The sequence below is a fragment of the Photobacterium sp. Alg240-V54 genome (assembly GCF_900537155.1).
In the GTDB taxonomy this organism is placed as follows: Bacteria; Pseudomonadota; Gammaproteobacteria; order Enterobacterales; family Vibrionaceae; genus Photobacterium.
In genome coordinates, this window is sequence record NZ_UNRL01000007.1 from 115,343 (window position 1) to 157,823 (window position 42,481).

At 41.0% G+C, this 42,481-nt stretch carries 35 protein-coding genes (1 of these 35 only partly in view); 21 read left to right on the forward strand and 14 right to left on the reverse strand.

Features of this window, described 5'->3' with window-relative positions:
- The 6 genes from infB to nlpI form a co-directional block, all read left to right on the forward strand.
- Positions 1–2,033 carry the 3' portion of a translation initiation factor IF-2 gene (gene infB / locus G6R09_RS15805; protein WP_065169164.1) on the forward strand. It extends 700 nt beyond the left edge of the window, so 2,033 of the gene's 2,733 nt are visible here — the last part of the coding sequence; the start codon falls outside the window, past its left edge; it ends in the stop codon at positions 2,031–2,033.
- A 98-nt stretch (positions 2,034–2,131) separates the two neighbouring features.
- On the forward strand, positions 2,132–2,533 hold the full coding sequence (rbfA, locus tag G6R09_RS15810; protein ID WP_060997669.1) for a 30S ribosome-binding factor RbfA: 402 nt from the start codon (positions 2,132–2,134) through the stop codon (positions 2,531–2,533).
- Between the two features lie 2 nt (positions 2,534–2,535).
- Positions 2,536–3,483, forward strand: a complete 948-nt coding sequence (gene truB / locus G6R09_RS15815; protein WP_163923466.1) for a tRNA pseudouridine(55) synthase TruB — start codon at positions 2,536–2,538, stop codon at positions 3,481–3,483.
- Positions 3,484–3,681: 198 nt separating this feature from the next.
- Positions 3,682–3,951 carry a 30S ribosomal protein S15 gene (gene rpsO, locus G6R09_RS15820; RefSeq protein ID WP_006646210.1) on the forward strand — a complete coding sequence of 90 codons (270 nt, stop codon included), beginning with the start codon at positions 3,682–3,684 and terminating at the stop codon, positions 3,949–3,951.
- A 392-nt stretch (positions 3,952–4,343) separates the two neighbouring features.
- The gene (gene pnp / locus G6R09_RS15825; protein WP_065169166.1) at positions 4,344–6,467 is read left to right on the forward strand and encodes a polyribonucleotide nucleotidyltransferase; all 2,124 of its coding nucleotides are present in this window, start codon (positions 4,344–4,346) and stop codon (positions 6,465–6,467) included.
- A gap of 106 nt (positions 6,468–6,573) precedes the next feature.
- Entirely contained in the window at positions 6,574–7,476 is a 903-nt protein-coding gene (gene nlpI, locus G6R09_RS15830) for a lipoprotein NlpI (RefSeq protein ID WP_181315004.1), read from the forward strand.
- A gap of 72 nt (positions 7,477–7,548) precedes the next feature.
- Here the strand turns inward: nlpI and G6R09_RS15835 are convergent, their stop codons facing one another.
- The 3 genes from G6R09_RS15835 to G6R09_RS15845 form a co-directional block, all read right to left on the reverse strand.
- Complete coding sequence (locus G6R09_RS15835; RefSeq protein WP_065169167.1) at positions 7,549–8,424, reverse strand: U32 family peptidase; 876 nt, start codon at positions 8,422–8,424, stop codon at positions 7,549–7,551.
- Positions 8,425–8,434: 10 nt separating this feature from the next.
- Positions 8,435–9,442 carry a peptidase U32 family protein gene (locus tag G6R09_RS15840; protein WP_065169168.1) on the reverse strand — a complete coding sequence of 336 codons (1,008 nt, stop codon included), beginning with the start codon at positions 9,440–9,442 and terminating at the stop codon, positions 8,435–8,437.
- A gap of 141 nt (positions 9,443–9,583) precedes the next feature.
- Positions 9,584–11,623: an EAL domain-containing protein gene (locus tag G6R09_RS15845; protein ID WP_065169169.1), complete on the reverse strand. Its 2,040-nt coding sequence runs from the start codon at positions 11,621–11,623 to the stop codon at positions 9,584–9,586.
- A 221-nt stretch (positions 11,624–11,844) separates the two neighbouring features.
- Here G6R09_RS15845 and G6R09_RS15850 point away from each other — a divergent pair, with 221 nt between their 5' ends.
- The 5 genes from G6R09_RS15850 to rimI all read left to right on the forward strand — a co-directional run bounded on the left by G6R09_RS15850 (position 11,845) and on the right by rimI (position 15,167).
- A complete protein-coding gene (locus G6R09_RS15850; protein WP_065169170.1) occupies positions 11,845–12,366 on the forward strand; it encodes an SCP2 domain-containing protein in 522 nt (173 codons plus the stop codon).
- Positions 12,356–12,862 (forward strand): GNAT family N-acetyltransferase, encoded by a 507-nt coding sequence (locus tag G6R09_RS15855; RefSeq protein WP_163923469.1) that lies wholly within the window; start codon positions 12,356–12,358, stop codon positions 12,860–12,862. The genes G6R09_RS15850 and G6R09_RS15855 overlap by 11 nt, the downstream gene beginning before the upstream one ends.
- A 203-nt stretch (positions 12,863–13,065) precedes the next feature.
- The gene (locus G6R09_RS15860) at positions 13,066–14,163 is read left to right on the forward strand and encodes a glycerol dehydrogenase (protein WP_065169172.1); all 1,098 of its coding nucleotides are present in this window, start codon (positions 13,066–13,068) and stop codon (positions 14,161–14,163) included.
- Positions 14,164–14,320: 157 nt separating this feature from the next.
- Entirely contained in the window at positions 14,321–14,722 is a 402-nt protein-coding gene (locus G6R09_RS15865) for a DNA polymerase III subunit psi (protein ID WP_065169173.1), read from the forward strand.
- Entirely contained in the window at positions 14,712–15,167 is a 456-nt protein-coding gene (gene rimI / locus G6R09_RS15870; protein ID WP_065169174.1) for a ribosomal protein S18-alanine N-acetyltransferase, read from the forward strand. Before G6R09_RS15865 ends, rimI begins: the two co-directional genes overlap by 11 nt.
- 94 nt (positions 15,168–15,261) lie before the next feature.
- On the opposite strand, the gene prfC is transcribed toward rimI, so the two are convergent.
- On the reverse strand, positions 15,262–16,851 hold the full coding sequence (gene prfC, locus G6R09_RS15875) for a peptide chain release factor 3 (RefSeq protein WP_065169175.1): 1,590 nt from the start codon (positions 16,849–16,851) through the stop codon (positions 15,262–15,264).
- Between the two features lie 167 nt (positions 16,852–17,018).
- Here prfC and G6R09_RS15880 point away from each other — a divergent pair, with 167 nt between their 5' ends.
- The 6 genes from G6R09_RS15880 to deoD all read left to right on the forward strand — a co-directional run bounded on the left by G6R09_RS15880 (position 17,019) and on the right by deoD (position 24,408).
- Entirely contained in the window at positions 17,019–17,822 is an 804-nt protein-coding gene (locus G6R09_RS15880) for a TatD family hydrolase (RefSeq protein ID WP_163923472.1), read from the forward strand.
- A 216-nt stretch (positions 17,823–18,038) separates the two neighbouring features.
- Positions 18,039–19,328: a NupC/NupG family nucleoside CNT transporter gene (locus G6R09_RS15885; RefSeq protein WP_065169176.1), complete on the forward strand. Its 1,290-nt coding sequence runs from the start codon at positions 18,039–18,041 to the stop codon at positions 19,326–19,328.
- A 621-nt stretch (positions 19,329–19,949) separates the two neighbouring features.
- Entirely contained in the window at positions 19,950–20,726 is a 777-nt protein-coding gene (gene deoC / locus G6R09_RS15890; RefSeq protein WP_065169177.1) for a deoxyribose-phosphate aldolase, read from the forward strand.
- A 220-nt stretch (positions 20,727–20,946) separates the two neighbouring features.
- On the forward strand, positions 20,947–22,278 hold the full coding sequence (gene deoA, locus G6R09_RS15895; protein ID WP_065169178.1) for a thymidine phosphorylase: 1,332 nt from the start codon (positions 20,947–20,949) through the stop codon (positions 22,276–22,278).
- A gap of 10 nt (positions 22,279–22,288) precedes the next feature.
- On the forward strand, positions 22,289–23,509 hold the full coding sequence (gene deoB, locus G6R09_RS15900; protein ID WP_163923476.1) for a phosphopentomutase: 1,221 nt from the start codon (positions 22,289–22,291) through the stop codon (positions 23,507–23,509).
- Between the two features lie 179 nt (positions 23,510–23,688).
- On the forward strand, positions 23,689–24,408 hold the full coding sequence (gene deoD, locus G6R09_RS15905; protein WP_036795952.1) for a purine-nucleoside phosphorylase: 720 nt from the start codon (positions 23,689–23,691) through the stop codon (positions 24,406–24,408).
- A 71-nt stretch (positions 24,409–24,479) separates the two neighbouring features.
- Here the strand turns inward: deoD and G6R09_RS15910 are convergent, their stop codons facing one another.
- Positions 24,480–25,091: a YtjB family periplasmic protein gene (locus G6R09_RS15910; RefSeq protein ID WP_163923479.1), complete on the reverse strand. Its 612-nt coding sequence runs from the start codon at positions 25,089–25,091 to the stop codon at positions 24,480–24,482.
- 262 nt (positions 25,092–25,353) lie between these two features.
- Between G6R09_RS15910 and serB the strand changes: the two genes are divergently transcribed.
- Complete coding sequence (gene serB, locus G6R09_RS15915) at positions 25,354–26,319, forward strand: phosphoserine phosphatase (protein ID WP_065169180.1); 966 nt, start codon at positions 25,354–25,356, stop codon at positions 26,317–26,319.
- A gap of 49 nt (positions 26,320–26,368) precedes the next feature.
- Here serB and G6R09_RS15920 read toward each other — a convergent pair whose 3' ends face one another.
- The gene (locus G6R09_RS15920; RefSeq protein WP_163923481.1) at positions 26,369–28,723 is read right to left on the reverse strand and encodes a PilZ domain-containing protein; all 2,355 of its coding nucleotides are present in this window, start codon (positions 28,721–28,723) and stop codon (positions 26,369–26,371) included.
- A 150-nt stretch (positions 28,724–28,873) separates the two neighbouring features.
- Between G6R09_RS15920 and radA the strand changes: the two genes are divergently transcribed.
- On the forward strand, positions 28,874–30,265 hold the full coding sequence (gene radA / locus G6R09_RS15925; RefSeq protein WP_163923484.1) for a DNA repair protein RadA: 1,392 nt from the start codon (positions 28,874–28,876) through the stop codon (positions 30,263–30,265).
- 103 nt (positions 30,266–30,368) lie between these two features.
- Here the strand turns inward: radA and G6R09_RS15930 are convergent, their stop codons facing one another.
- Together G6R09_RS15930 and ettA are read right to left on the reverse strand one after the other, a co-directional pair.
- A complete protein-coding gene (locus G6R09_RS15930; RefSeq protein WP_163923487.1) occupies positions 30,369–31,352 on the reverse strand; it encodes a M23 family metallopeptidase in 984 nt (327 codons plus the stop codon).
- 273 nt (positions 31,353–31,625) lie between these two features.
- Positions 31,626–33,293 carry an energy-dependent translational throttle protein EttA gene (gene ettA, locus G6R09_RS15935; RefSeq protein WP_163923489.1) on the reverse strand — a complete coding sequence of 556 codons (1,668 nt, stop codon included), beginning with the start codon at positions 33,291–33,293 and terminating at the stop codon, positions 31,626–31,628.
- Between the two features lie 287 nt (positions 33,294–33,580).
- On the opposite strand from ettA, the gene sltY reads away from it, so the two are divergent.
- Complete coding sequence (gene sltY, locus G6R09_RS15940) at positions 33,581–35,518, forward strand: murein transglycosylase (RefSeq protein ID WP_240345780.1); 1,938 nt, start codon at positions 33,581–33,583, stop codon at positions 35,516–35,518.
- A 155-nt stretch (positions 35,519–35,673) separates the two neighbouring features.
- On the opposite strand, the gene G6R09_RS15945 is transcribed toward sltY, so the two are convergent.
- Entirely contained in the window at positions 35,674–36,561 is an 888-nt protein-coding gene (locus G6R09_RS15945; protein WP_065169185.1) for an ATP-grasp fold amidoligase family protein, read from the reverse strand.
- 579 nt (positions 36,562–37,140) lie between these two features.
- On the opposite strand from G6R09_RS15945, the gene trpR reads away from it, so the two are divergent.
- Positions 37,141–37,455, forward strand: a complete 315-nt coding sequence (gene trpR, locus G6R09_RS15950; protein WP_065169186.1) for a trp operon repressor — start codon at positions 37,141–37,143, stop codon at positions 37,453–37,455.
- 68 nt (positions 37,456–37,523) lie between these two features.
- On the opposite strand, the gene yjjX is transcribed toward trpR, so the two are convergent.
- From yjjX to G6R09_RS15975, 5 genes are all read right to left on the reverse strand, one after another.
- Entirely contained in the window at positions 37,524–38,039 is a 516-nt protein-coding gene (gene yjjX / locus G6R09_RS15955) for an inosine/xanthosine triphosphatase (RefSeq protein WP_065177315.1), read from the reverse strand.
- 137 nt (positions 38,040–38,176) lie between these two features.
- The gene (locus tag G6R09_RS15960) at positions 38,177–38,815 is read right to left on the reverse strand and encodes a helix-turn-helix transcriptional regulator (RefSeq protein ID WP_060997694.1); all 639 of its coding nucleotides are present in this window, start codon (positions 38,813–38,815) and stop codon (positions 38,177–38,179) included.
- Between the two features lie 669 nt (positions 38,816–39,484).
- Positions 39,485–41,065 carry an alkyl hydroperoxide reductase subunit F gene (gene ahpF / locus G6R09_RS15965; RefSeq protein ID WP_065169188.1) on the reverse strand — a complete coding sequence of 527 codons (1,581 nt, stop codon included), beginning with the start codon at positions 41,063–41,065 and terminating at the stop codon, positions 39,485–39,487.
- A gap of 252 nt (positions 41,066–41,317) precedes the next feature.
- Positions 41,318–41,875 (reverse strand): alkyl hydroperoxide reductase subunit C, encoded by a 558-nt coding sequence (gene ahpC, locus G6R09_RS15970; RefSeq protein WP_065177314.1) that lies wholly within the window; start codon positions 41,873–41,875, stop codon positions 41,318–41,320.
- 215 nt (positions 41,876–42,090) lie between these two features.
- Positions 42,091–42,481: iron-containing alcohol dehydrogenase (locus G6R09_RS15975; RefSeq protein WP_163923492.1), on the reverse strand; the 391-nt coding region annotated here is incomplete at its 5' end.

Genomic DNA, 42,481 nt, shown 5'->3' on the forward strand with positions numbered 1-42,481 from the left:
CAGAACAGAACGAGAAAAACGGGGTAAAACCTGAACAAGCAGTAAGTATGGAAAAATCTGATTACCATACAACGACATCTACCTATGCTCGTGCTGCAGAAGATGAACAAGACCGCAAAGAAGAAACTTCTCGCCGTCGTAAAAAGAAAAAACCAGCGGCTAAGCAAGACGAACGTGGTGGCCGTGGCGGTCGTAACCAACGTGGTCGCGGTAAGCCACAAATGAACAAACCTGCTTCAATGCAACATGGCTTCGATAAGACAGCACAAGTTGCTAAGCAAGATGTTGTGATTGGCGAAACTATCGTGGTTTCAGAGCTAGCTAACAAGATGTCTGTTAAGGGCGTTGAAGTTATCAAAGTGATGATGAAGATGGGCGCTATGGCGACTATCAACCAAGTTATCGACCAAGAAACAGCTGCATTAGTTGCTGAAGAAATGGGTCACAAGGTAATTCTACGTAAAGAAAACGAATTGGAAGAAGCGATTCTTTCTAATCGTAACGACTTAGATCTAACCAAAGTATCTCGTGCACCCGTTGTTACTATTATGGGTCACGTTGACCATGGTAAGACATCAACACTTGACTACATTCGTAAAGCACACGTTGCTTCAGGCGAAGCTGGTGGTATTACACAGCACATTGGTGCTTACCACGTTGAAACTGAGAACGGTATGATTACGTTCCTTGATACTCCAGGACACGCAGCGTTTACAGCTATGCGTGCTCGTGGTGCTCAAGCGACGGATATCGTTGTACTTGTAGTGGCAGCAGACGATGGCGTAATGCCACAAACAATCGAAGCGATTCAGCACGCAAAAGCGGCTGGTGTACCTTTGATCGTTGCGGTAAACAAGATCGATAAAGAAGATGCAAACCCAGACAACGTGAAGAATGAGCTAGCTCAATACGACGTTATGCCTGAAGAGTGGGGCGGTGAGAACATGTTTGTTCACATCTCTGCGAAACAAGGTACTAACATCGATGGTCTACTAGAAGCCATTCTTCTTCAGTCAGAAATTCTTGAGCTAACAGCAGTTGAAGAAGGCATGGCATCTGGTGTTGTTATTGAATCTCGTCTTGATAAAGGCCGTGGTCCAGTTGCAACTGTACTTGTTCAAGAAGGTACATTGCGCAAGGGCGATATCGTTCTTTGTGGTCTAATGCATGGTCGTATTCGTGCAATGCGCAACGAACAAGGTCAAGAAATCGAATCAGCAGGTCCATCTATTCCTGTTGAGATCCTTGGTCTTTCTGGTGTGCCATCATCAGGTGACGAAGCGACTGTTGTACGTGATGAGCGTAAAGCACGTGAAGTTGCACTTTACCGTCAAGGTAAATTCCGTGATGTTAAACTAGCACGTCAACAAAAAGCTAAACTAGAAAACATGTTTGCTAACATGGAAGCTGGTGAAGTTGCTGAACTAAACGTTGTGCTTAAAGCTGACGTTCAAGGTTCTGTTGAAGCAATCGCTGACTCACTACGTAAACTTTCAACTGATGAAGTTAAAGTGAACATCGTAGGTTCAGGTGTTGGTGCAATCACTGAAACTGATGCAGTACTTGCAGCAGCTTCTAACGCAATCGTACTTGGTTTCAACGTTCGTGCTGATGCGTCTGCGCGTCAAACAATCGAAAATGAAAACCTAGACCTACGTTACTACTCAATCATCTACCAACTAATCGACGAAGTTAAAGCGGCGATGGGCGGTATGTTGGCTCCTGAGTTCAAGCAAGAGATCATTGGTCTTGCTGAAGTACGTGATGTATTTAAGTCACCTAAGATCGGCGCAATCGCTGGTTGTATGGTAACTGAAGGTACTATTAAGCGTAACAATCCTATTCGTGTTCTACGTGAAAACGTAGTTATCTACGAAGGTGAGCTTGAGTCACTACGTCGCTTTAAAGATGACGTTGCTGAAGTTAAGAACGGTTACGAGTGTGGTATCGGCGTTAAGAACTACAACGACGTTCGCGTTGGCGACCAGATCGAAGTATTCGAAATTATTGAAATCAAACGTACACTTGACTAATAATCAGTGTAGATAGTTGTTTTTCAACATAATAATGATAATGGGGAGCTTCGGCTCCCCATTCTTTCAAGAGCATTATTCTTAGAGAGAGCAAGACAATGGCAAAAGAATTTAGCCGTACCCAACGTGTAGCACAACAGCTACAAAAAGAATTAGCCGTGATTTTACAGCGTGAAATCAAAGATCCAGCGATCGCAATGACAACAATCTCAAGTGTTGATGTATCGCGTGATATGAACTATGCCAAAATCTATGTAACTTTCTTTCCTATTGGTGAGCAAACTGCAGAAGGTAGCTTAGCAGCACTACGTGAAATGGCACCTTACATTCGTTCACTACTAGGTAAAGAGATTCGCCTACGTGTGACACCTGAGCTTAACTTCATTTTCGACCAATCGTTAACTGAAGGTATGCGTATTTCTAACCTAGTATCAAAAGCGGTACGTGACGATGAAGATCGTCGTGGTGATGAAGACGAAGTAGAAAAAGGCGAGGAGTAAGCATGGCACGTCGTCGTAAAGGTCGTCCAATTAACGGTGTGATCTTGGTTGATAAACCAACCGGCATTAGTTCTAACGATACCCTGCAAAAAGTGAAACGCATCTTTTTTGCACAAAAAGCGGGCCATACAGGTGCGCTTGATCCTTTAGCGACGGGCATGTTACCGCTTTGTTTTGGTGAAGCGACCAAATTTTCACAATTTTTATTAGATTCTGATAAACGTTATCGTGTGATCGCCAAATTAGGTGAACGTACTGATACCTCAGATTCTGATGGTGAAGTGGTTGAGACCCGTGAGGTTAATGTTGATCGCGATCAGCTTGAAGCATGCATCGACCGTTTTCGTGGCACGACTGATCAAATTCCATCAATGTACTCAGCATTAAAATATCAAGGCCGTAAATTGTATGAATACGCGCGTGAAGGGATCTCAATTCCTCGTGAGTCGCGTAAGATTACGGTGTATTCGGTTGAGCTATTGCGGTTTGATAACAATGAAGTTGAAATGGAACTTCATGTATCAAAAGGGACGTATATTCGTACTATCGTTGATGACTTGGGGGAGATGCTTGGTTGTGGTGCTCACGTTATTATGCTGCGTCGTACTGGTGTTTCTAATTTCCCGTATGAACGCATGGTAACCATTGAGCAGTTACAAGCGATGCTTGATGACGCTAAAGCTAACGATGTTGAACCTGGCACAGTATTAGATGCGTTATTATTACCAACTGATACTGCAGTACAAGATTTACCCGCAGTGAATATCACCGCAGAAGCTGCGGTTCATGTTCTACACGGTAATCCTGTCGTTGCCGAAGTTGTTCCAGTTGAAGGCACATTAGTGCGTATAACCGTCGGGGATAGTGCTGAATTTATTGGCGTTGGTACCATTGATGCAAAAGGCATGTTGGCACCAAAGCGAGTAATGGCAAACGAACAACAGCAATAATGACTCCAGCAAATCACAACTAACCGTTAACCATTAATCAGCTTGATTAGGGTAAATAAGTTGCTTGAGATTAAAAATAACGCTGGTTAATTATTCGCTTGTAGTTCGTAGCGCTGATCAGTATAATCCGCGGCTTGGGTGTCGGCTGAATCAGAGATTGGCGGCACAAATTAAAACATCTTGTATTAGGAATGAGTTATGTCTCTGAATGCAGAAACTAAAGCAGCAATCGTTGCAGATTACGCACAATGTGAAAATGATACTGGTTCTCCTGAAGTTCAGGTTGCACTTTTAACAGCGCAAATCAACCACCTTCAAGGTCACTTTGCTAACCACAAGCACGACCACCACAGCCGTCGCGGTCTACTACGTATGGTTTCTCGTCGTCGTAAGCTTCTAGATTACCTTAAAGGTAAGAACCTAGATCGTTACCAAGACTTGATCAAGCGTCTAGGCCTACGTCGCTAAGATTGCTTTAAGAAAGGAGCCCTAGGCTCCTTTCTTTTTATCTGCTCTTTTTATTACTAATACCGCTATTATTGATTCGCCTTCCTGTCATCTTTTCTAATTTCGTCTACTATCTGTACCGGAGTTAAGCTCAAGTTTGTTGTATGAATGCTGAGGCAGAGATATGATAGGTGGTGAGTAAATAACTGCACATTTCCACTATTTATGACTTTGCGAGTCGTTTTCGTCGACCTTTAGGTCGCGGCTAATAAAAGTTTTCGTTATCTGAGAGCTTTGATTAGTCGCGATACGTGAAATCATAACAAAGTGGACATCAATTACATGACGCTTATGTTTGTGTTGGTTATAATTGACCTGCAAATAGAAAGCGGAATATATTTAAGGAAATTCACGTGAATCCTATCGTAAAGACTTTCCAGTACGGTAACCACACGGTTACTCTTGAGACTGGTGTTATAGCACGTCAAGCGACTGCTGCAGTAATGGTTAGCATGGACGACACATCAGTGTTCGTTTCTGTTGTTGGTAAGAAAACAGCAGTAGAAGGCCAAGACTTCTTCCCGCTAACAGTGAACTACCAAGAGCGTACATACGCTGCAGGTAAAATCCCTGGTGGTTTCTTCAAGCGTGAAGGCCGTCCTTCTGAAGGCGAAACACTGACTGCACGTCTAATCGACCGTCCAATCCGTCCGTTATTCCCTGACGATTTCAAAAACGAAGTACAAGTTATTGCAACAGTGGTTTCTGTAAACCCTGCAGTTAACCCTGATATGGTTACAATGATTGGTACTTCTGCAGCACTTGCTATCTCTGGTATTCCATTCAATGGTCCTATCGGTGCAGCACGTGTAGGTTACATTAACGATCAATTCGTTCTTAACCCAAGCAATGAAGAGCTAGAAACAAGCCGTCTAGATCTTGTTGTTGCTGGTACTAAAGATGCAGTATTGATGGTTGAGTCAGAAGCTGACCGTCTATCTGAAGAGCAAATGCTACAAGCTGTTGTATTTGGTCACGACCAACAACAAGTTGTTATCAATGCAATCAATGAGTTTGCAGCTGAAGTTGCGACTCCTGCTTGGGATTGGACTGCACCTGCAGAGAACACAGCACTTAAAGCTAAGATCGCAGAACTTGCAGAAACTAAGCTTGTTGAAGCTTACCAAATCACAGAGAAAATGGCGCGTTACGACCGTATTCATGAGATTGCTGCTGAAGTAAATGATGCGATTGTTGCTGAAGATGTTGATGCAAACGCGAAAGAAATCCACACTATCTTCCACGATCTAGAGAAGACAGTTGTACGTGGCCGTATCATTGCTGGTCACCCACGTATCGATGGTCGTGAAAAAGACATGGTTCGTGCGCTAGACGTACGTACTGGTGTACTTCCACGTACGCACGGTTCTTCACTATTTACACGTGGTGAGACTCAAGCACTTGTTACTGCAACATTGGGTACACAACGTGATGCTCAAATCATTGATAGCATCATGGGTGAGAAGAAAGATCACTTCCTTCTTCACTACAACTTCCCTCCATACTGTGTAGGTGAAACTGGTTTCGTTGGTTCACCTAAGCGTCGTGAAATTGGTCACGGTAAGTTGGCGAAGCGTGGTATTCAAGCGGTAATGCCATCTGTTGACGAATTCCCATACACAGTACGTGTAGTATCAGAAATCACTGAATCTAACGGTTCATCTTCAATGGCTTCTGTATGTGGTACGTCACTAGCACTTATGGATGCTGGTGTGCCAATCAAAGCGTCTGTTGCGGGTATCGCAATGGGTCTTGTTAAAGAAGGCAATGACTTCGTTGTTCTTTCTGACATCCTTGGTGACGAAGATCACCTAGGTGACATGGACTTTAAAGTAGCGGGTACTGACGACGGTATCACAGCACTTCAGATGGATATCAAGATTGAAGGTATCACTAAAGAGATCATGGAAATTGCACTTAACCAAGCTAAAGGCGCGCGTAAGCACATCCTTAGCGTAATGGATAATGCAATTAACTCTCCTCGTGAAGAGATCTCTCAGTTTGCTCCTCGCATTCACATGATGAAGATCAACCCAGAGAAGATCAAAGATGTTATCGGTAAAGGTGGTGCAGTTATTCGTGCACTTACTGAAGAAACTGGTACTACAATCGAAATCGAAGATGATGGTACAGTGAAGATCGCTGCGACTGAAGGTACTGCTGCACAAGAAGCAATCCGTCGTATCGAAGAAATCACTGCAGACGTTGAAGTTGGCCGTGTTTACACTGGTAAAGTAATGCGTATCGTTGACTTCGGTGCGTTTGTATCAGTTATCGGTGCAAAAGAAGGTCTAGTTCACATTTCTCAAATCTCACAAGATCGTGTAGAGAAAGTGTCTGATTACCTACAGATGGGTCAAGAAGTTCAAGTTAAAGTTCTTGAAATCGACCGTCAAGGCCGTATTCGTCTAAGCATGAAAGAAGCAGTAGAAGCGCCAGCCGCAGCTCCTGCACAAGACGAGCAGCCACAAGGCTAAGCGTTTTGCTAATATCATGATATAAAGGGGCTTAATAGCCCCTTTTTTTTGATCTAAATATTATCATAGGCGCTGGATCGCCATTGATGTCACAGGGAGAACTGAGTTGATAATACGCCATCTTCAATATGTTGTAATTGCATCTGCATTGATACTAAGTGGATGTTCGGCAATGCCTGCAACCTGGAGCCATCCGCCAATGGCGATCCCTTATCAACCTAGTTTGCCGCAGCAGATTCAGTTGGCACGGATTGAGCAAATATTACAGCAGCCAAATATTCCTCAAACAACATTAGCGACCATTTATTATGATCGTGGTTTACTGCATGACAGCTTAGGTTTACGCGATTTAGCGCGGTTAGACTTTAATAAGTCGTTAACATTAAACCCAAATCAACCAGACTTATTTAATGTTGCTGGGGTGATATTTACTCAAATGGGGATGTTTGATTCAGCTTATGAGTCATTTGATTCAACCTTGGATTTAGCCCCAGATCATCCTTATGCACATCGTAATCGCGGTATCGCATTGTATTACGGTGAGCGTTATGAGCTCGCTAACGATGATTTATTACCCCATTATCAGCAGGATATTAATGATCCTTATCGTGTGATCTGGCTGTATCTCAATGATTTGAAATTAGTGCCACAGCAAGCACAAATATTACTTCAACAGCGTTATGCTGCGAGTGATAAAAAAGATTGGGGCTGGCAGATTGTGCGAATGTATCTTGGTGAAGTCAGTGAAGAGCAGTTTTTAACGGATATTGCCGAGCAGAGTAAAGATAACGAGCAATTAGCGCTACGATTGACGGAAGGGTATTTCTATCTAGCTCAACGTTATCAACAGCAGCAAGATTATTCAACCGCGATCATGCTTTATAAATTGGCATTATCAGGCAATGTGTATGAATTTATTGAACATCGATTATCATTACTTGAATTAAATCGTATTTTTACCGCAGAGCAAAATGCAGCGCCTGTAGTGTTAACTCCTCCAACGGCATAGCAATAATAATGTTATATAAAAATAGCCGCTATGATTAGCGGCTATTTTTTATTCTAAACGAACCTCGAACCTCTAGCGAATATCCAATCCGGCTAGGTTATGCCAGTAGCCATTACATTGGTGGCCATCAGCAAGTGGGTGTCGAATATCACCTTGTTCATTAGCACGGAAATCATCAATCAGTGTCAGGGTATCAAGTCCCATAGGGCTTAATCGAACCACATCCACCATGTCTTTCATGCCTTTCAAATCGTTGATCAGGTTATAGCAGTAACCAGATTGGGTTTGAATTCCATTAAGGGTGAAGATTTTTTGATCTTCTTGGCTGTTAACGGTGATCCCTTGCGGATACTTAATACAGCAAGTTTCGCAATCATCTTTGGCTTTATCTTCAGCACGAGCAGTAAAGCAGCGTGCGGAGTAAGCTAAAGGGAGGTAGCCATAACTGAACACTTCAGTTTCAAATTGTTGACGTATTCCAAGTGTTTCGCACTCGGTTAGCGTGTTACGTAACCAATCACGAGACAGCTCAACTGGCATACACCAACGAGTCATGCCTTGTTTAGCAAACAACTTCAACGTCTGCGCGTTATAGCAATTTACCGCAGGCCCTACCACAAATGGCACCTTGCTTTGTGAGGCAAGTTGAATTGCAGATACATCGTTAGCTTCAACAATAAAGTCGCCATTATCGATATATTTTTTCATGATGTTGACTTCGCTAGGTGCTTCTAGCAGTGCCATGGTGGATAGCACAACCTGCTTGCCATTTGCTGCGAGTTCTTTAGCGATATCGATCCATTGGGCAGGTTTTAGTGCTCGACGTTTAGAGCACACCGTTTCCCCTAAATAAATCACATCAACGTTGCTGTGTTTGGCTTGTTGATAAAACGTTTCAACATCATGCTGAGGCCAAAAGTAAAGCAATGGCCCAAGTGAATATTTCATTAATGATCCTTTATTGCCATTTACGGTGGTATGCACCTAACGTTGTTTGTTTACCTTCAGACAAATTACCGAGGCATGCGTTCCAGGCTGGATTAACACTGTAGCCTTCAGGGTTTGCTAAGTAATGATCAATTGCAGCGCGCCAAGTGCGAGTCACTTGTTCAACATACGCAGGGCTACGTTGACGGCCTTCAATTTTAACCGATGCAATATTGGCTTTAAACAGCTCAGGTAGAATCTCTAATGTATTAAGACTCGTAGGCTCTTCTAGTGCATGAAAGCGTTTGTTATTACCCTCGATGTTGATATCAAATCGACCTTTACATAAGGTTGGGTAACCGGCATTTTCGCCCGCAGCATAGCGATCAATCAGCACTTCATTTAGGCGTGATTCTAGCCCTTGTGGCGTTTCTTGCCAGCGAACATACTTAGCCGGTGAACAAGCACCAACAGTATTGGGTGATTCACCTGTCATGTAAGAAGATAAATAACAGCGACCTTCAGACATAATGCACAAGCTACCAAAAGCAAAAACTTCTAGTTGCATATCAGTATTACGTGCTAACTGCTTTACTTGGTGTATCGACAGTACGCGCGGTAATACTACTCGCTTGATATTGAAGTTTTGTTGATAAAATTCAATCGCAGCAGTGTTGGTTGCTGATGCTTGCACTGAGAGATGCAATTCTAAATCAGGGTAAGTGGTAGCTGCATATTCAAGCACACCGATATCAGCCACAATCAGAGCATCCACGCCCATGGCTGCGGCATTATCGACGGCTTTGGTCCAACGACTAAAACCATCAGGATGGGCAAAAGTGTTTAAAGCAACATGTAATTTACGATCATGATCTTTTACATATTGCACTGCTTTTTCAAGTTTGCGATCTGTGAAGTTTAAACCCGCAAAGTGGCGAGCGTTAGTATCGTCTTTAAAACCGATATAAACCGCATCTGCACCATTATCAATAGCAGTTTTTAATGCTGGTAAATTGCCAGCTGGGCAAAGAAGCTCCATGTTATTTTATTATCCAATCTTTGCATAAAAGCGATGCCATTATAGTAAAAGTGTTTATTGTTGGAGATCTTGATGCTAGGCAGGTTTTGTTGATATAAAACAATAAAATTGTTACTAAACGATCGCATTTTTAGACGAATATCAACCGTTGAGATAAATCTTTTCCTTTAATAACAGCTGTTCAAGTTCTTGTTTCGGCATTGGACGGTGAAAATGAAACCCTTGAATATAGTCGCAATTAAGATTTGACAGTAGTGTTGCTTGTTGACGGGTCTCAATCCCTTCAGCCACCACACTCATGTTAAGTGATTTGCCTAAATTGATGATATTTTCAATCAGAGTAATTTGTTTGGGAATGGTATCAATGTCTTTAATAAATGCGCGATCAATTTTAAGTTCATCAAGGGGAAAGCGGGCTAAATAAGACAATGAAGAATAGCCAGTACCAAAGTCATCAATAGATAACGCAAATCCTTGTTGTTTAATGGCATTGAGCATCTGAATCGTATGCTCACCGTCACTCATTACCGTACTTTCTGTGAGCTCAAAGGTAAAGTCAGCCGCATTAATGCCGGTTAGCTGGCGCAGTTGTTCGACAAAACTGATTAACTTAGGGTTTTCAAATTGTTGGGATGATAAGTTAATTGCGACACGGCCTTTTAAAAGCTGTTGTTTTTTCCATTGGTTAACGGTGGTAAACACTTCTCGCATCACCACTCGACCTAATTGTTCAATAAGACCTGAGCGTTCAGCGACGGGAATAAACTGCGCTGGACTGATGTAGCCTTCAACAGGATGCTTCCAACGAACTAATGCTTCTGCGCCATCAATTTCAAAATTTTTAGCATTGACCTTAGGTTGATACCATACTTCGAGTCCATTATTTTGCAGCGCTTTTTGAAGTTCAATTTCAAGCCATAAACGCATGCGAGCTTCTTTACTCATGGCGTCACTGAAGACCACTAATCGATTTCGACCGCGGTCTTTGGCTTCATACATCGCAGTATCAGCATTTTGCAGCATCATCCGTGCATCATGACCATTACCTGGTGATTTAACCATGCCAATTGAGCAAGCAAGGTGTTTACTAAAATAGCGTAAATCAAAAGGTTGGTTAACTAAGGCAATGATCTGCTCTGCAATGACTTCGCCGCTATTTTCATGCTCTGGATGAGCAACCAGCACCGCAAATTCATCGCCACTTAAATGACCAATGAGCGCATTTTTAGGCAGTAGCTGTTGCAGCCGTTGTGCAATTTCTTGCAGCACTTTATCGCCAATATGGTGCCCTAATGAATCATTGATATTTTTAAAGTTATCAATGTCGATATACAGCATAAATAGCGGCGTATTCGCTTTCATTAACAGATCTAATTGGCGGCTAAAACCATAGCGGTTATAAAGCCCTGTTAATGGATCAAGCTGCATCAGTTGTTCGATTTTATGCTGTTGGTCATCAGTGCGGGTGGCGGCGGTGAGTTTTATTAATAGCGCAGTCTCACCCATCATGGTGATGGGAGTAGTGGCTAATAGTAGTGGTGAATTATCCTCACTATGGACGGCATAATAATGCTGATTGTCATTATGGCTGATGTGCTCTAGCTGTTTACTGTCACAAGGCTGTTGTTTGTTATCAAGCAATACATTACTCAGCGTTTGTCCCAGTAGTGAATTTTTTGACGTCATTGCGAGTAACTCAACCGCCCGTTGGTTCGCATTCATGATGATGTTTTTTTCAACCACACAGATGCCATCAGTCATTAAGTTTTGCAGTTGGTTGAGCTGGTGCTCTGCTTCTTGTAAGGAATTAATCAGAATATGCCGTTCTGAGGTATCAACCGAATGTAAAATAATGTGGCTGATATTACCGTCATTATTGGCTAATGGGGCCAGGCTGATATGCAAACTGGTGTGCTGAGAGGTGTCATTAATGATAATTTCAGCCTCAATCACTTCTCCTTTAAAAGCACGATCATAATAGGGCTTTAAACATTGGTAATAATAACTACCGAGGGTGTCGATATCGTTACTACCGAGCAATTGATGCTGTGATTTACCACTGATATCACAGTAACGATCATTAACATGACAATAGTTGTGCTGGTCATCAAGAATAGCAAATAGGAAAGGACTCTTATTTGTCAGCAATGGAAACCAATAGTCAAGTTGCTCTAGGTGCATGAATGTCTGATCCTTGACGCTATATTGAAATATTAATGATAAGGTGAAGTTTAGCTATCTGCAGTGTAAATGTTAGTGGGGGTAAATATAATGTTTATTAACAAAATAATGCTCAGTTTTAGCGGTGCAGTTACTTTTTTTTGACTCAAGGCATAAAACAAATGGTCAAGATTGCCATACAATTCATTTTTAGCGTTCGATTTTAAACAGGAATACACATAGTGATTGCTCAACTTAGAAAAAAATTGGTTCAACATGGCCCGGCATTATTACGCGTCCCTGCAAAACTGACCCCGTTCGCTATTCAAAAGAAAATGATGCTAGATGGCTTAGCAATGGTTTTTAAAGAAGCGTTAGAAGACGGTGATTTTGAATTTCTTGAAGATCGCTGGTTAAAAGTGGAAGTACGCGATTTAGAATTGCAGTGGTTTATTAGCTATCAAGATGAAAAACTAGTGGTTGCAGAACACTGTGAGCATCATGATGTGAGCTTTAGTGGTGAGTGTAATGACTTAGTATTAATTGCAGCCCGTAAAGAAGATCCTGATACACTGTTCTTTCAACGTCGTCTTCGTATTGAAGGTGATACCGAACTGGGATTGGAAGTAAAGAATTTGATGGACAGTATTGATCTCGATTCTCTGCCAGCTCCAGTGAAATTTGTGTTACAGCAATCAGCTGATTTTATTCATCAGGGAATGCAGGCTAACGTGATTGAGAACGAGGTAGTACATGCTCATTAGATCTGAAGCACCTGCTGATATTTTATTGATAGACCGATTATTAAAAACTGTTTTTGAGACTGACGCTGAAGCGAATTTAGTGATGCGTCTGCGTGAAAATGGTTGCCGCACGTTATCATTGGTCGCTTGTACTGATGACGGTGAAGTGATTGGCCATGCTTTCTTTAGCCCGGTCACAGTGGCTGGGCAAGAAACCAACTGGCAAGGACTTGCGCCGCTAGCTGTGCGTGAAGATCACCGCCATCAAGGGGTTGGTTTGGCATTATTAGCAGAAGCACAATCGACGTTAGCTGATTTTGATTACCCAGTGGTGGTGGTATTAGGCGATCCTAATTATTATCACCGTGCGGGTTATCAAGCGGCTTTACAACATGGGTTAACGTGTCGCTGGCCAGCAACCGAAGAGACTTTTATGGTGCTAGAGATCGCTCCTGGCAGCATGCAACAACATCAAGGTTTGGTTGAATATTGCGAAGAGTTTAATGCGCTAGTGTAAAAAACTCAGCCTATCGCGATTAAAAAAAGCTGCAATCAGAGATTAAGCTCAGATTGTGGCTTTTTTGCTTTCTGTTCATAAGTTATTAATAAGTAAGTGTAATTGTTTTAATATTGGGAAGTAAGAACTCTTTATTTGTCATTTGGGTTCATATTCAGTGGTGGTATTTTATTGCTAATAAATAATTTTAAGGAATAGCAGTAATGATCCCACGTAGTATTACCTCACCTAAAAAGTTTATTATCGGCCAAAACCTGTTACCACAGTTGGATGGATTTATTAAAGATTTTGGTAATAATGCCTTATTGATTTGCGATGAATTTATTCTTAATAAAGTAACAACTGACGCTTTGCCGGTATTACAACAAGCGGGTATTACTGCTCATGCAGAACAATTTCAATATGAATGCACTGATACTGAAATTGGTCGTATCCATGAGATAGTTAAACGTATTGGCGCTAATGTTGTGGTCGGTATTGGTGGTGGTAAAACCATGGATGTCGCTAAAGCTGTGGCGCATTTTGCTCATATTCCGGTGATTATTTTTCCAACCATTGCTTCTACAGATGCACCTTGTACTGCGTTATCAGTCGTATATAAAGATGATGGTGAATTTGACCGTTACTTATTCCTACCACAAAACCCCGATGCTGTTATTGCCGATACCGGAATTATTGCCGCCGCGCCAACCAAGTTCTTTGCTGCAGGTATTGGTGATGCGCTAGCGACTTTCTTTGAAGCACGTGCATGCTGTTATGCTGACGGTTTAAACCTTGTTCAAAAACGGGTATCACGTACCGGTCTGGGTATGGCATTGATGTGCTATGAATTGATTGTTGAAAACGTAGAAATGGCAATGGATGCCGCGCGTCGCCATGTGGTGACTCCAGCATTAGAGGAAATGGTTGAAGCGACTATTTACTTAAGCGGTATCGGTGCTGAATCGGGCGGTTTAGCGGCTGCACACGCGATCAGCAACGGTATGTCATCATTACCGCAACTACATCATATTCAACATGGTGAGAAAGTAGCGTTTGGTTTGCTCACTCAATTAGTGCTTGAAAAAGCCGATGCTGAAGAAATTGAAAACGTTATTTACGTGATGAAAACAGCAGGCTTACCATTAACATTGGCTGATTTTGGTATTGAAGCAATGGTGGAATCTGAATGGCGTCAAGTGGCTGAAATTGCCTGCGCTGAAGGTGACACTATGTGCAATATGGCGGTTAAAGTAAATGCTGATCGCGTTTACCAAGCAATGGTTGCTGCAGATGCATTAGCTCAGCGCTACCATGACTAAGTTTTCAGTTTAATGATTGATGAGTAAATACAATGCCGACATCATGTCGGCATTGTTGTTTTTAAGCCATTAGGAACAGAAGATGATAGTTTATGAGTACAAAGCAGTACGGATTTGCTAGGATCAGTCTCCATTTATATTCCATAGCAGGTAGGATATGAAGCAACGCGATATTCAGGTGTTACAGGAAATGGGGATCACTTATTGGCAAGTGCGAAAGCCTGAGCTTTTTCCTAATCAAGTGCTGCCTGTGATCAATCTACCCGCTGAGTGTAAGCTGCTTTTTATTGCGGCAGAGGAATTGGATGAGCATGATGCTTGGTTGTTTGGGCGGATTTTATCAAGTATGAAATTAACCCCAGAACAAGCATTATCCTTGCCGCTATCGGCACTTGATCAAATCGCAGCGCACCATTTAACGTGGTGTTGGTTTGCGGGTTGCCAAGGGGCGCACCCTACAGGTTGTCAGGTACTGAATTCGGCCTCATTAAAACTTATGCATAATGATCCCTCGTCAAAGAAGGCATTATGGCAACAGATTTGTAGTTATGACGCATAAAATTATTCCATTAGAACCACACCATACTGATGATGTTTGGCGCATTGAACAAGCTGCCAATACCTTTCCATGGGCAGAATCGATGATCCGTAAAGAGCCTAACCGCATTGCCGCGAACTATGTATTAGTGGTTGACGAGCAAGTGGTCGGTTATTGCTTTGGACAATTGGTTGCAGGGGAAGGCACCTTATTAAATATTGCCATTGATCCTGCTCAGCAACGTAAAGGCTACGGTAAATTATTACTCAATGGTTTTATTGATGAATTAGAAGCCAAGCAAGCAGAAGAAATTTGGTTAGAAGTACGCGAAAGTAATCTCGGCGCATACAAGCTTTATGAAGCAACTGGATTTAATGAAACTAATCGCCGCGTTGGCTATTACCCAGCCGTCGATGGTCGTGAAGATGCATTGATCATGGCGTATATGTTTATGCCTTTTAGCTAAATTACTTATAAAGTAGCTATAAATAAAGACCAATAAAAAGGCCGTATTCAGATGAATACGGCCTTTTTGGTATTAGTAGTAACCTGTTAGGGGATTAGTGCTCACGAGTGGCGCGGAAATCACCTTCAGGGAAACGCTCTTTGGCAAGGTTAAGATTAACCATGGTTGGCGCGATGTAAGATAAGTTATCACCACCATCTAGTGCAAGATGAGATTGGTTCTTACGCTTGAATTCTTCAAGTTTCTTAACATCATCACATTCAACCCAGCGCGCAGTGGCAACGTTAACGCCTTCATAAATCGCTTCAACGTTATATTCAGCTTTAAGACGGGCAACAACCACATCAAACTGAAGCACACCTACCGCACCTACGATCAGATCGTTGTTTTGTAGCGGACGGAATACTTGTACAGCACCTTCTTCTGAAAGTTGCACTAAGCCTTTTAGCAATTGCTTTTGTTTAAGTGGATCTTTTAGACGAATGCGACGGAATAATTCAGGCGCAAAGTTTGGAATACCGGCAAACTTAAGGCTCTCACCTTGAGTGAAGGTATCACCAATTTGAATGGTACCGTGGTTGTGTAAACCAATAATATCACCAGCATAAGCAACTTCAGCACGTGAACGGTCACCCGCCATAAACGTTACCGCATCAGAAATACTGACGCTTTTGCCGGTACGAACATGGTTCATCTTCATACCTTGATTGTAAGTACCAGATACAATACGCATAAATGCAATACGGTCACGGTGCTTAGGATCCATGTTAGCTTGGATCTTAAATACAAAGCCTGAGAATTTCTCTTCTGTCGCTTCTACTTCACGAGTATTTGCTTGGCGAGGTAATGGTGCCGGAGCCCACTCAGTTAAGCCATCAAGCATATGATCAACACCAAAGTTACCCAGTGCAGTACCAAAGAATACTGGTGTTAGTTCACCGGCTAAAAATAGCTCAAGATCAAACTCATTAGATGCGCCGATCACCAGCTCTAGCTCTTCACGTAAATTGGCCGCTAAATCGTTACCGATTGCAACATCAAGCTCGGGATTATCTAAGCCTTTAATGATGCGTTGCTCTTGAATAGTGTGGCCTTGACCTGTGCTGTACAGAATCGTTTCATCACGGTGAATATGGTAAACACCTTTGAACTCTTTACCACAACCAATTGGCCATGAGATAGGAGCACATGCCATACCTAGTTCAACTTCAACTTCATCTAGTAGTTCCATTGGATCACGTGTTTCACGGTCCAATTTGTTCATGAAGGTAACGATAGGTGTGTCACGTAGACGAGTAACTTCCATTAGCTTACGAGTACGATCTTCGACACCTTTTGCGGCATCGATAACCATAAGACAGGAGTCAACCGCGGTTAGGGTACGGTAAGTATCTTCTGAGAAGTCTTCGTGTCCTGGAGTATCAAGCAAGTTAACCAAACAAGCATTGTAAGGAAACTGCATTACCGATGTAGTTACCGAGATACCACGTTCTTTTTCCATCTCCATCCAGTCAGATTTTGCATGCTGGTTAGAGCCACGACCTTTTACGGTACCCGCTTTTTGGATCGCGTTTCCGAACAACAATACTTTTTCAGTAATGGTGGTTTTACCCGCATCGGGGTGGGAGATAATAGCGAAAGTACGACGTTTCGATACTTCGCCTTGAAACAGTGTTTGCGACATTAGCATGTTCTTTTTGAATGGAGTGCGTTATTCGCTATTGTCGCTGATTTTACCTTTAGACTCAATCTAGCCACAGGAGAATTACTCACAAAGATAAAGAATGGCGTATTTGAGATTGAATTTGAGTAATAATAGCCACAATACCTGCCTTGATAGAGATTAAAACTATGCCTGTAGTGTGCAAAAATTCAGTGTTCATTGACAGTCACTGCCATTTTGATTTTGCCCCTTTTGCTGAAAATCCAGCTCAAGCGTGGACACAAGCCCAGCAAGCTGGCGTAAAAGCGATGGTTATTCCAACTGTCGGCAATCGCAATTGGGGGACAGTTGCAGGCTTATGTCAGCAATTTTCAGGTTTGTATTATGGCTTAGGGATCCATCCTTTTTTTAGCCATCAGCATAGTGCCGAGGTTGTTAGTGAGTTAACCACTGAGCTTGCTCATGCTAGAGATGATTATCGTTGTGTCGCCGTTGGTGAGTGCGGATTAGATTTTGCGGTCGCAAATGTTAATCGCGACCAACAACTTGAATGGCTACGAGCACAGTTGATATTGGCGAATCAATATCAATTACCCGTGATATTACATTGCCGTAAAGCGTTTCCTGAACTAGTGCAGTTATTGCGCCAGCAGTTACCAAAAGCGGGAGGTGTTTATCATGGTTTTAGTGGTAGTTACCAACAAGCGACTCAGCTAGTTGATCTCGGTATCAAAATCGGCGTTGGTGGCACAATTACTTATAGTCGAGCGCAGAAAACTCGCGCTACTATGACCAAATTACCGTTATCTGCGTTGTTATTGGAAACTGATGCTCCAGATATGCCTATTGCAGGCTATCAAGGTCAACCGAATCGACCCGAGCGTTTAGTTGATATTGTGACGGTATTAGCTCAACTTCGAGGTGAGACATATGCGCACGTAGCACAGGTCACAACCTTAACAACGACTGAATTATTTCAAATTAAGGTGTGATTTTGCTGCCAAAGCCAAACGATTGCGCTAATCGTTTGCATATTACAGTGAATTATTTGTGATAACGATCACAATAGCGGATTCTAATTCATAAATTTTCCTCATAAATTGTGATCTTGGCATTACATCATCTCGAGCTCCATGAGTATAATGCGCCAACTCTTAAAGAGCCGAACTGTCAAGACGCCAAAACTTAACTATAGGATTCCATAAATCATGAGCCTGCTAATGAGCCTTGTTGGGATGGTGGTACTGCTACTAATTGCTGTACTACTTTCTGATAACCGTAAAGCGATCAATCTACGTACTGTTGGTGGCGCATTTGCTATCCAATTCCTGTTGGGTGCATTTGTACTTTATGTACCTGTAGGCCGTGATGTGCTGTACGGTATGTCACAAGCAGTTGCTAACGTTATTGCTTACGGTAATGACGGTATTAACTTCTTATTTGGCGGTCTGACTTCAAACAAGATGTTTGAGCTGTTTGGCGGTGGCGGTTTTGTTTTCGCTTTACGTGTTCTGCCTGTTATCGTGTTCTTCTCTGCTCTTATTAGCGTGCTTTACTACTTAGGTGTTATGCAGGTTGTTATCAACATTCTTGGTGGCGGACTACGTAAAGTACTGGGTACATCACATGCAGAATCAATGTCTGCAACAGCAAATATCTTTGTTGGTCAAACAGAAGCACCATTAGTTATTCGTCCATTCGTACCTAAGATGACTCAGTCTGAGCTATTTGCAGTAATGTGTGGCGGTTTGGCATCAGTTGCTGGTGGTGTATTAGCAGGTTACGCACAAATGGGTGTACCACTAGAGTACTTGATTGCTGCGTCATTCATGGCAGCACCTGGTGGTCTATTATTTGCAAAAATTATCAAGCCTGAAACAGAGCAGCCAATTGAACAGCTAGCTGACAACGGTGATGAAGCTGAAGAAAAACCAGCAAACATTTTTGATGCGGCAGCTGCGGGTGCATCATCAGGTATGCAACTGGCACTAAACGTTGGCGCAATGCTACTTGCATTCATCGGTCTAATCGCATTAGTAAACGGCATGTTAGGTGGTATCGGTGGTTGGTTCGGTATGCCTCAGTTAACACTAGAATTAATTCTAGGTTACATCTTCTCACCACTAGCATTCCTAATTGGTGTGCCATGGGGCGAAGCACAACTTGCTGGTTCATTCATCGGTCAAAAGATTGTTGTTAACGAATTCGTTGCTTACCTAAACTTTGCCCCTTACCTGAAAGATGTGGCTGACGGCGGTATGTTAGTAGCGGAGACTGGTGCGGTAATGTCTGATAAGACTAAAGCAATCATCTCATTTGCATTGTGTGGTTTCGCTAACCTATCTTCAGTCGCTATTCTACTGGGTGGTATTGGTAGTCTTGCACCAACGCGTCGTGCTGAAATCGCTCGCTTTGGTATGAAAGCTGTGGCAGCAGGTACGTTATCTAACCTTATGTCTGCAACGATTGCTGGTCTATTTATTACTCTTGCAGCGTAATAGCACCGTCAGCAACAAATAACACACTATTATTAGCGCCACCGCATTAGCGGTGGCGTTTTTTTTTGTTAGACGGTTACGCTGCTATGGGTTTAAGTGCAATTAACCGAATTTAATGTAATAAAATCGATTGCGTTCGCCTTTCTAAATCTTCACTCTGTTATTATTCTCTGATAGAAACAGTAGTGTTGTTATTGATAATAAATTATGGCTGTTATTTGCATCATTAATAATAACTTATGCAATAAATGGCTTTTTTTATGATCAAGTTGCATGAGTTACGATAGCAGTTTTTATTTCAGTAAACATATTATCCACCACAGGAAACACGAGTTTAATGGTCGAGTCGTGGTTGAGTTGATATTATAAGTTAAGTAAAACCTAAACGAGTTGATCAACGAAACTTTGTTTTAGGTCGCACGCGCGGTGCTAAGGATAGCAACCACTATCAAGTTAATTGATAACTGGGTCTTCAAGGAACAACGTCCGCTCATAGATGACAGCGATAATTAATGTCGTTGCATCGCAGTGAAATTGATGAGTTCACTGCTGAATTCATATCGAGTATTCAGATAGTATTATTGATGCTATCTCGATCAAACATTACGACTGGAGAGAGTCATGAGCGATTTAAAAGCTGCGGCATTACGTGCATTAAAATTAATGGATCTTACAACATTGAATGAAGACGACACTGATGAAAAAGTGATCGCACTGTGTAAGAACGCAAAAACAGTTGTTGGTAACACTGCCGCAGTATGTATCTACCCACGTTTTATTCCTGTTGCTAAAAAGCAGCTACGTGAACAAGGTACACCAGATGTACGTATTGCAACCGTGACTAACTTTCCACACGGTAACGACGACATTGAGATCGCTGTTGCTGAAACGAAAGCAGCTGTAGCTTACGGCGCAGATGAAGTAGACGTAGTATTCCCATACCGCGCGCTAATGGCTGGCAATGCAGAAGTAGGCTTTGAGCTTGTTAAGCAATGTAAAGCAGCATGTGGCGATAACGTACTACTAAAAGTTATCATCGAAACGGGTGAGCTAAAAACTGAAGCACTTATTAAGCAAGCATCTGAAATTTGTATCAATGCCGGTGCTGATTTCATTAAAACATCAACAGGTAAAGTGCCAGTAAACGCAACACCTGAATATGCTGAAATCATGCTAAATGTGATTAAAGACATGGGCGTAGAAAAAACAGTTGGCTTTAAGCCTGCTGGTGGTGTGCGTACTGCTGAAGATGCACAACAATACTTAGCAATGGCTAACACTATTCTTGGTGATGAGTGGGCAGATAGCCGTCATTACCGTTTCGGTGCATCAAGCCTACTTGCTAACTTACTTCACACATTAGGTGAAGGCGAGCAAGCAGCACAAGGCGGCTACTAAGCGTCTTTGAATAAGGTGGCGTCATGCCACCTTATTATTTCTTAACACTAATTATTTTTATATTAGTGACAATTATCTAGGTTATTTAACCGTATTTATCAATGATGTTTAGTCATCAGTGACGGATTTTTGCAAGCAAATTTTGGTTACTTAATAGCGTAATTTGACCGCTAGATAATTAATTTTCCCCATTGAAATCGATATCAGTAAGAGGATCGTCATGTACTTACCTCAAGAAATTATTCGTAAAAAACGCGACAATATTGCTTTAACAGCAGATGAAATTAATTTTTTCATTCAAGGTGTAGCGAAGAACACTGTCTCTGAAGGTCAAATCGCAGCATTTGCAATGGCGGTTTATTTTAATGATATGACTATGGATGAGCGGGTCGCATTAACCTGTGCAATGCGTGATTCTGGTATGGTGATTGATTGGGGCCATATGAACTTCGATGGTCCAATTGTGGATAAGCACTCAACCGGTGGTGTGGGTGATGTGACCTCTTTAATGCTGGGCGCTATGGTAGCGGCATGTGGTGGCTATGTACCAATGATTTCAGGTCGTGGTCTTGGTCATACTGGCGGTACATTAGATAAGTTGGAATCGATTCCAGGTTATAACATTACGCCAAGCAATGAAGTGTTCGGTAAAGTAACTAAAGAAGCGGGTGTGGCAATTATCGGTCAAACAGGTGATTTAGCTCCTGCTGATAAACGTGTGTACGCAACCCGTGATGTAACCGCAACGGTTGATAATATTTCATTGATCACCGCGTCTATTTTGTCTAAAAAATTAGCGGCAGGTTTAGATTACTTAGTGATGGATGTAAAAGTAGGCTCTGGCGCATTTATGCCAACTTATGCAGCATCAGAAGAGTTAGCAAAATCAATTGTGGCGGTTGCTAATGGTGCAGGTACATGTACATCAGCGTTATTGACTGACATGAACCAAGTATTGGCATCAACAGCAGGTAATGCGCTTGAAGTACGTGAAGCAGTACAGTTTTTAACGGGTGAATACCGTAATCCGCGTCTATATGAAGTAACAATGGCATTGTGTGCTGAAATGTTAGTTATCAGTAAACTTGCATCAGATTTACCGCAAGCACGTGCCAAACTTCAAGCAGTGTTAGATAATGGTCAAGCAGCAGAACGTTTTGGCAAAATGGTTGCAGGTCTTGGTGGTCCAACTGATTTTATCGATAATTATGATAACTATCTTGATAAAGCAGAGATTATTAAACCTGTATTTGCTGAAACAACCGGCTTTGCAACTGCAATGGATACCCGTGGTTTAGGTATGGCTGTTGTTGGCATGGGGGGGGGACGTCGTGTCGCTAGCGATAACATCGATTATGCTGTGGGTCTATCAAATATGATTCGTCTTGGTGATGAAGTGTATGCAGATACGCCACTAGCAATGGTACATGCGCGCACTGAAGCGCAATGGCAAGACGCTGCGAAGGCAGTACGAGCTAATATTACCGTTGCAGATACAACGTCAGAAGCAACCCCGGAAGTATACCGTCGCATTGGCAAACAAGATGTATAACGGAGCAAAAATGAAACGTTCAATTATTTTAGTTTTAGATTCTTTTGGTATCGGCGCGACAGAAGATGCGGTTGATTTCGGTGATGTAGGCGCAAATACCCTTGGCCATATTGCGGCAGCATGTGCGCGCGGCGAAGCTAATAATGGTGATCGTAGTGGCGCGCTACATTTGCCTAACCTAACCAAACTAGGTTTAGCAAAAGCCTGTGAAGAATCATGTGGTAGTTTTCCTGAAGGTATGGACAGTGACGTTGAAATCGTAGGTGCTTACGGCCACGCGAAAGAAATTTCATCAGGAAAAGATACCCCTTCTGGTCACTGGGAAATTGCAGGTGTACCAGTATTGTTTGATTGGGGCTACTTCAGTGATAAAACCAATAGCTTCCCTAAAGAATTAACTGATCGCATTCTTGCACGTGCAGGCTTAGATGGTTACTTAGGTAACTGCCATGCATCTGGTACTCAAGTACTGGATGACTTGGGTGAAGAGCACATGCAAACAGGTAAACCAATTTTCTATACATCTGCTGACTCTGTATTCCAAATTGCATGTCATGAAGAGACTTACGGTCTTGATAAATTGATGGAACTTTGTCATATCGCTCGTGAAGAGCTAGAAGATTACAATATTGGTCGTGTTATTGCGCGTCCATTTACTGGTGCTGGTAAAGGTCAGTTTGAACGTACGGGTAACCGTCGCGACTTGTCTCTTGAGCCACCTGCAGCAACTGTTTTGCAAAAGTTGGTTGAAGAAAAGCAAGGTGAAGTAATTTCTATTGGTAAGATTTCTGATATCTATGCGGGCTGTGGTATTTCTCGTAAAGTAAAAGCAACCGGTATTCCAGCATTGTTTGACGCAACGTTAGCGCAAATTGATGAGGCGGGTGATAACAGCATCGTATTTACTAACTTCGTTGATTTTGACTCAGCATATGGTCACCGCCGTAATGTTGCAGGTTATGCAGCAGCGTTAGAGTACTTTGACCGTCGCTTACCTGAAATCTTAGCCTTGCTAAAAGAAGATGATGTGCTAATTATTACTGCTGACCATGGTTGTGATCCAACATGGCCGGGTACAGATCATACTCGCGAGCATATTCCAGTGATTGTAACTGGACCAAAAGTGAAGGCGGGTTCATTAGGCCGTCGTGAAACATTTGCTGATATTGGCCAAAGCCTTGCTGAGCATTTTGGTACCTCTGATATGGCTTACGGTAAGTCGTTTCTATAAATACGAATAAACAACTATTATTCTGATCATCAAGGCGAGGAATCATTGGATTAATCGCCTTGATTAGTATAAAAATGTGGTTGTTTATATGATAGCGATTATTGGTTATGAGTAAGGTGTGTTTTAAAGCAAATGCTAGCGTTACTGATAACTGATTCAATTAACAAAAGGATATAACGATGGCTACTCCACATATTAATGCTGAAATGGGTGATTTTGCAGATGTCGTGCTGATGCCTGGTGATCCACTACGTGCTAAGTTTATCGCAGAAACATTCCTAGAGAATGTGACTGAAGTATGTAATGTACGTAGCATGCTTGGTTTCACTGGTACTTACAAAGGTCGTAAGATCTCTGTTATGGGCCACGGTATGGGTATTCCTTCTTGTTCTATCTATGCGACAGAGTTAATTAAAGACTTTGGCGTGAAGAAAATTATCCGTGTTGGTAGTTGTGGTGCTGTACGTGATGACGTTAAATTACGTGATGTTGTTATCGGCATGGGTGCATCAACAGATTCTAAAGTAAACCGCATCCGTTTTGGTGGCCATGACTTCGCAGCAATTGCTGACTTCGGTATGGTACAAAATGCAGTAGATGCAGCAAAAGCAAAAGGTATTCCAGTTAAAGTCGGTAATATCTTCTCTGCTGATTTGTTCTACAACCCAGATTTTGATTTCTTCAAAACAATGGATAAGTACGGCATTGTTGGTGTTGAAATGGAAGCGGCTGGTATCTACGGCGTAGCGGCAGAGTTTGGTGCTAAAGCACTGACTATCTGTACTGTTTCTGACCATATTCTACGCGGTGAAGCAACAACCTCTGAAGAGCGTCAATTAACCTTCAATGAGATGATTGAGATCGCATTAGAATCAGTATTACTTGGTGATGCTGAGTAATCGACGTTGAATAAAAAAAGCGGTAACAGTGCAAACTGTTGCCGCTTTTTTATGGCCACTAATTACTGTTATTAGGGCTGATTACGCAGGAATGGAAAATGCCCTTGGTAATGCTGACGGCTAAAGACCAACATCAATAACCCGCCTAGAATCAATGCTGCGATCACTAAACCTCGAATAATAGCGGTCATGGTCGCCATTTTAGCGTAAGCATGAGTCAGTAATTTATCGTGTTCGAGCGTGATCCGCATAAAGCCAATAATATGGTCATTGAGCAATACAGGCTCTGCAATTTGTTGACGACCGATACTCGCCATTGCCAGTGGCGTCGACAGCCCAGTTAATTGTTCTAATGGCATTGCGGCTTTAGTTTTGGCTAACACCACTCCCTCAAGATTATAAATGCTAGCATCCAATATTAATGGCTCAGTGGCTAAATTCTGCACTAATAATTGCAGCTGATCTTGGTCTTTATTTTCAATATCTAGTGCTGCATTTTGAGCTGCTTGGCGCACAATAATTTGTGATAAGGTTTGAGTTTGCTCACTTAGCAATTGGTAGTTTTGTTGGCTAAGGGAAGCGCCATATTGAAGGATACCAATAAATGTTAATAGGCATATTAGCACTATAACGGCTTTATGCAGTCGCTGACGTTGCCACCGTTTGGTGTTCCATTGGATCATTGATAGCTCTCGATTACTTCGATGATGGTTATTCTACACTAAAAAAATAAGAGATGATTATTTCACCGCCAGGTAATTGTTAAACTTTGTTAACAAATAAGTGCTGATGATGATTTGAAAAGAGACTTTTCACAAGCTATTGATTTTATAAGTGTAAAAAGCTTTTTGTGGTTAGTGATATAACTGTCATTTTACAATTGGACTTGCTCTTCATGAGTACAATCGTTAGGTTTATAGTAATCAAATTGTTAAGGATGACATAATGGACGTTGCGAACGTACTCAAAATCAACAAACACCCGACCTTGTTTAAACGCTTTCCCGAGATTTTATCTGTCACTAATACCAGTAAGCGCCAAGCAAATTGGTTAGTCTATGGTAAGCAAATTACCACTGATAATATTGAGGCGATTAATGATGTTGGTTTGAGTGCTATTGATATTGTCGCAGCTTGGAAAGTGGGTGCCTATGATGCCATTTTAATTGCCAGTGAGCTCTCGTTAGATCAACAGCAAAAAGTGATTGAACAACAATTAGACTTTGCTTATGTGAGCGATATTCCTGATTTATCAATGCCAGGGGTCGTGGTATTAGACATGGACTCAACTGCGATTGAGATTGAGTGTATTGACGAAATCGCCAAACTTGCTGGGGTTGGTGAAGAAGTGGCTGCGGTTACAGAGCGAGCGATGTCGGGTGAATTAGACTTTGAGCAGAGTTTACGCCAACGCGTAGCTGCGTTAGCTGGCGCAGATGAAGCGATTTTAACCCAAGTTCGCGATCAGCTGCCGTTAATGGCTGAGTTACCTCAATTAATTGCCACCTTGCACCATTATGGTTGGCAAGTGGCGATCGCTTCTGGCGGATTTAGTTATTTTTCCGATCATCTACAGCAGCAATTTAATTTGGTATCAGCAACTTCCAATACGCTTGAAATTATTGACGGTAAGTTAACTGGTAAGGTGATTGGCAAAGTGGTTGATGCCAAAGCTAAAGCAGATATATTATTGGCATTAGCCGAAGAGTTTGATATTGAACCGCATAATACCGTTGCTGTAGGTGATGGTGCTAACGATTTACTGATGATGGAAATTGCAGGGCTTGGCATTGCTTATCATGCTAAACCTGTGGTTGAACAACAGGCCAATGTGGCTATTCGTCATGCTGATTTAGGGGCGGTAATTTGTATCTTATCAGCATCCCTCGCCGAACAACGGTTAGCTTGGTAGGTTTGATGCAGCATTCGCACCTTGTAATCGGTGCGAATGGTTAATCACATTAATGAATTTCAAGCCGAATTAACACTTCATCGGTAATATCTAAAATTTCACCACAACCTATCAATGACGTGAACTCCATTTCTAATGCTCGCGCTCGATGCAATGTTAAGCGTGCTAATTTACTCAGTTTTTCACCAATTAAGATCGTCAGTGGATTCAACACGGGCAATGCAGTGATCCGCAATACAAATAAGTCGCCGTGTTGACGAGCCTGCTCAATATATGCGCGTTGGCTGGCAACATCATCAAAATCCTGGCGTAGCTTCGTATCAACCTGGTGCACTTTATTATCTTTAATCTCAATCGCTAAATATAATTCATGAATAACGGGAGGGGGCTGTTTGTCTCGCGGTCGCATTGGATCGGCGAGTAATTGTTTCACTCGTTGTTTGAAAATAATATCCAGATCACAGCGTTCATTATCACTTAGCTGGTGGAGTATGGTTGCCAGTGGTGACAATGGAAAATTGGATCCAATCGCTTTGACCTTGATTTTATGGTCAACTTTTTCAGCGAAATAAGGCAAACAATGCAATCGAGTCAGCAACATTTGATGCATCGCAAATAACATCGCCGTCGAGGGTTGCGGCTCTTTACACACGGGTAACTTTTCGAGGTTAGAGGCAATTAACGTTTGTAGAAATTGTCCGCCTAATAAACCGTCGTCATTTTCAATGGTTGTTAATTGAATATTTTTGCCATTAGGGCTAGTGCGAATAACCTGGTAGGGCATTCTTTTTAAAATACTATTTTTAGTGCTGCGGGCTAAATCGGTAAATCCAATGATCACGGTATCACCTTGTTTACAGCGTAGTGGTTGATCTAAATTAATATTCAGTCCACGGCTGGAAAAATCAATTGAATGACCGCTGATCGCACCATTGTCTTGTTGAAGAGTGATGGTTGTTTGATATTGAAATCGAGATTCACTGCGCAGTGGTTTAGGATCAAAGTGGATCGCTTCTGCTTGGCTAATCGGGTTACGAGGATGACGGAATTGATGTAACTCTTGAGCCATTAACGTTGACGCAGCGCCAGCAAGATAATCCGGTTGGACTTGCGAGTGGGTTAAATCTTGCAAAGTACCAATATGAGATAAGTCCTGACAACATGGCATCATTTCTGGTGTCAATTGAGCTAATGCTTGAATATCGTTAGCAGTTAAAGGGTAAAGTGTTAATCGCATTACGCGCCAACTTTGACGTTTTGCACCAACCTGCCAAAATAATAGCCGCTGTTGACGTGTCATTTCAGGTAATGCTGCAGAATAAAAATAACGTTGGCCTTGATGCTCATGAAAGAAGCTATAAATTAAGGTGCTGGTTTGTGAAACCTTACTGAGACCGAGGTTACTGATACGAGAGGCTGATAGCAGATGATTAATTACTGGCTGGTTACGTTCATCATGCCAATATTGCCATTGGTGTTGATTATGATCGGTTAACAAGCTGTATTTGAGGTTCGTTCCAGCAAAAAATAATGGCATCGTTGTCGTATGCTTAAGGTAACAATGCTCAAATCCTTGCGTACGTAATTGAATAATCTTATCGTCATGGTTATTGCGACTTAATGATTGATGCTGATCATGCTTAATAATCGCCTGTAACGCTGCATTGTCAGTTAATGCTAATAAGCGCAACCATTTAATACTGTCGTTATCTTGAATATCATCAATGCCTAAAATACGATAGTGATGACTTTGGTTAAGGCGAGCATCTTGGTATTGTTGTGCCAGTTGTGGAAACGAAGCGGTAATCGTTTGACCAAGTTGGTAATCAAACGCCGCTGGCACTTTACATTTAGCCCCAGACAGAGAAAGATCGACCGTTGTTGCCAGCACTTGTTGGTTATTGGCTAATGTTAATGCGATTGGGGTCGCGATACTGAGCCTGTTTTCTTCACGGCTAAGGTAGTATCCAAATCGAATCAGTTTCGCTTGGAATAAACTATATTGAGTGTCTGTTGTTGCTGCCTCTACTGGTGGCTGTTTTTGTTGCTGTTGTTGGTGGATAATACGAAAATTGTTATGGGTATTAATCAACTCTTCGTAAAGCCCATAACAATACTGACCGCCAAACACACGACTGCGGTGATGATAAATATTGATAGCGACATCATCTAACCAATGGTTATAACCATTAAATGCATACTGGCGACACTGACCTTTAACCCGCCCTCGAAGATCAATAATTTTATTGCATGGGGCCATCAAACGATTGATTTCCATTTTTATTTGTAGCCGTGCAGGCCCCGTTTCGTGCTCAGTTAATAATGTAAACATGGGCTCAAAATCAGGCTGGTTATAGATTGGCAATAATTGTTCAATCAGGGCTTTATAATCGTCGAGATGCATGGATAGGTCTATTAATGAGTGGCTGGGTATATTTATCGGTCACAACATAAAAAAGTTTAGTGTTAACTGACATATATTTGTCGTTATTTGATAAATTCTTGACGCTAATCTGATTAGCAATTTTGAATAATGAGTGATGTAGGAACTAGAATGGCAAAAGCAGCAAAACGAGCGTATGTATGTAGCGACTGTGGAATGGACTTTGCGCGTTGGCAAGGGCAATGCTCGGGGTGTAAATCATGGAATACCATTACTGAATTTACGATTCCTAACACCAAAACTGGAGGTGTAACCTCTGCTCGTTCAAGCTTGTCAGGCTATGCTGGCATTGCTGGTGGTGGCTCTAAAAAGCTGCATGAAGTTGAAGCTGTTGATGCTCAAAAAATGTTAACCGGTATTGGTGAACTGGATCGAGTGTTGTGTGGTGGACTAACCACCGGCTCGGTGAACATTATTTCAGGTGATCCTGGTGCGGGTAAAACCACCTTGTTATCCGATTTAGTCGCGCGAATGTCTAAGCTGATGCCATCACTGTACTGTACCGCGGAAGAATCACTATCACAGTTTAAAAACCGTGTTAATCGCTTAAAGTTAACCTGTAATGAAGATAATTTATACCTGATGGCTGAAACCAGTGTTGAAGCGATCATCGCTGAGTTAGAGGCAAAACAGATCAAATTTGCGGTTATTGACTCGATTCAGGCAGTATCAACAGAATTAGCCAATGGTAGTCCAGGTTCACCATCACAAGTAAAAACCGCCGCACAAGCGCTGACGCAATATTGTAAACAAAACAATGTCACCATGTTTTTGATTGCGCATGTGAATAAAAATAACGAAATTGCAGGGCCACAAACACTGGTTCACATTGTCGATGCGTTACTGCATATCGACACCAATGATGGTCAAGTGCGAACATTACGTGCCAATAAGAACCGCTTTGGTGATGTAGATACGGTAGGTATTTTCCGGATGACAGAGCGCGGTATGCTCAGTGTTGATAACCCTAGTGAAATTTTCTTATCGGGTTCTACCACCGAGTCATCAGGCTCTGCGATCACCTGTATTCGTAAAGGTAACCGTAATATTTTATTAGAAATTCAATGTCTAACCACAGAAACTGAAGGTGAGTTTCCACAGCGGGTCTGTGTTGGCTTAAACATGAATAGAATAAAAATGTTAACCGGTATTTTACGTAAACACGCTAAGACCAAAATATTCCACGATACATTTTTCAATATTGTCGGCGGCTTAAAAATTGACGAATCAGAAACCTGTATTGATTTGGCATTAGTGGCAGCATTACTCAGTAGTTTAAATGAGTTTGTGGTGCCACGCACAACCTGCATCATGGGTGAGTTAAGTCTTAATGGTGATGTGCGCCCAATAGACAGTGGTGTGCCACGAGTGAAAGAAGCGGCGCAACATGGATTCACTGAAATTTTTATTCCTTACCGTAACTACCATAAATCAATGGAAGGGCTTGGAGCTAAAATTGTCGCAGTGAAAACCATCCATGAATTGATTGAACTGATTAACTAACACCAGTGGTATAACTTGTAAGCTAGTTACGATTAGATTTAAGGCCAATCATCATAATATGATTGGCCTTTTTAATAAATGTAGAATGGGATTAGAGCAGCGATTAAAGATCGTCTTGGTTGTTGATGGGCTTAGTATGTTTAACGGTAGCGATGCCGGTATCGTGGTTTTCATCGCCGGTTAACTGTACCTGCATTGCCACCATGCCATTGATGGTATTTAGCAATGATGCCCATTGAACATTTTTTTCTTGTTTAAACAACTCGTCAAAATTTTCAATGTTCCATTTAACAAATGGCCGTGGGTTAAGTGGTTTGCCTAAAAAGCGAATTTCATAATGTAAGTGAGGGCCAGTTGATAATCCAGAATTACCGGTCCACCCAATAAGTTGGCCTTTTTTAACAAACTCACCTTGCTTAACTTTAAATTTACTCATGTGAGAGTAAGTAGAAATAAATCCCATCGTATGATTTAAGGTTAATTGATTACCGTAACCGTAATTACTGCTGCGCGCGCGTTCAATAACCGCATCGGCAGGTGCATAGATAGGAGTGCCAATTTTAGCCGCGAAATCAAGGCCATCATGGCGTTTTAGTTTTTTGGTGATTGGATGAATGCGGGTGCCAAAGCCTGATGTTAATTGAACATTAGGTGTCGGAGGACCATTGGGTATCAGCTGAAATAACGTCGCTCTGACGGCGGAGTTAATTGCGGCAGTATCGACCCGTTGCGTGATAGTTTGAGTTTCATCAACCGGCTCAATTCCCAACACTGTTTCCATGTCATCAATACGTTGGTTCAGGGCAACTAATGATTTTTTCTTATTCGCCAATGCTTGATTAAGATCTTGATTCATTGCCGTTTCTTCAGAAAGTGAGGCACTTAATTCTAACGCTTGGGCGCTTAATTTTTGAGCTGTTATCTGAGAGATTTTAGCATTTTGATAAAGATGGAACATTGAATAGCAGCCATAGCTAAAGATACCGCATACCGTAATAATTATGGCAGTACGATAATAGCGTTGTAGCGGATGTGGTGCTTTATTGGTTAATGATGGCTCTGACGATGATGGTTCTATATGAGACATAATTTATAGCTATTATTAAGAAACAAGTGAATGTTGACAGAAATAAAGACCTTTGGCGTGGTCAGTATCGAATCAACTAGCGATAACTAATAAGCCTCTCAGTCTATGTCGTTGCTTTTATTATTGCTAGCCATCACGTCACATAAATGATGCAATACAGGATATTGTTTTGCTGTTGTTTTAAAAAACATTTGATTTTAAAGTTGTTTTTATTTTCTAACAAAAAAAGAGCTGATTACACAGCTCTTTTTTGATTACAGCGAAGTAGTACAATTATTTTGCAATACGTTTGTACTTAATACGGTGTGGTTCGGCAGCATCTGAGCCTAATGTTTTCTTCAACCAATCGGTGTATTCAGTAAAGTTACCTTCAAAGAAGCTCACTTTACCTTCATCGCGATAGTCAAGAATATGAGTTGCAACACGGTCAAGGAACCAACGGTCATGCGAGATAACCATAGCGCAACCTGGGAACTCAAGTAGTGCTTCTTCCAAAGCACGTAAGGTTTCTACGTCAAGGTCGTTGGTTGGTTCATCGAGTAGTAATACGTTACCGCCCGATTTTAGCAGTTTCGCTAAGTGAACACGGTTACGCTCACCACCAGATAAATCGCCAATGCGTTTTTGGTGATCACTGCCTTTAAAGTTAAAGCGTGATACATAGGCACGTGCTGGAATTTCAAAGTTGTTGATTTTAAGAATATCAGCACCTTCAGAAATTTCTTGGTAAACGGTGTTGTCGTCATTCATGCTGTCGCGGAACTGATCTACCGAGGCCAATTTCACTGTTTCGCCTAATTCAATTGAACCAGAATCCGGTTGCTCTTCACCACTTAGCATCTTAAACAGCGTTGATTTACCAGCACCGTTAGCACCGATAATACCGACGATAGCACCTTTAGGCATGCTGAATGATAAATCATCGATCAGTACGCGATCACCAAACGATTTAGTCAGGTTATTAACTTCAATAACTTTGTCGCCTAAACGCTCACCTGGTGGAATGAACAGTTCATTGGTTTCATTACGCTTTTGGTGATCGGTAGTATTAAGTTCTTCAAAGCGCGCCATACGTGCTTTTGATTTTGCTTGACGGCCTTTAGGGTTTTGACGAACCCATTCAAGTTCTTTCTCGATAGTTTTTTGCAAAGCACGTTCTTGCGATGATTCTTGCTTTAGACGTGCATCTTTTTGCTCAAGCCATGAGGTGTAGTTACCTTGCCATGGAATACCTTCACCACGGTCAAGTTCTAAAATCCAGCCAGCAGCATTGTCTAGGAAGTAACGGTCGTGGGTAATCGCTACCACAGTACCGCTGTAATCAACCAAGAAGTGTTCAAGCCATGCTACCGACTCTGCATCTAAGTGGTTCGTTGGCTCATCAAGTAGCAGCATGTCTGGCTTATCAAGTAATAAACGACAGATAGCAACACGACGACGCTCACCACCAGATAAGTTCTTTATAGGTGCATCCCAATCAGGCAGGCGCAGTGCATCTGCGGCACGTTCAAGTTGCATACCAAGGTTATGGCCGTCTTTCGTTTCAATCAGTGACTCTAAATCACCTTGTTCTTTTGCTAAAGCGTCAAAATCAGCGTCTGGTTCAGCATAGGCCGCATACACTTGATCAAGACGAATTAATGCCTCTTTAACATCAGACACTGATTCTTCAACAATCTCACGCACTGTTTTGGTTTCATCTAGTACAGGTTCTTGGGGTAAGTAACCGATTTTTAGTCCAGCTTGTGGACGAGCTTCACCTTCAATATCGGTATCAATGCCAGCCATAATACGCAGTAAAGTTGACTTACCAGAGCCATTCAGGCCTAAAACACCAATTTTGGCACCAGGAAAGAAACTTAATGAAATATCTTTTAAGATTTGACGCTTAGGTGGGACGATTTTGCCCACTCGCGACATGGTATAGACGTAATCAGCCATATCCGTGTGTGATCTCTAGTTCTAAAATGAAGCTTATATAGTACCTATAATCTTTAAAAATTCACTCGAATTGTTGGGTATTCGTTGGCTCAGTAAAATATTTTAACGATAAAATTGATTGTTTATTGCAATGCTAACCATCACAATCATGCTTAGTGGTAATGATATATTCGTCATGGTATGTGGCGACGGGTATTGATAGCAATATTGCATTGATGGTGCTTTTTTTTGCTATTATTGAGCAGGGTTCATCGATAAGTTTTGGCGTTTTTTATATGGAGTTAATCGTGATACGTCTATTTAGTTATTCTCGGGTTTTTTCACTTGTTTTGTTGACCGTCGGATTAACCACTGCCGTGAGTGTTCAAGCGGCGACATTAGAGCAACAGCGCACATGGTACGAACAAGCGCAACATGCGTTTTCAGCCAATGATATGGCATTATTTCATCAGCAGAAAACCAAGTTAGGCGGATATCCATTATATCCTTACTTAGAATATCGCGAATTTAACGCTCAGCTAGCGACTAAAAATACCAGCCAAGTAAAGGTATTTATCAATAAGTATAAAATGCTACCTTTTAGCCAAACGATTAAAGCGCGTTATTTAAATCAGTTGGTTAAGGAAGATCGTTGGCATGATTTTTTATTGATGCAACCGGCTGTACCACGACAAACAGATCTACAGTGTGCTTTTTATTATGCTAAAGCTCAAACAGGTAAAGCGACATTAGCATGGCAGGGCGCAGAAAAATTATGGCAAACGGGAAGCTCGTTACCAGCCAGTTGTGATGCGCTCTTAAATCGTTGGAGTGCGGCGGGCAAGCGCACTAATACCATGGTGTTAGATCGAATGGTATTAGCCTATGCCAAAGGTAATAGTAGTTTATTAAGCTATCTTGATAAATTGCTAACTGGTAATGCTAAAGCCACAGGCGATACCATATTAGCGCTATATAGCCAGCCTCAAAAGGTCGGTGAATTTGCTAAGAAAAGTAAAGTAACTGCTTTTAATCAGTCGCTTACCAAGAGTGCTTTTTTATTGCTAGCCCGTAAAGATACTCAACAAGCCGTGGCTGAGTATGATCAAGTGGTGCGAGGGCAGCATTTTGATAAAGCGACTAAGCAAACATTGGCAGATGCGGTCGCTTCTCGATTAATGTCGACCAATGATACCGCATTAGCACAATGGCGTGACAGCAAATTAGCCCACAGTACTAACACCAACCTGTTAGAGCGTCGTATACGTAATGCGATTCGTGAAGCTAATTGGAAACAAACCCAATTATGGATTAACCGTTTACCAAAACAAGCGCAACAGACGCCGCGATGGACATTTTGGAAAGCCAAGTTGTTAGCCCAAAATGGTAAGAAAAAACAAGCGGATAAAATTTACACCTCACTATTAGGTGAGCGAGATTTCTACAGTGCGGCTGCGGCAACGATATTACATAAGCCGATTGTGTACCCGTTAACGAAAGCGCCAACATCGACCGCTTTATTAACACCTTATAACAAGAGCTTAGTACGTGTTAAAGAATTAATTGCACTTGATAAGGTGACCGCTGCTAATCGTGAGTGGGGCTATTTGCTCTCTAAAATTACCAATGTTCAAACCAAGCGTCAGTTAGCGGTATATGCTGAAAAACATCAATGGCATTACTTGGCAGTGCAGGCGACTATTTCTGGTAAGTTATGGGATCATATGACCTTAAGATTTCCTTTAGCCCACAAATGGTTATTTGATTTCTTCAGTGAACAACGCAATATTCCAGCATCGACCATGATGGCATTAGCGCGTCAAGAAAGTGCGTTAAACATTCATGCGCGATCACATGTTGGCGCAAGTGGCTTAATGCAATTGATGCCTGCGACAGCTGCAGAAACGGCTCAGAAACTTGATTATAAATACCAGGGTAAACAAAGTTTATTTGATCCAAGTGTTAATATTCGTTTAGGCAGCGCTTATTTGAAAATGATGTTAGAGCGTCACGATGGTAATCGTATTTATGCTTTTGCATCTTATAATGCTGGGCCTGGTCGGGTTGCGCAGTGGAAAAAAATAACAGCGGGTAAATTAGATGTTTATTCATTCATTGAACAAATACCATTTAATGAAACACGCGGTTATGTTCAAAATGTATTAATGTTTGATATTTATTACAATGAATTGATGGGACATAAAGGGGTATTATTTAGCCCTGCAGAATTAAAGGCGCGTTATTAATAGCATTAGATGTTTATTGATAATAGTTGCTGTTCAATCTATTTAATAAATTTATTGTAATTATAAAAATAAAACCGCTACTGTTATGCAGAGACGTCGCAGTAGCGGTTATATAAACAAAGATATATTAAGTTTATTATAAATAAAGTTAATAGTTACTTCTTTTGAGAAAATGTTGGGTAATCTAATATCCAGCGCTCACCAAATTTTTGATTCCATTCCTCTGGAAATTTAGAGAAACCTGCTGCTGGGTACATTGTTAGTTCACTAAATGTTACTTGATTATTATGGAAATATAAATCGACACGAACCATGTCATAATATTTACCAATGCGTTCTGCTATTTCAATCATTTGATCAATGAACGGTGGCTTTTCCGGTGTTGGAAGTAAGCGTGGTTTATTATTTAAAATAAAGCCTAGTTCATTCCAGTCACGATCAAACATATTTCGATAATGTTGATCAAAGCGACCTTGATCTAATTGAATGAATTCTACTTTACCATCAATAACATGCAGTTTGTAATCATCTGGAACAGTACCATTGAAATCAAGAAATTCTTCAGCAAATATACGTGGTGGAATATTCTTATATCCCCATTCACCTAATGAGCCTGATTGATCTTTTTTAAACCAACGGCTAGCAAATGCTTTCATCTCTGGCTTTGAAAAATGTTTACCGTTACGTACAAATTCAATTGTTTGGCTAGTATGGTTTGCTTTTAATACGTAATCGTTCGGCATTTTATTAAATGGGAACATATCAAAATCAGCAATATATTTAGCAACCCATAATGTTTTTGGAATGTATAATTCTGGGGCTATTTCTTTTACAAAAGTTTTAGCTGCTAATTTGTCAGCGCCAATAGTAAGGTATTCACTACGGTCATGAATTTTTTTAAGCTGTACTTTTTCATTAAATGTTTGCGGATTGCTATAGTTAATGAATTTTTTAAACTTTCTAAAATACAGTAGTTGTAATCTTATTTTTATTGGAAGTTTGGATACTATTCCTGAAAACAATCGATATTGTAAGCTTTCCATCTTAGGTTCTCTGCCTGTTATTTAACTTATAATTTTAGTTTATCTATTTGACAATCAAATTTAATAGATTTATTGGTACTTTAATATCAACTGATCATCAGCATTATTCATGAATAGGGTAGTATAACTAAATTAAATCCTTTGATCCTATCTGCTATGTTATCTCTATGTCATTTTTCAATTAGAAAAATATATAATCCGCACTGAATGTATATACTAAAGATATTAATTACTGTTTTTAAAGGGAAATGTTACATTTATAATGTAAATATTTCATTTAAATTGTTTTTTTTAACATTAACAAAGGAAAAAATTTCATAGATTAGGCTATTTTTAGCAAATTGATATAATAACTACAAACAAAATTATGATCTATTTTGTTATATATTATGATTAACTATTTTTGGATTTGTTCGAGGTGATTGTTATCAATTCCAGACGTTATTCATAAATATATACGCCATTATTGTAAGTATTTATTTGTAATATTATGAACTATAGAAATAACACGTGCTTGGTCAGATGTGGGAATCGCGGTACACTGCAAGCTTGAAATAATGCCTGATGGGGTAAATAGAAATGGCTGTAGACTCACCGAAGTATACTGATTGGCAACAGGTTTTGGATTTGCTTCAGCAAGCATCTGCACAACAAAAAGATCAATTACTGTTTAAATTGTTATTAACTCATGATGAAAGAGAAGCCTTGCTTGCTCGTGTGAATATTGTTCACGAGTTACTTAATGGTGAGCGTAGTCAGCGTAAAATTAGTGAGTTACTTGGTGTGGGTGTCGCGACAATTACCCGTGGTTCAAATGAACTAAAACATCAAGATGAAGATACCAAAGCATGGTTAGCTGATTTTCTCGCTAAAAATGGTTCATCTAGTTTGTAATATATTGCCACTCAATCATTTTTAGCCGTTTATACACAGCGCTATTATAAATAAACGCTGTGTTGAATTTAGTATAATTCCGGATTTAAAAAAGGAATTAATGCTAAAATTAACGCTTGTTGATAAACACTACTACGACTTAATAAGTGCTGAGTTAGCATCGCAATCGCACCACCTTTTTGCTTGATATTCTGTTGAGCAAACATTTCATCCATCACATCCCCAAGCTCCATACCTTGTGCTATTTTCGCTAATGCGAGAGGTGGTAGTGGTAACGATGCTGAGCGGGCTGTCGATTTCTTGCCTTGATGTTCAATCACCATCCATGCAAAAGTAAAATTACCATCTAAGCCTGCTTCTAAACCAACGATATAATCAGCATTTGAGTAACGCTCTCGGCAATAATCGACTCGATTGTTTGCACCTAATAACGTTTCTTCACTGGTTAATGGTTGATCTCTAACGCCACTGATGGTGCTTACTCCTGTGATCGTAAACTGTTGCTGAGGAAAGGCATCTTTAAATGCATTAGTAACAGCGGTAATTTTAGCTGGGTTAGCTGATGCGACAATAATGGTGGGCATAATTAACTATTCGTCAAAGTAAAACATGAATAAACAGCTTGAAAGTAGCGTATTTAGCAACAAAATTATAGTAAATAAAAAAGCCCACCTAAATAAGATGAGCTTTTGTTTATCCCTAGTTGAGCATTCCGTGGTGATTAACGGTCGTAAGCCCAGTCTGATTGGATAATATAACCGTGAATTTGGAACTCACCGTTATTAACAAATAAGTTAGGAAAATCTGGCTGTGAGGTTGAGAATACAACACCATCAGCAAGTTGAGTCATATGATAAAAATCAGGCTCACTACCACGAACAGAAGCAAATACGGGTTGCTTTGGACGGTAAGCCGCTTCTTTCGTTGCTAATGCATAGCTACCCACAGGTGCACAATGGGCGATGTTTTCATTATCAATGAACAAGCCAAGGCATGCATCACGCTCTAAGTGTTGCGGGATCGCACGCTTGCTGATGACTTCAACAGAATCACCTAAATTGTAAGCTGAAAAGTCTTTACGGTGAATCACTGGAATATAAGTGCAGGTTGCAGAGCTATCATGTTGGGTGCTGATAGTCGTTGTTGCCTGTGTTCCAGTGTCAATTTGACCCGTTAAAATATAGCCAATTGATGTATTTAGAGTTTCAGCGATTTTTTCTAGTTCGCGAACTTCAATACCGTATTTACCCGATAGTTTACGACTCATTGTACCTTGCTGAAGGCTAAGCGCTTCACCAAGTTGTTTTTGACTAATGCCTTGAACTTTAGCCAAGCGCTTAATTCTTTCTAAATATTCCATGTAACTAGCTTCCTGCTTCAAATAGGGGCTGTGAATGAAAAATGCATTCTCAATAGTTATAAAACATATTACTTAAAAGTGTAGAAAAGGAATCATAGTTACTTAAAAAGTGGGATTGATTTGGTTAAAGAAATATACCCCACAGGAAAGATGGGTAAAAAATGGAACAAAATACGCGAAAAAAAATAAGTTTAGAGGCGGGAAACGCATTTGGCTTGCGTGAAAATAAAAGATTAAAGATGCGATAATTTTTGATAAAAAAAACAACCTTATTTGTAAGGTTATGATTTTTAATGCTTTAAAAGTAAACTAAGGAGTGTTAAATAAAATGAAGTTATTTGTTTTTTTATTTTTGTAAATCGTGATTTGTTTTGTAAAATAAGATTTTCAGTGATACTTAGCTCAATAATAAAATTAAATAGTTTTTATGGGTATGAATGTTGTTATTGATAAGGTTGATGATAAGCGTGGTTTATTGACACTGAACGCAAGCTAAAATACCTAGATAGAATATTTTATTTTGTAACAATAACGCTTGTGAAGCGAATGTTACAGTGTCAAATGTGGCCGTTATTGATTAAATTGTAACTAAATCGAATGATAACTAATGTTTAAATATAAAAAAGCCTAAGTATTAATAGCTTAGGCTTTTTTTATTTTAATGAATTATTATTTAGCTGCTGGTGCAGGAGTACGAATTAAGTAATCAAAAGCCCCTAAACTTGCTTTAGCACCTTCACCCATTGCAATAATGATTTGCTTGTAAGGGACGGTTGTTACATCACCGGCCGCGAAAATACCGTTAGCACTTGTATTGCCGTGAGCACCAATTTCAATTTCACCGCGTGGTGTTAATGCTACAGCTGATTCTTTTAGCCACTCAGTGTTTGGCACTAAACCGATTTGAACAAAGATACCTGCAAGTTCGATATGTTTGATTTTATCAGTGTTACGATCTTTGTAGCTAATGCCAGTAACGCGAGTGCCATCACCAACCACTTCTGTGGTTTGCGCCATTTTAATAATGTCGATGTTAGGCATACTTTCTGCTTTATTGATCAACACTTGGTCGGCACGTAATGTGTCAGCAAACTCAAGCACAGTAACGTGCTCAACAATACCTGCAAGGTCAATTGCCGCCTCAATACCTGAGTTACCACCACCGATAACCGCAGTGCGTTTACCTTTAAATAGTGGACCGTCACAGTGAGGACAGTAAGCAACACCTTTATTGCGGTATTCTTGCTCACCAGGAACGTTCATTTCACGCCAGCGAGCACCAGTACTGATGATCACGCTGCGGGCTTTTAATATTGCGCCACTTTCTAGATAAACATGGGCATAGCCGTCTGCAGTATCAGCCGCTTCAACAATATTTTTAACACGTTGCTCGCTCATGATATCAACGTTATATTGTTTTACGTGCTCTTCAAGGCTTGCCGCTAAGCGAGGACCTGTTGTTTCTTGAACCGAAATAAAGTTCTCGATAGACATAGTATCCATTACTTGGCCGCCAAAACGCTCGGCAACAACACCAGTACGAATGCCTTTACGTGCAGAATAAATAGCAGCTGATGCGCCAGCTGGGCCACCACCAACCACTAATACGTCAAACGGGGCTTTATCATTAAGGCTTGCTGCTGCTTTTTTAGCAGCGCCAGTGTCTAACTTATTTAAAATTTCAGTGAGTGACATACGGCCTTGACCAAAGACTTCACCGTTTACATAAACAGTAGGTACAGCCATGATATTGCGTTCTGTTACTTCTGCTTGGAAAGCCGCACCATCAATCATACTTGCTTTAATGCGTGGGTTAATCGCTGCCATCATGTTGAACGCTTGCACAACATCAGGACAGTTTTGGCAAGATAGTGAAATGAAGGTTTCAACAACGATGTCTTGATCTAATGCTGCGATTTGATCGATAACTGCTTGTTCTAGTTTCATTGGGTGACCACCGCTGTGCAGTAGTGCTAATACCAATGATGTAAATTCGTGTCCCATTGGCAAACCTGCAAAGCTGATTGAGGTTTGTTTGGTTGGGTTAACCACTTGCATAACAGGCTTACGTGCGCTGGCATTATTATTTTCAATAACACTAACTTTATCGTTTAGTTCTGCAATTTCGTAAGCTAACTCATGCAGTTTTTGTGCAGTGTCACTATCATCTAAACTTAATACCAGTTGTACGTCAGTTTTTAAATTTTCTAAATACGCTTGTAGCTGCTGCTTCATGTTTTGTTCTAACATAATCTTGCCTTTTTAATTTGTTCATGGCCTAACAGCAGATAATCAATGCGGGTCTACTGTCATACGACATATTGCCTATATAAAAAGGCGTAAATATGTTTGAAGGTCTTTGAATTAATAAGGCACCAAACACTAGGGGGATGTTTGATGCCTTATTACTTTTAAATAAACAGTTTATTTAAAAGCAGGATGAGTAATATTTCAGTTCGACGTGATGTCAAAAATAAACATTATCATCAAAGGTTAATAAGATTAGATCTTACCAACTAGGTCTAGAGAAGGAGTTAGTGTTGCTTCGCCTTCTTTCCATTTTGCTGGGCAAACTTCACCTGGGTGAGCAGCAACGTATTGTGCAGCTTTCACTTTACGCATTAGGTCTTCAGCTTCACGGCCAATACCTTCTGCAGTGATTTCCATTGCTTGGATAACACCTTGTGGGTCGATTAGGAAAGTAGCACGGTCAGCAAGACCTTGACCTTCACGCATAACGTTGAAGTTATTAGTGATGTTACCTGTTTGGTCGCCTACCATGTAGTAGTTGATTTTACCAATAGTGTCAGAGCTATCGTGCCATGCTTTGTGAGTGAAGTGAGTATCAGTTGATACTGAGAATACTTCAACGCCACGAGACTGAAGCTCTGCGTAATGGTCAGCTAAATCGCCAAGCTCTGTTGGACATACGAAAGTAAAGTCTGCTGGGTAGAAGAAGAATACTGCCCACTTACCTAGAACGTCTTTTTCAGTGATTTCTACGAAGTTGCCTTCTTTGTATGCTGTAGCGCTAAATGGCTTGATTTCAGTGTTGATCATGATGGAATCCTTTTGAATATAATTTTAATTTTTTATGCTGTAGTGCAAATCAAATCTCTGAAGCCATTATTGTCAAAATGGGAACATTAAGGAAATCGTTACAGTCGATACATTCAATAGCCAAAACCTATCATTGTGGTTTTTTATTAGATACAAAAAGGCCGCTGATTTCTCAGCGGCCTTTTTGAGAGGTTAATTACCAATAGTTAAGGTAATTACATGCGTGCTTTGAAGATCGCTACGATTTCTTCTAGGCTCGCTTTGCGTGGGTTCGTTAGAGAACACGCATCGTTTAGAGCGTTTTGCGCCATGAACGCTAGCTTATCTTCAGTGACACCCAAATCAGCTAGGCGTTGCTTGGTACCTACCTTTTCAGAGAGTGCATCAATCGCTTCAAGGGCGGCATTTACTGCTTGCTCTTGGGTCATTGCTGCGGTGTCGATACCCATAGCTTTAGCGATATCAACAAAACGTTCTGGTACTTGTTTGGCGTTAAAGCGCGAAACTTCTGCCAATAGGATAGCGTTACATAGGCCGTGAGCCAGGTCGTAAACACCWCCTAATTGGTGCGCCATTGAGTGAACGTAACCTAAAGAAGCATTAGAG

Coding starts and splice junctions, on each gene's coding strand:
- deoD (WP_036795952.1), top strand. CDS start 23,689: ATGGCTACTCCACATATTAATGCTGAAATGGGTGATTTTGCAGATGTC.
- G6R09_RS15840 (WP_065169168.1), bottom strand. CDS start 9,442: ATGGAGCTTCTTTGCCCAGCTGGCAATTTACCAGCATTAAAAACTGCT.
- deoA (WP_065169178.1), top strand. CDS start 20,947: ATGTACTTACCTCAAGAAATTATTCGTAAAAAACGCGACAATATTGCT.
- G6R09_RS15930 (WP_163923487.1), bottom strand. CDS start 31,352: ATGTCTCATATAGAACCATCATCGTCAGAGCCATCATTAACCAATAAA.
- rpsO (WP_006646210.1), top strand. CDS start 3,682: ATGTCTCTGAATGCAGAAACTAAAGCAGCAATCGTTGCAGATTACGCA.
- rimI (WP_065169174.1), top strand. CDS start 14,712: ATGACGCATAAAATTATTCCATTAGAACCACACCATACTGATGATGTT.
- yjjX (WP_065177315.1), bottom strand. CDS start 38,039: ATGCCCACCATTATTGTCGCATCAGCTAACCCAGCTAAAATTACCGCT.
- trpR (WP_065169186.1), top strand. CDS start 37,141: ATGGCTGTAGACTCACCGAAGTATACTGATTGGCAACAGGTTTTGGAT.
- G6R09_RS15960 (WP_060997694.1), bottom strand. CDS start 38,815: ATGGAATATTTAGAAAGAATTAAGCGCTTGGCTAAAGTTCAAGGCATT.
- G6R09_RS15835 (WP_065169167.1), bottom strand. CDS start 8,424: ATGAAATATTCACTTGGGCCATTGCTTTACTTTTGGCCTCAGCATGAT.
- ahpF (WP_065169188.1), bottom strand. CDS start 41,065: ATGTTAGAACAAAACATGAAGCAGCAGCTACAAGCGTATTTAGAAAAT.
- G6R09_RS15910 (WP_163923479.1), bottom strand. CDS start 25,091: ATGATCCAATGGAACACCAAACGGTGGCAACGTCAGCGACTGCATAAA.
- G6R09_RS15920 (WP_163923481.1), bottom strand. CDS start 28,723: ATGCATCTCGACGATTATAAAGCCCTGATTGAACAATTATTGCCAATC.
- prfC (WP_065169175.1), bottom strand. CDS start 16,851: ATGTCGCAAACACTGTTTCAAGGCGAAGTATCGAAACGTCGTACTTTC.
- G6R09_RS15885 (WP_065169176.1), top strand. CDS start 18,039: ATGAGCCTGCTAATGAGCCTTGTTGGGATGGTGGTACTGCTACTAATT.
- G6R09_RS15945 (WP_065169185.1), bottom strand. CDS start 36,561: ATGGAAAGCTTACAATATCGATTGTTTTCAGGAATAGTATCCAAACTT.
- serB (WP_065169180.1), top strand. CDS start 25,354: ATGGACGTTGCGAACGTACTCAAAATCAACAAACACCCGACCTTGTTT.
- deoB (WP_163923476.1), top strand. CDS start 22,289: ATGAAACGTTCAATTATTTTAGTTTTAGATTCTTTTGGTATCGGCGCG.
- ettA (WP_163923489.1), bottom strand. CDS start 33,293: ATGGCTGATTACGTCTATACCATGTCGCGAGTGGGCAAAATCGTCCCA.
- radA (WP_163923484.1), top strand. CDS start 28,874: ATGGCAAAAGCAGCAAAACGAGCGTATGTATGTAGCGACTGTGGAATG.
- G6R09_RS15880 (WP_163923472.1), top strand. CDS start 17,019: ATGCCTGTAGTGTGCAAAAATTCAGTGTTCATTGACAGTCACTGCCAT.
- G6R09_RS15860 (WP_065169172.1), top strand. CDS start 13,066: ATGATCCCACGTAGTATTACCTCACCTAAAAAGTTTATTATCGGCCAA.
- G6R09_RS15845 (WP_065169169.1), bottom strand. CDS start 11,623: ATGCACCTAGAGCAACTTGACTATTGGTTTCCATTGCTGACAAATAAG.
- truB (WP_163923466.1), top strand. CDS start 2,536: ATGGCACGTCGTCGTAAAGGTCGTCCAATTAACGGTGTGATCTTGGTT.
- G6R09_RS15855 (WP_163923469.1), top strand. CDS start 12,356: ATGCTCATTAGATCTGAAGCACCTGCTGATATTTTATTGATAGACCGA.
- G6R09_RS15865 (WP_065169173.1), top strand. CDS start 14,321: ATGAAGCAACGCGATATTCAGGTGTTACAGGAAATGGGGATCACTTAT.
- rbfA (WP_060997669.1), top strand. CDS start 2,132: ATGGCAAAAGAATTTAGCCGTACCCAACGTGTAGCACAACAGCTACAA.
- ahpC (WP_065177314.1), bottom strand. CDS start 41,875: ATGATCAACACTGAAATCAAGCCATTTAGCGCTACAGCATACAAAGAA.
- deoC (WP_065169177.1), top strand. CDS start 19,950: ATGAGCGATTTAAAAGCTGCGGCATTACGTGCATTAAAATTAATGGAT.